Annotated in this window: 51 protein-coding genes, 1 pseudogene and 1 riboswitch (2 of these 53 running past the window's edge); of the genes and pseudogenes, 31 read left to right on the forward strand and 21 right to left on the reverse strand. The window is 72.8% G+C overall.

Annotation, left to right across the window (positions count from 1 at the left end; all coding sequences use genetic code 11):
• Both AB0C62_RS03130 and AB0C62_RS03135 read left to right on the forward strand, forming a co-directional pair.
• On the forward strand, positions 1–303 hold the 3' portion of the coding sequence (locus AB0C62_RS03130) for a hypothetical protein (RefSeq protein ID WP_081223130.1). Its footprint begins 3 nt before the window's first position; the window shows 303 of its 306 coding nt (coding positions 4–306); its start codon lies off the left edge, out of view; the stop codon is at positions 301–303.
• Between the two features lie 336 nt (positions 304–639).
• A riboswitch (cyclic di-AMP (ydaO/yuaA leader) is annotated at positions 640–838 on the forward strand.
• A 3-nt stretch (positions 839–841) separates the two neighbouring features.
• Positions 842–1,315, forward strand: a complete 474-nt coding sequence (locus AB0C62_RS03135) for a C40 family peptidase (protein WP_081223131.1) — start codon at positions 842–844, stop codon at positions 1,313–1,315.
• Between the two features lie 134 nt (positions 1,316–1,449).
• Here the strand turns inward: AB0C62_RS03135 and AB0C62_RS03140 are convergent, their stop codons facing one another.
• Positions 1,450–2,142, reverse strand: a complete 693-nt coding sequence (locus tag AB0C62_RS03140; protein ID WP_362969346.1) for a LysE family translocator — start codon at positions 2,140–2,142, stop codon at positions 1,450–1,452.
• 146 nt (positions 2,143–2,288) lie between these two features.
• On the opposite strand from AB0C62_RS03140, the gene AB0C62_RS03145 reads away from it, so the two are divergent.
• Positions 2,289–3,230, forward strand: a complete 942-nt coding sequence (locus AB0C62_RS03145; RefSeq protein WP_362969347.1) for a LysR family transcriptional regulator — start codon at positions 2,289–2,291, stop codon at positions 3,228–3,230.
• Positions 3,231–3,350: 120 nt separating this feature from the next.
• On the opposite strand, the gene AB0C62_RS03150 is transcribed toward AB0C62_RS03145, so the two are convergent.
• Entirely contained in the window at positions 3,351–3,809 is a 459-nt protein-coding gene (locus tag AB0C62_RS03150; RefSeq protein ID WP_362969348.1) for an ATP-binding protein, read from the reverse strand.
• Between the two features lie 211 nt (positions 3,810–4,020).
• On the opposite strand from AB0C62_RS03150, the gene AB0C62_RS03155 reads away from it, so the two are divergent.
• Together AB0C62_RS03155 and AB0C62_RS03160 are read left to right on the forward strand one after the other, a co-directional pair.
• Entirely contained in the window at positions 4,021–4,878 is an 858-nt protein-coding gene (locus AB0C62_RS03155; RefSeq protein ID WP_362969349.1) for a helix-turn-helix transcriptional regulator, read from the forward strand.
• 13 nt (positions 4,879–4,891) lie between these two features.
• Positions 4,892–5,116, forward strand: a complete 225-nt coding sequence (locus tag AB0C62_RS03160) for a DUF397 domain-containing protein (RefSeq protein ID WP_355867086.1) — start codon at positions 4,892–4,894, stop codon at positions 5,114–5,116.
• A gap of 12 nt (positions 5,117–5,128) precedes the next feature.
• On the opposite strand, the gene AB0C62_RS03165 is transcribed toward AB0C62_RS03160, so the two are convergent.
• On the reverse strand, positions 5,129–6,253 hold the full coding sequence (locus tag AB0C62_RS03165; protein WP_362969350.1) for an 8-amino-7-oxononanoate synthase: 1,125 nt from the start codon (positions 6,251–6,253) through the stop codon (positions 5,129–5,131).
• A 160-nt stretch (positions 6,254–6,413) separates the two neighbouring features.
• On the opposite strand from AB0C62_RS03165, the gene bioB reads away from it, so the two are divergent.
• The 4 genes from bioB (at position 6,414) to AB0C62_RS03185 (ending at position 10,613) form a co-directional block, all read left to right on the forward strand.
• Positions 6,414–7,724 carry a biotin synthase BioB gene (gene bioB, locus AB0C62_RS03170; RefSeq protein WP_362969351.1) on the forward strand — a complete coding sequence of 437 codons (1,311 nt, stop codon included), beginning with the start codon at positions 6,414–6,416 and terminating at the stop codon, positions 7,722–7,724.
• Positions 7,717–8,997 carry an adenosylmethionine--8-amino-7-oxononanoate transaminase gene (locus AB0C62_RS03175; RefSeq protein WP_362969352.1) on the forward strand — a complete coding sequence of 427 codons (1,281 nt, stop codon included), beginning with the start codon at positions 7,717–7,719 and terminating at the stop codon, positions 8,995–8,997. The genes bioB and AB0C62_RS03175 overlap by 8 nt, the downstream gene beginning before the upstream one ends.
• Before the next feature lies 1 nt (position 8,998).
• The gene (gene bioD / locus AB0C62_RS03180; RefSeq protein WP_362969353.1) at positions 8,999–9,715 is read left to right on the forward strand and encodes a dethiobiotin synthase; all 717 of its coding nucleotides are present in this window, start codon (positions 8,999–9,001) and stop codon (positions 9,713–9,715) included.
• Between the two features lie 190 nt (positions 9,716–9,905).
• On the forward strand, positions 9,906–10,613 hold the full coding sequence (locus AB0C62_RS03185; protein ID WP_362969354.1) for a class I SAM-dependent methyltransferase: 708 nt from the start codon (positions 9,906–9,908) through the stop codon (positions 10,611–10,613).
• Positions 10,614–10,617: 4 nt separating this feature from the next.
• On the opposite strand, the gene AB0C62_RS03190 is transcribed toward AB0C62_RS03185, so the two are convergent.
• Together AB0C62_RS03190 and AB0C62_RS03195 are read right to left on the reverse strand one after the other, a co-directional pair.
• On the reverse strand, positions 10,618–10,992 hold the full coding sequence (locus AB0C62_RS03190; protein ID WP_355867104.1) for a fic family toxin-antitoxin system, toxin component: 375 nt from the start codon (positions 10,990–10,992) through the stop codon (positions 10,618–10,620).
• Between the two features lie 4 nt (positions 10,993–10,996).
• On the reverse strand, positions 10,997–11,236 hold the full coding sequence (locus AB0C62_RS03195; protein WP_081223142.1) for a toxin-antitoxin system, antitoxin component: 240 nt from the start codon (positions 11,234–11,236) through the stop codon (positions 10,997–10,999).
• 248 nt (positions 11,237–11,484) lie between these two features.
• On the opposite strand from AB0C62_RS03195, the gene AB0C62_RS03200 reads away from it, so the two are divergent.
• The 6 genes from AB0C62_RS03200 to AB0C62_RS03225 all read left to right on the forward strand — a co-directional run bounded on the left by AB0C62_RS03200 (position 11,485) and on the right by AB0C62_RS03225 (position 19,233).
• Positions 11,485–12,447: an ABC transporter ATP-binding protein gene (locus tag AB0C62_RS03200; RefSeq protein ID WP_362969355.1), complete on the forward strand. Its 963-nt coding sequence runs from the start codon at positions 11,485–11,487 to the stop codon at positions 12,445–12,447.
• Positions 12,448–12,454: 7 nt separating this feature from the next.
• Complete coding sequence (locus AB0C62_RS03205; protein ID WP_362969356.1) at positions 12,455–15,022, forward strand: ABC transporter permease; 2,568 nt, start codon at positions 12,455–12,457, stop codon at positions 15,020–15,022.
• Positions 15,023–15,140: 118 nt separating this feature from the next.
• On the forward strand, positions 15,141–15,566 hold the full coding sequence (locus AB0C62_RS03210; protein ID WP_362969357.1) for a GNAT family N-acetyltransferase: 426 nt from the start codon (positions 15,141–15,143) through the stop codon (positions 15,564–15,566).
• Between the two features lie 254 nt (positions 15,567–15,820).
• Positions 15,821–17,146, forward strand: a complete 1,326-nt coding sequence (locus AB0C62_RS03215; RefSeq protein ID WP_362969358.1) for a hemolysin family protein — start codon at positions 15,821–15,823, stop codon at positions 17,144–17,146.
• A complete protein-coding gene (locus AB0C62_RS03220) occupies positions 17,143–18,156 on the forward strand; it encodes a hemolysin family protein (RefSeq protein WP_362969359.1) in 1,014 nt (337 codons plus the stop codon). The genes AB0C62_RS03215 and AB0C62_RS03220 overlap by 4 nt, the downstream gene beginning before the upstream one ends.
• 261 nt (positions 18,157–18,417) lie before the next feature.
• Positions 18,418–19,233, forward strand: coding sequence for an SGNH/GDSL hydrolase family protein (locus tag AB0C62_RS03225; protein WP_362969360.1), 816 nt, complete (start codon positions 18,418–18,420; stop codon positions 19,231–19,233).
• A gap of 792 nt (positions 19,234–20,025) precedes the next feature.
• Here AB0C62_RS03225 and AB0C62_RS03230 read toward each other — a convergent pair.
• Entirely contained in the window at positions 20,026–21,363 is a 1,338-nt protein-coding gene (locus AB0C62_RS03230) for a BN159_2729 family protein (RefSeq protein WP_362969361.1), read from the reverse strand.
• A complete protein-coding gene (locus tag AB0C62_RS03235) occupies positions 21,360–21,941 on the reverse strand; it encodes a sigma-70 family RNA polymerase sigma factor (RefSeq protein ID WP_362969362.1) in 582 nt (193 codons plus the stop codon). The genes AB0C62_RS03230 and AB0C62_RS03235 overlap by 4 nt, the downstream gene beginning before the upstream one ends.
• A 455-nt stretch (positions 21,942–22,396) precedes the next feature.
• Here AB0C62_RS03235 and AB0C62_RS03240 point away from each other — a divergent pair, with 455 nt between their 5' ends.
• From AB0C62_RS03240 to mug, 4 genes are all read left to right on the forward strand, one after another.
• Positions 22,397–22,873 (forward strand): transcriptional regulator, encoded by a 477-nt coding sequence (locus AB0C62_RS03240; protein ID WP_362969363.1) that lies wholly within the window; start codon positions 22,397–22,399, stop codon positions 22,871–22,873.
• A gap of 6 nt (positions 22,874–22,879) precedes the next feature.
• Positions 22,880–23,455, forward strand: a complete 576-nt coding sequence (locus AB0C62_RS03245; RefSeq protein ID WP_362969364.1) for a hypothetical protein — start codon at positions 22,880–22,882, stop codon at positions 23,453–23,455.
• Positions 23,456–23,538: 83 nt separating this feature from the next.
• Positions 23,539–24,981 carry an adenylosuccinate lyase gene (gene purB / locus AB0C62_RS03250; protein WP_362969365.1) on the forward strand — a complete coding sequence of 481 codons (1,443 nt, stop codon included), beginning with the start codon at positions 23,539–23,541 and terminating at the stop codon, positions 24,979–24,981.
• Entirely contained in the window at positions 24,978–25,526 is a 549-nt protein-coding gene (gene mug / locus AB0C62_RS03255; RefSeq protein ID WP_362969466.1) for a G/U mismatch-specific DNA glycosylase, read from the forward strand. Before purB ends, mug begins: the two co-directional genes overlap by 4 nt.
• A gap of 1 nt (position 25,527) precedes the next feature.
• Here the strand turns inward: mug and AB0C62_RS03260 are convergent, their stop codons facing one another.
• From AB0C62_RS03260 to AB0C62_RS03270, 3 genes are read right to left on the reverse strand one after another with little or no spacing between them, the layout of a single operon-like run.
• On the reverse strand, positions 25,528–25,971 hold the full coding sequence (locus AB0C62_RS03260; protein ID WP_362969366.1) for a hypothetical protein: 444 nt from the start codon (positions 25,969–25,971) through the stop codon (positions 25,528–25,530).
• A 57-nt stretch (positions 25,972–26,028) separates the two neighbouring features.
• Positions 26,029–26,817: an ABC transporter permease subunit gene (locus AB0C62_RS03265; protein WP_362969367.1), complete on the reverse strand. Its 789-nt coding sequence runs from the start codon at positions 26,815–26,817 to the stop codon at positions 26,029–26,031.
• On the reverse strand, positions 26,814–27,749 hold the full coding sequence (locus AB0C62_RS03270) for an ATP-binding cassette domain-containing protein (RefSeq protein ID WP_362969368.1): 936 nt from the start codon (positions 27,747–27,749) through the stop codon (positions 26,814–26,816). The genes AB0C62_RS03265 and AB0C62_RS03270 overlap by 4 nt, the downstream gene beginning before the upstream one ends.
• 108 nt (positions 27,750–27,857) lie before the next feature.
• Here AB0C62_RS03270 and AB0C62_RS03275 point away from each other — a divergent pair, with 108 nt between their 5' ends.
• The 3 genes from AB0C62_RS03275 to AB0C62_RS03285 all read left to right on the forward strand — a co-directional run bounded on the left by AB0C62_RS03275 (position 27,858) and on the right by AB0C62_RS03285 (position 30,954).
• The gene (locus AB0C62_RS03275; RefSeq protein WP_362969369.1) at positions 27,858–29,021 is read left to right on the forward strand and encodes a histidine kinase; all 1,164 of its coding nucleotides are present in this window, start codon (positions 27,858–27,860) and stop codon (positions 29,019–29,021) included.
• Between the two features lie 14 nt (positions 29,022–29,035).
• Positions 29,036–29,698, forward strand: coding sequence for a response regulator transcription factor (locus AB0C62_RS03280; protein WP_362969370.1), 663 nt, complete (start codon positions 29,036–29,038; stop codon positions 29,696–29,698).
• Positions 29,699–29,796: 98 nt separating this feature from the next.
• Positions 29,797–30,954, forward strand: a complete 1,158-nt coding sequence (locus AB0C62_RS03285) for an ROK family protein (RefSeq protein WP_362969371.1) — start codon at positions 29,797–29,799, stop codon at positions 30,952–30,954.
• A 122-nt stretch (positions 30,955–31,076) separates the two neighbouring features.
• On the opposite strand, the gene AB0C62_RS03290 is transcribed toward AB0C62_RS03285, so the two are convergent.
• Entirely contained in the window at positions 31,077–31,838 is a 762-nt protein-coding gene (locus AB0C62_RS03290) for a GntR family transcriptional regulator (protein WP_362969372.1), read from the reverse strand.
• Between the two features lie 325 nt (positions 31,839–32,163).
• Positions 32,164–33,048, reverse strand: a complete 885-nt coding sequence (locus AB0C62_RS03295; protein WP_362969373.1) for an RNA polymerase sigma-70 factor — start codon at positions 33,046–33,048, stop codon at positions 32,164–32,166.
• A gap of 183 nt (positions 33,049–33,231) precedes the next feature.
• On the opposite strand from AB0C62_RS03295, the gene AB0C62_RS03300 reads away from it, so the two are divergent.
• Complete coding sequence (locus AB0C62_RS03300; protein ID WP_362969374.1) at positions 33,232–34,062, forward strand: alpha/beta fold hydrolase; 831 nt, start codon at positions 33,232–33,234, stop codon at positions 34,060–34,062.
• A gap of 159 nt (positions 34,063–34,221) precedes the next feature.
• On the opposite strand, the pseudogene AB0C62_RS03305 reads toward AB0C62_RS03300, so the two are convergent.
• Positions 34,222–35,115 (reverse strand): annotated as a pseudogene (locus tag AB0C62_RS03305) (DMT family transporter); the annotation flags it as partial.
• Between AB0C62_RS03305 and AB0C62_RS03310 the strand changes: the two are divergent.
• The 5 genes from AB0C62_RS03310 to AB0C62_RS03330 all read left to right on the forward strand — a co-directional run bounded on the left by AB0C62_RS03310 (position 35,106) and on the right by AB0C62_RS03330 (position 44,366).
• Positions 35,106–36,581: a PLP-dependent aminotransferase family protein gene (locus AB0C62_RS03310; RefSeq protein WP_362969375.1), complete on the forward strand. Its 1,476-nt coding sequence runs from the start codon at positions 35,106–35,108 to the stop codon at positions 36,579–36,581. The pseudogene AB0C62_RS03305 and the gene AB0C62_RS03310 overlap by 10 nt on opposite strands.
• Positions 36,582–36,763: 182 nt before the next feature.
• Positions 36,764–38,359 (forward strand): alkaline phosphatase D family protein, encoded by a 1,596-nt coding sequence (locus AB0C62_RS03315; protein WP_362969376.1) that lies wholly within the window; start codon positions 36,764–36,766, stop codon positions 38,357–38,359.
• A 221-nt stretch (positions 38,360–38,580) separates the two neighbouring features.
• On the forward strand, positions 38,581–40,029 hold the full coding sequence (locus tag AB0C62_RS03320; protein WP_362969377.1) for an SWIM zinc finger family protein: 1,449 nt from the start codon (positions 38,581–38,583) through the stop codon (positions 40,027–40,029).
• Positions 40,026–42,677 (forward strand): DUF6493 family protein, encoded by a 2,652-nt coding sequence (locus tag AB0C62_RS03325; protein WP_362969378.1) that lies wholly within the window; start codon positions 40,026–40,028, stop codon positions 42,675–42,677. The genes AB0C62_RS03320 and AB0C62_RS03325 overlap by 4 nt, the downstream gene beginning before the upstream one ends.
• 222 nt (positions 42,678–42,899) lie before the next feature.
• Positions 42,900–44,366: a GNAT family N-acetyltransferase gene (locus AB0C62_RS03330; protein WP_362969379.1), complete on the forward strand. Its 1,467-nt coding sequence runs from the start codon at positions 42,900–42,902 to the stop codon at positions 44,364–44,366.
• Positions 44,367–44,516: 150 nt separating this feature from the next.
• Here the strand turns inward: AB0C62_RS03330 and AB0C62_RS03335 are convergent, their stop codons facing one another.
• The gene (locus AB0C62_RS03335; RefSeq protein ID WP_362969380.1) at positions 44,517–45,833 is read right to left on the reverse strand and encodes a PLP-dependent transferase; all 1,317 of its coding nucleotides are present in this window, start codon (positions 45,831–45,833) and stop codon (positions 44,517–44,519) included.
• Between AB0C62_RS03335 and AB0C62_RS03340 the strand changes: the two genes are divergently transcribed.
• Both AB0C62_RS03340 and AB0C62_RS03345 read left to right on the forward strand, forming a co-directional pair.
• Positions 45,795–46,301: an Lrp/AsnC family transcriptional regulator gene (locus tag AB0C62_RS03340; protein ID WP_351425551.1), complete on the forward strand. Its 507-nt coding sequence runs from the start codon at positions 45,795–45,797 to the stop codon at positions 46,299–46,301. The two genes, AB0C62_RS03335 and AB0C62_RS03340, sit on opposite strands and share 39 nt — an antisense overlap.
• A 63-nt stretch (positions 46,302–46,364) precedes the next feature.
• Positions 46,365–48,056, forward strand: a complete 1,692-nt coding sequence (locus tag AB0C62_RS03345; RefSeq protein WP_362969381.1) for a DUF885 domain-containing protein — start codon at positions 46,365–46,367, stop codon at positions 48,054–48,056.
• A 55-nt stretch (positions 48,057–48,111) separates the two neighbouring features.
• On the opposite strand, the gene AB0C62_RS03350 is transcribed toward AB0C62_RS03345, so the two are convergent.
• A complete protein-coding gene (locus AB0C62_RS03350) occupies positions 48,112–48,627 on the reverse strand; it encodes an immunity 21 family protein (RefSeq protein ID WP_362969382.1) in 516 nt (171 codons plus the stop codon).
• Positions 48,628–48,748: 121 nt separating this feature from the next.
• Positions 48,749–49,252, reverse strand: a complete 504-nt coding sequence (locus tag AB0C62_RS03355) for a rhodanese-like domain-containing protein (protein ID WP_362969467.1) — start codon at positions 49,250–49,252, stop codon at positions 48,749–48,751.
• A 349-nt stretch (positions 49,253–49,601) separates the two neighbouring features.
• Here AB0C62_RS03355 and AB0C62_RS03360 point away from each other — a divergent pair, with 349 nt between their 5' ends.
• Positions 49,602–50,048, forward strand: coding sequence for an Lrp/AsnC family transcriptional regulator (locus AB0C62_RS03360; RefSeq protein ID WP_362969383.1), 447 nt, complete (start codon positions 49,602–49,604; stop codon positions 50,046–50,048).
• A 164-nt stretch (positions 50,049–50,212) separates the two neighbouring features.
• Here the strand turns inward: AB0C62_RS03360 and AB0C62_RS03365 are convergent, their stop codons facing one another.
• The 5 genes from AB0C62_RS03365 to AB0C62_RS03385 form a co-directional block, all read right to left on the reverse strand.
• A complete protein-coding gene (locus tag AB0C62_RS03365) occupies positions 50,213–53,215 on the reverse strand; it encodes an SMC family ATPase (RefSeq protein ID WP_362969384.1) in 3,003 nt (1,000 codons plus the stop codon).
• A gap of 46 nt (positions 53,216–53,261) precedes the next feature.
• A complete protein-coding gene (locus tag AB0C62_RS03370; protein WP_362969385.1) occupies positions 53,262–54,425 on the reverse strand; it encodes an exonuclease SbcCD subunit D in 1,164 nt (387 codons plus the stop codon).
• A gap of 107 nt (positions 54,426–54,532) precedes the next feature.
• Complete coding sequence (locus AB0C62_RS03375) at positions 54,533–55,159, reverse strand: YigZ family protein (RefSeq protein ID WP_362969386.1); 627 nt, start codon at positions 55,157–55,159, stop codon at positions 54,533–54,535.
• A gap of 115 nt (positions 55,160–55,274) precedes the next feature.
• Positions 55,275–55,817 carry a histidine phosphatase family protein gene (locus AB0C62_RS03380; protein ID WP_362969468.1) on the reverse strand — a complete coding sequence of 181 codons (543 nt, stop codon included), beginning with the start codon at positions 55,815–55,817 and terminating at the stop codon, positions 55,275–55,277.
• A protein-coding gene (locus AB0C62_RS03385) for a hypothetical protein (RefSeq protein ID WP_362969387.1) crosses the window boundary here: on the reverse strand, positions 55,814–55,969 show its final stretch. 576 nt of this gene lie beyond the right edge of the window; the window shows 156 of its 732 coding nt (coding positions 577–732); the start codon falls outside the window, past its right edge; it ends in the stop codon at positions 55,814–55,816. Before AB0C62_RS03385 ends, AB0C62_RS03380 begins: the two co-directional genes overlap by 4 nt.

Genomic DNA, 55,969 nt, shown 5'->3' on the forward strand with positions numbered 1-55,969 from the left:
ATCCCCGACCTCCCTCCGCTGCCCGCGCTGACCCGCGCGGAGGCCGAGCTGATCGACCGCTACCTGGACGTGGTCGACCTGGTCGGCCGGATCAACCCGGCCCGGCCCGGCGACACCTACCGAGGGCTGCGCGCCGCCCAGGCACTGGTGGCCAAGGCGACGGCCCTGCGGGACGCGCTCGCGCTCATGCACCAGCGGGGCGAGAGCGAGGTGCACGCGCCGACGCTGGCTCAGGCGCTGCGCGTGCTGGACGGTGAGCGGCGAACCACGCGGGTCACGATCCCGCCCGTGTCCGGCAGTTGACGCCCGCGCACCCTGGCCCGGCACACGCCGCGTCGCCGGACCGTCCGCACCGCGACTCAAACGCACCAGATGGTGTACCCCCTGATGGCGTAGGAATCAGTCCTTTCTCGGACCCCTCCGACTTGCGCAACACGGAGGACAGAGAGGCGGAATGAGGGGTTCCGGTGCAGGTGCGGGGGTCACCCGTGTCCCCAACACCCTTTCGAACAGAGGGGTGTCCACCCGAACGGGTGAGTGGTGAGTAAGCCCACAAAACACCGGTTCCGCTCGGATTTTGCGACGTTCATGGGTGAAGATCCCTTCCGACGACAAGCCCCCGCCACAGCGGCGGGGCGGTCCGGGCGGACGCCGAGTCCTGCCGCCGCCCGGATGCCCGGTCGACAGAAGTGGATCGGCAGGAGTGGAGGACCCAGCACGACGGTCCGCCGGAGCAGCGTTCCGGGTGGACCTTGGGGTGAAGCCGCAGCAGCGGCCGGGCAACTTCGCCAGCCCGAATCCGACAGGTCATCCTTCACAGGCGGCTGACGAAGGGTTGCGCATGACTGCGCTCAATCGTGTCCCGTCGCTGTGGACCAGGGCCGGTACGGCCTCGGCCCTCACCATCGCCGCCGTCGGCGGCAGCCTCGTGGTCCCTGGTGTCGCACCCGACGCCCAGGCGGCCACGACCGCGACGAAGGCACTCCAGGTCGCGGCCTCGAAGCACGGCGCCCCGTACAAGTACGGGGCCACGGGACCGCACCGCTTCGACTGCTCCGGGCTCACGCTCTACTCGTTCAAGAAGGCGGGCAAGAAGCTGCCTCGAACGGCCGCGGCGCAGTACAACAAGACGCACCACGTCTCCGCCTCGCATCGCAAGGCCGGGGACCTCGTGTTCTTCCACTCGGGCCGGAGTGTTTACCACGTCGGCATCTACGCCGGGAAGGGAAAGATCTGGCACTCCCCGAAAACGGGGGAAGTGGTGAAGCTCCAGAAGATCTGGACACGGAGCGTCTGGTACGGGCGGGTCAGCTGACCTGACCCTGGGCGGCGGCGGGGGCCGCCGCCCAGGGATCACATCGGTGCGACCGCATCCTTCACGTACCGCCCCCGGCCGTGCGCCGAAGGGCCGGCGACGGTCCACCTCCTCCGCACGCCGGCAGCACCCGCTCAGGCCCTCAGCGGCTCCAGGAGGAGCACGAGGCCGAGCACGGTGAGCGCGCCACCCGTGACGGCCTCCACGGCACGTGCGGCCCGGGGCCGGCGCAGCCACCGTCCCAGCCGGTCCACGAGCAGCGCGACCGCCGGGAACCACACCAGGGCCAGGACGACCACGATCAGCGCCAGGAGCAGCGTCCGCGGCATCGCGGGGCTGCCGGCCGGCACGAACTGCGGCAGCAGGCTGAGAAAGGTGATCGGCGCCTTCGGGTTGAGGGCGTTGGTGACGAAGCCCTGCCGCAGCGGGCGAACGGCCACGCCCGTCCCGGTCGGCGCCGCCCCACGCGCACCCTCTCCCGGCCCCTCCCCGTCGTCCGTCGAGGGCGCACCCGGACCCCGCCCCGTCCCGTCGGCCCCGCGCGGTCGCCCGAGCGCGCGCACGGTACGCAGGCCCAGGTACAGCACGTAGGCGCCGCCGAGCAGCTGGAGCGTCCGGAACAGCGCCGGTACGGCGGTGAGCACCGCGGCGACTCCGGCGACGGCCAGCGCCGTGTGCAGGAGCAGCCCGCCCGCGATGCCGAGGGCGCACGCGACTCCGGCCCGGCGCGAGACGAGGGCGTTGCGTACGACGACGGTGAAGTCGGCTCCGGGCATGGCGACCATGCCGGCGGCGACGCCGGTGAAGGCGAAGAGCTGTGCGTCCATGCCACCAGGTTCACCCGCACGGGCCTTCAGCAGGTATGTCGAATATCCTGGGTTGGTCTTAAGCATTCGTTTAGACCTCGGGGAGGGGTCGTCCGAGGCCGTCTCCCCTTCGATCCGGAAGAGGCCCCTGGACCAGGGAGCGGCAGATGTACGACCCGACGCGACTGGCCGCGCTGGTGGCGGTCGCCGAGGCGGGCTCGATCACCCGGGCCGCCGAGCGGCTCGGGTACACGCCGCCCGCGCTCTCCCAGCAGGTGGCGAAGCTGGAGCGGGAGGCGGGGGCGACCCTGCTGGTGCGCTCGCACCGCGGGACGCGGCTCACCGGGGCCGGCGAGCTGCTGGTGGCGCGGGCTCGGCGGGTGCTCGACGAGATGGAGCTGGCCCGGCACGAACTGGCGCGGCTGGCGGGCCTGTCGGGCGGGACACTGCGGCTCGGCACCTTCCAGACGGCGGGCATCCATCTGCTGCCGCCCGTGCTCAGCGCGTTCCGCCGCGCTCATCCGGACGTGGAGCTGGCGGTCGCAGACTACGAGCCTCCGCACGGGATCGCGGCGGTCGCGGCCGGGGAGGTGGACCTGGCCCTCACGCACACGTACGAACCCGCACCGCATGTCCCGCTGCCCTCGTCCGTCGCCGTGGAGCCGGTCCTGGTCGAGGAGTTGGTGCTGGTGACGGCTCCCGGGCACGTGCTCGCGGCCGGTTCGGGGCGGTTGCCCCTCGCGGACCTCGCGGGCCAGCCGCTGATCAGCATGGCGCCGGACCACCCCCCGCGGCAGGCCGTGGAGGCCGCGCTCGCCCGGGCCGGGGCCACCCCCGCCGTGCTCGTCGAGACGCCGGGCTACGCCCTGGTGTGCGCGCTGGTCAGCGCCGGGCTCGGGGTCGCCGTCGTGCCCGAGATGGTGGCGGCGACCGCCGCGACTCCGGTGGGAACGCGGCTGCTCGACCCGGGAGACCTGCGCCGCACGATCTCGGTCGTCCACCGCGCCGACGGGACCACGCCCGCGGCCGACGCCTTCCGCGCCCTGCTGCGCGGCGCGTTCGGCCGCGTCGGCCGCCAACACCCGTACGGCAACCGGCCGGAGACGTAGCTCCACGCTTCCCGGAGCGAGCCGTCGCACCCGGGCGCCGTGCACACCGGCCCCTGCGGATTCGGCGGCCTGCGCCCAACGGCCGTGCGCCCGGACGGGGACGGGATCTACGCGTGGTCGCTACGCCTCGGGCGGTCCCCCGGCCGCGACCGGCTGGACCGGTACGGTCCAGGGGAGTTCGATGGAGACGGTCTTGCCGCCCTCACGGGTGGCGCGGACGCTGAGTCGTCCGCCGCACTCGTTGGCGAGCCAGCGGATGATCACCATGCCGCGGCCGTTGTCCTGCTGGACCGCCGCGGGCAGTCGCTTCGGGAAGCGCGGATGGCTGTCGGTGACGCCGATCCGCAGGCGCTCCTCCCGGTCGAGGCACACGTCGACCGTGAAGGTGGGCGACTGCCCGAAGGTGTGCTGAACGGCGTTGGTGGCCAGTTCGGACACGATCAGGCGGACGGTCTCGCCGACTTCGGCGTCGCCCGGCAGGCCCCATTCGGCCAGCACTTCCGCGACGAATTTACGGGCCACGGAAACCGAGACGGCTTCGCTCGGCAGAGTGACGGCTGCTTCCTGGTGATCTGCCATGGCGAGGTCGTCCCTTTCCCACGGGACCGGAGTCCGACACGGAGCGGATGGTTCGAGTACGGTCCCGGACTGGTGCTTGCGCCAGACTGCCATTACGGAGCCGGTCGCGGGTGCGATCCACCGAGTAATGCATATATCTGTCGCTCGATGCGGTGAACTCTGCGTCGGCAGAGCGTATTCGGGCGGCTTGGAAGGAGTAAGGAGAACGGCCATGCAGCACGGTCCCGCGGTGCGCCGCCGCAAGCTCGGCGCCGAACTGCGCGCGCTGCGCGCGGGCACGGGTCTCACGAGCGGCCAGGCGGCCCGCCTGCTCGGCTGGCACCAGTCGAAGGTGAGCCGCATCGAGACCGGCACCAGCGGGGTGAAACCGGGCGACGTCGAGCGCCTGTTGGACGCCTACGGGGTCGAGGATCCCGAACTGCGCGAGCTTCTGGTCGTGTTGGCGGGATCCGAGGGAAACGGCCGGCACCACTGGTGGCACGCGTACCGAGGGGTGCTGCCGCCGGCATACCGCGACTTCATCAGTCTGGAGTCGGGCGCCAGTGGGATGCGCACCCTGGAGACGTCCGTCGTACCGGGCCTGTTGCAGACGCCCGACTACGCCCGCGCGGTGACGCGGGCCGCCGTGGACGGGCTGGAGGAGAGCAAGCTCGACACCCTGGTCGAGGTGCGGCTGGCCCGGCAGGACGTGCTGCGCGCCGATCCTCCGCTGGAGCTGTGCGCGGTGCTGGACGAGGCGGTGCTGCGTCGGGAGGTGGGCGGTCCCGAGGTGATGGCCCGCCAGCTGAACCGGCTGTGCGAGGCCGCGGCGCTCCCCCAAGTCCGGCTCCAGGTGCTGCCGTTCGCCGCCGGAGCGCACATCGGGATCACCGGGCCTTTCGTTATCTTCTCATTTCCGAACACAACTGATCTGGATGTGGTTGTTCTCGACCACTTGACGAGTAGCCTCTACCTCGAACGGAAAGAAGACCTCCAGGCCTATACGGAGGCCTTCAACACCCTTCAGTTCCACGCCCTTTCGCCCGAGGACTCGTTGGACTACATCGCCGGGATAGGTGACGGCGCGTAAGGAGGCACCCCCATTGTCTGCATCGCCTCGGTACGTACCCTCCAGCACTTCACTGCGCGACGTGCGATGGCTGCGCAGCAGCCGCAGCACGGGAATGAACAACTGCGTCGAGACGGCGCGCCCCGGCTCCGGACCGTGGTCCGGGACGGTCGCGGTGCGCGATTCCAAGAATCCGGCAGGCCCCGCCCTGCTGTTCGCCCCTGCCGCCTGGGAGGGGTTCATCACCGGCCTGGCATGACCGCGGGCCGGTTCACCGGGTGCGGCTGATCACGTCCACCGCGCGCTCGATCTGCTCCTCGGAGAGGTCCGCGCGGGCCGTCAGCCGCAGCCTCGACACACCGTCGGGCACCGACGGGGGACGGAAGCAGCCGACGGCGAGGCCCTCCTCGCGGCAGTCGGCGGCCCAGCTCAGGGCCCGTTCGGGGGACGGTGCCCTGACGGAGACGACGGCGGCGTCCGGTCGTACCGCCGACAGTCCCTCGGCCGTCAGCCGGGTGTGCAGCGCCGTGGCCACCGCGCGTGCCCTGGCCGCTCGCTCCGGTTCGTCGCGCAGCAGTCGCAGCGCGGCCAGCGCCGCTCCCACCGCCGCCGGCGCGAGGCCGGTGTCGAAGATGAAGGTGCGTGCCGCGTTGACGAGGTGGTCGATGACCGCCGCCGGGCCGAGGACGGCTCCGCCCTGGCTGCCGAGCGACTTGGACAGCGTGACCGTCACGACGACGTCAGGGTCCCCGGCGAGCCCCGCCGCGTGCGGGGCACCCCGGCCGCCGTCGCCGAGGACACCGAGCCCGTGCGCGTCGTCGAGGATCAGACCGGCCCCGTACTCCCGGCAGGCAAGGGCGAGTCCGGTGAGCGGTGCCGCGTCGCCGTCCACCGAGAAGACCGTGTCGGAGACGGCGACGGCGGGCCCCTCGTGGGTGCCGAGCGCCTTGCCCACACCGGCCGGGTCCGCGTGCCCCACGACCTGGACGGCTCCCCGGGCGAGCCGGCAGCCGTCGATCAGCGAGGCGTGGTTGCCCGCGTCCGAGACGACGAGCGAGCCGTGCGGGGCGAGGGCGGTGACGGCGGCGAGATTGGCCGCGTAGCCGGAGGAGAGGACGAGTGCGGACTCGAAGCCGCAGAAGTCGGCCAGTTCGCGTTCCAGTTCGGTGTGGAGTTCGGTGGTGCCGGTGACGAGCCGGGAACCGGTCGCGCCGCCGCCCCAGGTGCGCGCCGCGTCCGCTGCGGCGGCCGTGATCCGCGGGTGGCGGGCCAGACCGAGGTAGTCGTTGCTCGCGAGATCGAGCAGCGGCGAGTCGGCGGGACGCGGGCGCAGGGTCCGTACGAGACCGGCGGCGCGGCGCGCCGCGGCCTGCTCGTCGATCCAGCCGAACGCCATGTGTCCTCCGGACCGTCGTGGCGGGTGTTTTGTAGGCAGTGCACAGACCCTAGCGGCCGGACCAGCCGCCCAGGATGTGGCAATACCCACACGTCGAACCCACTCTGTTGTCCGATCTCTCCTTGGCCGGGGCCGGTCGTATACGCCAGGATCGGACCTCATGGACCTGCTGAACACGCTGGTGGACAAGGGGCTTCGGCGCGAGCTGCCGACCCGCGAGGAGGCGCTGGCCGTACTGGCCACGTCCGACGACGACGTGCTCGACGTGGTGGCCGCGGCCGGCAAGGTGCGCCGCCGCTGGTTCGGCCGACGGGTGAAACTGAACTATCTGGTCAACCTGAAGTCGGGCCTGTGCCCGGAGGACTGTTCGTACTGCTCGCAGCGCCTCGGCTCCCGGGCCGGGATCCTGAAGTACAGCTGGCTGAAGCCCGACGAGGCCTCCCGGGCCGCGGCGGCGGGGCTCGCCGGCGGCGCCAAGCGGGTGTGCCTGGTGGCCAGCGGCCGCGGGCCGACGGACCGTGACGTGGAGCGGGTCTCCGACACGATCAAGGCCATCAAGGACCAGAACGAGGGCGTCGAGGTGTGCGCCTGCCTCGGTCTGCTCTCCGACGGCCAGGCCGAGCGGCTCCGCGAGGCCGGCGCGGACGCGTACAACCACAACCTGAACACGTCCGAGGGGACGTACGGGGACATCACGACCACGCACACGTACGCCGACCGGGTCGACACGGTCCAGAAGGCGCACGCGGCGGGACTGTCAGCCTGCTCGGGTCTGATCGCGGGCATGGGCGAGTCGGACGAGGACCTCGTCGACGTCGTGTACGCGCTGCGCGCGCTCGACCCCGACTCCGTCCCGGTGAACTTCCTGATCCCGTTCGAGGGCACCCCGCTCGCCAAGGAGTGGAACCTCACCCCGCAGCGATGCCTGCGCATCCTCGCCATGGTCCGGTTCGTGTGCCCGGACGTCGAGGTCCGGATCGCCGGTGGCCGCGAGGTCCATCTGCGCACCCTCCAGCCCCTCGCCCTGCACCTCGCCAACTCGATCTTCCTCGGTGACTACCTGACCAGCGAGGGCCAGGCGGGCAAGGCGGACCTGGACATGATCGCGGACGCGGGCTTCGAGGTGGAGAACGCGGGCGAGGTGACGCTGCCGGAGCACCGTGCGGCGGCGGGCGGCTGCGGTGCGCACGCGCCGGTCGGCGACACGGCGACGGAGGGCGCCGGGTGCGGGGCGCACGCGGAGGCCGGCTGCGGATCGCACGCCGGAGGCGGCTGCGGCTCCCACGAGGGCGCCGGGGTGTGCGGCTCGGTCCCGGCGGCTCCCGTCGAGACCGTCCGCGCGGAGACCGCGGGTACGGAGGGTGCGAGCACGGAGACGCCGAACACGGAAGCGGTGCCCGCGGGTGCCAGGACCGACCTCGTCGCCGTCCGCCGCCGTGGTGCCGGAACGGACCTCGCGCCCAATGCCTGACCTGTCCGTGCGGGAACTCCTCGACCTCGACCGGCGGCACGTCTGGCATCCGTACGGGCCGATGCCCGGCCGTCAGGAGCCGCTGGTCGTGGAGTCGGCGAGCGGGGTCCGGCTCCGGCTGGCCGGCGGTGCGGGTGAGCTGATCGACGGGATGTCGTCCTGGTGGTCGGCCATCCACGGCTACAACCATCCGGTCCTCAACGAGGCGGCGCGCGGCCAGCTGGACCGGATGAGCCACGTGATGTTCGGCGGGCTCACCCACGAGCCCGCCGTACGGCTCGCTAAGCGGCTGGTCGACATCTCTCCGGACGGCCTGGAACATGTCTTCCTGGCCGACTCCGGCTCCGTGTCCGTCGAGGTCGCCGTCAAGATGTGCCTCCAGTACTGGCGTTCGCTCGGCCGCCCGGCCAAGCAGCGCCTGCTGACCTGGCGCGGCGGCTACCACGGGGACACCTGGCAGCCCATGTCGGTGTGCGACCCCGAGGGCGGGATGCACGAGCTGTGGCAGGGCGTGCTCCACCGCCAGGTGTTCGCCGACGCGCCTCCGACGGAGTACGACGCCGAGTACGCCGAGCGGCTGCGCGAGCTGATCGGCGCGCACGCCGACGAACTGGCCGCGGTGATCGTCGAGCCGGTGGTGCAGGGCGCGGGTGGCATGCGGTTCCACTCCCCCGCGTATCTGCGGGTGCTGCGCGAGGCGTGCGACGCGCACGACGTGCTGCTGGTCTTCGACGAGATCGCCACCGGTTTCGGTCGGACGGGCGAGCTGTTCGCGGCGGACCACGCGGGTGTGACACCGGACGTGATGTGCGTCGGCAAGGCGCTGACCGGCGGTTATCTGACGATGGCGGCGACGCTGTGCACCGCGCGGGTGGCCGAGGGCATCTCGCGCGGCGAGGTCCCGGTGCTCGCCCACGGCCCGACGTTCATGGGCAACCCGCTGGCGGCGGCGGTGGCGTGCGCGTCGGTCGACCTGCTGCTCGGCCAGGACTGGCGGACCGAGGTGAAGCGGATCGGGACGGGGCTGCGGGACGGGCTCGCGGAGGCCGCGTCCCTGCCGGGCGTGCGGGATGTACGTGTGCTCGGCGCGATCGGAGTCGTCCAGCTCGACCACGAGGTGGACATGAAGGCGGCGACGGCGGCCGCGGTGCGCGAAGGGGTGTGGCTGCGACCGTTCCGCGACCTCGTCTACACGATGCCGCCGTACGTCACGGGCGACAGGGACGTCGAACGGATCGCGCGCGCCGTGTGCGCGGCGGCGCGGGAGGGTTGAGATGCCGGTACTGGTGATCACGGGAACGGGCACGGAGGTCGGCAAGACGGTCGTCACGGCCGCCGTCGCGGCCACGGCGCTCGCGGCCGGACGGTCGGTGGCCGTGCTCAAGCCGGCGCAGACCGGTGTGGGACCGCAGGAGCGGGGCGACGCGGACGAGGCCGCGCGGCTCGCGGGCGCCGTCACGACGCTCGAACTCGGCCGCTATCCCGAGCCGTTGGCGCCGGCGACGGCCGCCCGGCGGGCCGGCCTCGCGCCGGTGCCGCCGCGGGATGTCGCCGAGGCCGCGGCCAAACTGGCCACCGAGCACGACCTGGTGCTCGTCGAGGGTGCGGGCGGTCTCCTCGTCCGCTTCGACGACGAGGACGGGACGCTGGCGGACGCGGCCCGGCTGCTCGACGCACCCGTGCTGGTCGTCGCGCCGGCCGGGCTCGGCACCCTCAACGCGACGGAACTGACGGCCCGTGAGCTGCGGTTCCGTGAGCTGGAGTTCGCGGGTGTCGTCATCGGAAGCTGGCCGGACGCGCCGGATCTGGCCATGCGCTGCAACCTCGCGGACCTGCCGGCCGTGTGCGGCGCGCCGCTGCTGGGCGCGGTCCCGGCGGGAGCGGGGGGCAGGTCGCCCGCCGACTTCCGTGCACAGTCCCCGGGTTGGCTGGATCCGCGACTGGGCGGACGCTGGAACGCGGACGTCTTCGCCGCGGCCAACACCGCCTGAGCACCCCGAGGCACGGACGCGCGGACGCCCGCGGAGCTCGCTCCGGACCGGTCCGCGGTCCGGGCCGGTCCGCGGTCCGGGCCGGTCTCCCGGCGCGGAGCCGCGGCGGGAGCGGGGCGCCGTCCGGCGCGTGCGGTGGACCCGGCGGGGGGACAATCCCGGTAAGACCCGTCCTCCCGGGAGGTCCGTCATGCCGTTCAAGCCGTTGCGTCCGGCCGGCTCCGGCAAGGTGCCGGCGGACGCCGTGCACCATCCGGTGTTCGCCCGCTCCTACGCCCGCCTCAGCGTCGGCGCCGAGACCCGGATGGGCATGGGCCGGATGCGGGACCGGCTGCTCGCCGGACTGTCCGGCCGGGTCATCGAGGTCGGCGCGGGCAACGGGCTGAACTTCGCGCACTATCCGGGCACCGTCTCGGAGGTCGTGGCCATCGAACCCGAGCGGCTGCTGCGGCAGTTGGCGGTGGAGGCGGCGCTGCGCTGCGAGGTCCCCGTCGACGTGGCGCCGGGTGCGGCGGAGGCGCTGCCGGTCAAGAGCGAGGCGTACGACGCGGCGGTGCTGTCGCTGGTGCTGTGCAGCGTGCGGGACGTGCCGAAGGCGCTGGCCGAAGTGCGGCGGGTGCTGCGGCCCGGCGGCACGGTGCGGTTCTTCGAGCACGGCAGCGGCGGCGGACCGGTGATGCGGTCGACGCAGCGGGGCCTGGACCGCACGGTGTGGCCCCGGCTGGCCGGCGGTTGCCACCTGTCCCGTGACACGGTCTCCGCGCTGCGCGACGCCGGCTTCGAACTGGGCCCGTACCGCAGGCTGTTCATGCCCGAGAAGGGGATGCGGCTGCCCACCTCGTACTGCGTCCTGGGGACGGCGTACCGACCCGCGGACCAGGGACCAGGAACGAACTGATCCGCTACAGGCTCCAGCGGCGCAGTTCGTGCGTGATCTCGTGCACGGTGGCCTCGCCGCTCTTCACCAGCCGGGCCAGCTCCCGCACCTGCTCGGGAGAGGTGACGACCTTCAGGCCGCTGGCGACGAGATAGGCGTACGCGACGGCCGAGGCGAACATCGCGTTGGAACGCTCGAGTGCCGGGACGTGCAGCAGGAGCTGGAGCAGCGCGGCGGCGCGGGCGTGCGGACTGTCGTAGACGGGAATGCCGAAGATCTCCGCCTCGTGCCGGCTGACTGCGGCGACGAGCGCTCCCCAGTCGGTGACCTGGGGATCTCCGGGTGTTTTCTGTTCGGCGATCATGAGGAGCCAGGCAAGATCGACTCTGAGACTGCTCAAGGGATCAACGACGACCTTCGCGGGTGCCTTCACGGTCCGAGCCGAACTCCTCGGCGAACACGGACTCGTACTGCTTCATGAAATCGGCGGCGGCGTCCACGAACGTGTGGCCCACCTCCCCGGTGTCCTGCCGGACCAGTTCCTCGATGTAGCGGTTCACGCTCATCCCCCGTTCCAGGGCTCGCTCACGGGCGGCTCGGGCCGTGCCCTCGTCCACCCGGACGTTCAGCTGAGTCTTCGCCATCCTTAGAAGCTAGCGCGGAACCGCTAGCACCGGCAAGGGGGCAGGCCTCTCCGGGGGTCCGGAAGGGCGGCCGTCGACAGGACGGGGCCCGGCGAACGCGGGTGGAGAGTGCCCCTTACATCCGTGCCCGGGGCACGACCTGGGGCGGAGGGCATCCGGCACTCAAGGGGGATGTCGGGTGTGCCCGTCGTCACACTACGCTCGGGCGCTACGAGGGATTCGGGACGTCGAACACGGAGGAGGCGGCCTTGTCCACAGCTGCTGCGGAGCAGGCACCCGGCCGCGCGGAAGGGGACGGGATCGCCGCCCGCGCCCGCGGTCTGACGAAGGCGTACGGCTCGGGCGAGACCGCGGTGCTCGCCCTCGACTCGGTCGACGTGGACATCGCGCGCGGCCGGTTCACCGCCGTGATGGGCCCGTCGGGCTCCGGGAAGTCCACCCTCATGCACTGTCTGGCGGGGCTCGACACCGTCTCGGCCGGACAGGTGTGGCTGGGCGGCACGGAGATCACCGGGCTGAAGGACCGTGAACTGACGCGGCTGCGCCGGGACCGGATCGGCTTCATGTTCCAGTCGTTCAACCTGATCCCGACGCTGAACGCCGCGGAGAACATCACGCTGCCCATGGACATCGCGGGCCAGAAGCCCGACCGGCAGTGGCTGGACCAGGTCATCGACACCCTGGGACTGCGTGATCGGCTGAAGCACCGGCCCGCCCAGCTCTCCGGTGGCCAGCAGCAGCGCGTGGCCTGCGCGCGGGCGCTCGCCTCACGGCCCGAGCTGATCTTCGCCGACGAGCCGACCGGCAACCTGGACTCCCGCGCCGGTCTCGAGGTCCTCGGCTTCCTGCGCGAGGCCGTCGACGATTTGGGCCAGACCGTCGTCATGGTCACGCACGATCCGGGCGCGGCCGCCCACTCCGACCTGGTGCTCTTCCTCGCGGACGGGCGGATCGTGGACGAGACGGAACGGCCGACCGCGGAGGCCGTGCTGGAGCGGATGAAGCGCTTCGACACGGTCCGCGTGACCTACGACGGCCGCGAACCGGGCGGCACCGCGGCGGACCCCGGCGGGTCCGGCGACAGGGCGGCCCGGGGCGGGTCCGGTGCCGTGCCCCGCGCGGCCGGCTCCCCCGAGGGGTCTCCGCCGGCCGGCTCCGGGAGCGGTTCGCCCGCGGCCGGCTCCACCGACGTGACCCTCGACAAGGACTGAGGCGGCCGTGCTCAAGGCGACCCTGCGGAGCTTTCTCGCGCACAAGGGGCGGCTGCTCCTGTCGGCGCTCGCCATCGTGCTGTCGGTGGCCTTCGTCGCGGGCAGCCTCATCTTCTCGGACACGGTGACCCGCACGTTCGACCGGCTCTTCGCCTCCACCTCGGCCGACGTGACCGTGGAGCCGAGGAACGACCTGAACTCCCAGCTGCCGACCGGCGCCACCGAGACCGTGCCGGCCTCGCTGGCGGACCGGATCGCGAAGGTCGAGGGAGTCGCCGCGGCCCGGGTCGACGCCTCGGTCGAGAACGCACCGGTCGTCGACAGCGCGAACAAGTCCGTCGGCCCGACGACCGGTGCCCCCACCGTCGTCACGGACTGGCAGGTCACCGACCGCAGTCCGGTGAAGCTGACCTCCGGACACGCGCCGAAGGGCGACGGCGAGGCACTGCTCGACGCCGACACCGCCGACAAGAAGCACCTCGGCATCGGGGACGCGCTCACGGTGCAGGCGCAGCCCGGGTCGTTCGAGGTGCGGATCGTCGGGATCGCCACCTTCACCACCACGAACCCCGGTGCCGCGCTGGTCTTCCTCGACACCCCGACCGCGCAGGCGAAGCTCCTCGGATCGACCGACGCCGCCACGAGCATCTCCGTGGAAGCGACGAAGGGCGTCAGCGACGCGACGGTCAAGCAACGGATCGCCGCCGAGCTGGGTGCCGCCGAGTACGACGTGAAGACCGCCGACGAGCAGGCCGAGTCGTCGGCCGAGCAGCTCGGCGGCTTCCTGGACATCATCAAGTACGTGATGCTCGGCTTCGCCGGGATCGCCGTGCTCGTGGGCATCTTCCTGATCGTCAACACGTTCTCCATGCTGATCGCCCAACGCACCCGCGAACTCGGCCTGTTGCGGGCGCTCGGCGCCGACCGTCGCCAGGTGCGCCGGTCGGTGCTCACCGAGGCGCTGCTCCTCGGCCTGGTCGGTTCGACCCTCGGCCTCGCGGCGGGGATCGGGCTCGCGGTCGGTCTGATCAAGCTGATGACCGCGTTCGGCATGAACCTGAAGTCGACGGAGATGGTGATCGGCTGGCCGACACCGGTGGCGGCGTACGTCGTCGGGGTGGGCGTCACGTTCGTCGCCGCGTATCTGCCGGCCCGGCGCGCGGCGACCGTCTCCCCGATGGCGGCCCTCTCGGACGCCGAAGTCGCCGGCGTCGGGAAGCCGTTGCGGACGCGGGCCATCGTGGGCGTGGTCGTCGGAGTGGCCGGAGCGGCGGCGCTCGCCGGTTGCGCGGCCGCGTCGAAGACGTCGACGTCCGCCTCGCTGCTGGGACTCGGCGTGGTCCTGACGCTGATCGCCACGGTGATCGCGGGGCCGCTGCTGGTCCGGCCGGTGATCCGGGTCCTCGGGGGCGCCTTCCCCGCGCTCTTCGGCTCGGTCGGCCGGATGAGCCAGCGCAACGCCCTGCGCAATCCGCGCCGCACGGGCGCCACCGCCGCCGCGCTCATGGTGGGGCTGGCCCTGGTCGGCGGGATGTCCGTGGCCAGCGCCTCCATGAGCAAGTCCTTCGACAGTCAGATCGACAAGACGCTCGGTTCCGACTTCGTGCTGCAGAACGACAACTTCGTTCCCTTCTCCAAGGAGTTGACGGACAAGGTGCGCGCCACCGAGGGCGTGGGGCTCGTCGTCCGGCAGCGGTTCACGCCGATCGCGGTCCGGCTGCCGGACGGCAAGCGGATCGAGACGTCCGCGGCGGCCTACGACCAGCGGCTCGACGACGTCGCCCACATCGCGTACGCGCGGGGCGACACCGCGGCGGCGCTCGCGGACGGCCGCCTCGCCATGGACGCGACGTTCGCGAAGGACCACGGCGTACGGGTGGGCAGCACGATTCCCGTCGAGTTCCCGGCCGGCCGCACGACCGACCTGACGGTGGGCGCCCTCACCGACCAGGCGGGCAGCGGCGGGTTCGGTATGCAGGGCGGGCTCGTCATCGGCTTCGGCACGGTCGAGAAGTACGTGCCCGGCGGGCAGGACTCCGCGCTGTACGTGAACGCGAGCCCGGGCACCGACGCGGACCGGTTGCGCTCACGTCTGGAGAAGACCCTGGATCCGTACCCCCAGGTGCAGGTCCGCGACCAGGCCGACTACAAGAAGCTGGTGCACGACCAGATCGCCGTACTGCTCTACCTCGTGTACGCCCTGCTCGGGCTCGCCATCGTCATCGCGGTGCTCGGTGTCGTCAACACCCTCGCCCTGTCGGTGGTGGAGCGGACCCGGGAGATCGGACTGCTGCGGGCCATCGGACTCGGCCGCCGTCAGCTGCGCCGGATGATCCGGCTGGAGTCGGTGGTGATCGCCGTGTTCGGAGCCGTGCTCGGTCTGGCGCTGGGGCTCGTCTGGGGTGTGTGCGTCCAGCGGGTGCTCGCCCTTCAGGGGATGGAGGAACTCGCCATCCCCTGGACGACGATCGTGGCGGTGGTGGTCGGCTCCGCGCTCGTCGGCGTCGTCGCGGCGCTGCTCCCCGCGCTGCGGGCGTCCCGGATGAACGTCCTGGCTGCCATCGCGCACGAGTGACCGCCGTACCGGCGGTCCACCGGCCTCTGCACACCGGTCGGCCGCGCACGGGTGGCGGACGATCGTCCGGATGGTGGAATCCGGTGCCTCCGCGCGGTCCACGTGATGGGATCGGCGCATGACCGACCTGCGGATACGGGCCGCCGTGCCCGAGGACCTGGACGCGGTGCTCGCCTTCTGGGAGGCGGCCGCCGAGGGTACGAGCATCAGCGACGACCGCGAGGGCGTCGAGCGGCTGCTCGCCCGCGACCCCGAGTCCCTGCTCCTCGCGGAACGGGGTGGGGAACTCGTCGGCGCCGTGATCGCCGGCTTCGACGGCTGGCGCTGCCACCTGTACCGACTGGCGGTGCGTCCGGACCGGCGACGGCTCGGCATCGGCTCGGCGCTGCTCGCCGCCGCGGAGGAGCGCTTCGTACGGCTCGGAGGGCGGCGCGGGGACGCGATGGTGCTGCGACGGAACGAGTCGGCCCACCACGCGTGGCGGGCCGCCGGGTACGCGCCCGAGGAGCACTGGCGGCGCTGGGTGAAGCCGCTCGGCGCGTAGCGGTGTCGTCGGCACCGGTCGGGGGAACCGGAGTGGTCCCAGCGACACCCCTGGTCCCCTGTCAGGTGCGGGGGCCACCGAGGAGAACGCTTTGCTCTTCCTTTACCCTTGGTGGACACTCCGTCCTCCTACGAAAGGTGTGAGCGTCCGCCCATGGGCGAACCTCCCAGTACCCGGCGCCGTGCTCGTCACAGTGGCCGCGGACATCGCGCGATCCCCCCGACCCTGGCCGATCATGGGACGGAGGTGACCCGATGACCGAAGTTCTCCTGCTGCTGGTGGCCGTTCTGCTCTCGCTGGCCTGCGGCGCCTTCGTGGCGGCGGAGTTCTCGCTGACCACGGTCGAACGCAGCGAACTGGAACGTGCCGTGGAGCGTGGCGAGCGGGGCGCCTCGGGCGCCCTCAAGGCCGTACGCAACCTCACCTTCCAGCTGTCCGGCGCCCAGCTCGGCATCACCGTGACCAACCTGGTCGTCGGCATGCTGTCCGAGTCCTCGATCGCCAAGCTGATCGCGGGCCCCCTGGAGTCGATCGGGGTTCCGGCCTCGGCGTCACGCTCGGTGGCCCTGATCATCGGTACGGCCCTCTCGACCCTCTTCCTGATGGTCGTGGGCGAACTGGTGCCGAAGAACTGGGCGATCTCCTCGCCGCTGGCGGTGGCCAAGCGGGTGGCGACGCCGCAGCGCTGGTTCAGCGCGGCCTTCCGGCCGTTCATCGCCCACCTCAACAACACGGCCAACCACGTCGTACGGCGTTTCGGCCTCGAACCCGCCGAGGAGCTGGCCTCCGCGCGCGGGCCCCAGGAGCTGGTGGCGCTCGCCCGGCACTCGGCCAAGGAGGGCGCGCTGGAGGCGGACACCGCCGAGCTGTTCGTGCGCACCCTGAACCTCGCCGACCTGACCGCGGAGAACGTGATGACGCCGCGCGTCCAGGTCGTCGCGCTCGACGTGCAGGCGACCTGCGAGGACGTCGCGAACGCGACCCGGGCGACCGGCCTGTCCCGCTTCCCCGTCTACCAGGACAGCCTCGACGAGGTCGTCGGGGTGGCCCACATCAAGGACGTCCTGACGGTCCCCGCCGAGGAACGGACCCAGACACCCGTCGCCCGGATCATGCGGGAGCCGCTGCTCGTACCGGAGTCGTTGACCGTCGACCGCCTGCTGGACCGGCTGGCCGGGAAGCGCACGATGGCCGTGGTCATCGACGAGTACGGCGGTACGGCCGGTGTCGCCACGCTGGAGGACATCGTCGAGGAAGTCGTCGGCGAGGTCCGTGACGAGCACGATCCGCACGAGACGCCCGACATCGCCCCGGTCGGCACGGACGACGACGGCAGGACGCTGTACTCGGCCGACGGGTCCGCCCGTACCGACCAGCTCGCCCGGGTCGGACTGCGGGTGCCCGACGGACCGTACGAGACCCTGGCCGGTTTCGTCGCGGCCGAGCTGGGCCGCATCCCCGCCGAGGGGGACTCCGTCGAGGCCACCGGCTGGCGGCTCGACGTGGTGGACGCCTCGGGACGGCGGGCCGCCCGCGTGCTGCTGCACGCGCCGCACGACGCCGAGGAGAACGCGCGATGACCGCCGTACAACTGCTGATCGGCCTCGCGACACTCGTCGTGAACGGCTTCTTCGTGGGCGGCGAGTTCGCACTGATCTCGGTGCGCCGCAGCCAGATCGAGCCGCACGCGGAGCAGGGCGACCGACGCGCCCGCAGCGTGCTGTGGGGTCTTGAACACGTCTCCGCGCTCCTCGCCACGGCCCAGCTGGGCATCACGCTCTGCACCCTGGTGCTCGGCATCGTGGCCGAACCGGCGATCGCGCATCTGCTGGAGCCGGTGTTCCACGCGGTGGGCGTGCCCTCCGGCGCGGGCCACGCCGTCTCCTTCGTCATCGCGCTCAGCCTGGCGACGTATCTGCACATGCTGCTCGGTGAGATGGTGCCGAAGAACGTGGCGCTCGCCGAACCGGTGCGGACGGCGCTGCTGCTCGGGCCGCCACTGGTCGCCCTCTCCCGCGCGCTGCGCCCGGTGATCTTCACCGTCAACGCCTTCGCGAACGGGCTGCTGAAGCTGTTGCGGGTGGAGACCAAGGACGAGGTCGCGGCGACGTTCTCCGACGACGAGCTGGCCCGCCTCGTGAAGGACTCCGGCGCCGCCGGGCTGATCGACGACCGGGCCCAGGAGCGTCTGCACGACGCCCTGGAGCTGGGCCGCCGGCCCGTGCACGACGTCGTGCTGCCGGTGGAACGCGTCGTCTACGCGCACGTGGGCGTCACGCCCGAGGAGCTGGAGCGGCTGTCGGCCGAGTCGGGCTTCTCCCGTTTCCCGGTCGTCGACGACGGCCGCCGCATCCTGGGATATCTGCACGTCAAGGACGCGCTGGACGCCACCCCGCGCGACCTGCCGTTCCGGGTGGAGGACATGCGGCCCATCGCCCGGGTCCGGGAGAGCACTCCCCTGGACGACGTCCTGACGGCCATGCGCCGCAGCCGGACGCACCTCGCGGCGGTGATGGGCAGCGACGGGCGGCTCGCGGGGCTGGTGACCATGGAGGACGTCCTGCGAGAACTGTTCGGACAGCCGGTCTAGGACACCCACCTCAGGTCGGGACACACGCCGGGTGCCCGGCGGACGGCCGCCGTCCGCCGGGCACTTCCCTGCGGCAAACGCTTCCGTGCGGCGGGCACCATCATGGGCGGGCGCTTCCGTGCGGCCGACACCCTCACGCGGCGGGCGCTTCCGTGCGCACGGGCCCGGCCTCCCGGCGACCCCGGCGTGTCGTGCAGGTCGGCCGGTCCGGTGCACCCGACCGACCGATGAGTATGTGTTCGGGTTACCATCTTTCCCGCCATGCAGACGAATGCCACCTACACCAGTCTTGTCGCGGTCGGCGACTCCTTCACCGAGGGCATGTCGGACCTGTTGCCCGACGGCTCCTACCGGGGATGGGCCGACCTCCTCGCGGCCCGGATGGCGGCCCGCGCCCCCGGCTTCCGCTACGCCAACCTCGCGGTGCGCGGCAAGCTGATCGGCCAGATCGTCGCCGAGCAGGTCGACGTCGCCGCCGCCATGCGGCCCGACGTGATCACGCTCGTCGGCGGCCTGAACGACACCCTGCGGCCCAAGGTCGACATGGGGCGCGTCCGCGGTCTCCTGGAGGAGGCCGTGGAGCGGCTCGCCCCGGCCTGCGAACAACTCGTCCTGATGCGCAGCCCGGCCCGCAACGGTCCGGTCCTCGAACGCTTCCGTCCGCGCATGGAGGAGCTGTTCGTCGTCGTCGACGACCTCGCGAAGCGGCACGGAGCCCTGGTGGTGGACCTCTACGGGGCGCCCTCGCTCGCGGACCCGCGCATGTGGGACGTGGACCGGCTGCACCTGACCGCCGATGGACACCGCAGGGTCGCCGAGGCGGTGTGGCAGACGCTCGGGTACGACGGCGAGGACCAGGAGTGGCGCACCCCGATGGGCGCGACGACCCTGCCCGGCTTCATCTCCCGCCGCACCGCCGACGCCCGCTTCGCCCGCCGGCATCTGCTCCCGTGGATCGGACGGCGTCTGACGGGACGCTCGTCGGGCGACGGCCTCCCGGCGAAGCGCCCGGACCTGCTGCCGTACGAGGGTCCTGTCACGGGAAGCCAGGGCGCGGAGTCCGTACACGGGGGCTGAATCCGTATCCCTGGCGCACGAGGCGCAGTCGACGGGGAGCGGAGCCGGGAAGAGGCGCCTCACGCGGGCGGGTGCGCCGGCCCCGGTGCCTGACGATCCGAGGTACCGCCGGTCTCGTCACGTGCGGTTCGCGGGCGGCTTCCGCCGTGCCCCTCCGTCGAGCGACACGGCGGCCATGCTCCGCATGACAGGCAAGCTACCGCCTCCCGCCGTGGCCTCCACAGGGGGCGCTCGACGGCGCGACGCCCGCTGACGGCTCGCGGCACACGCTCCCGAGAAATACGGCTGGGCCCGGCGTGAGCACCGGGCCCAGCCGACGACCCCTTCAGCTTTGCGGAGCATGGAAAGGAGCCGTCTCACCACCCGGATCGGACGGCGAGCAACGGGCCGGCCGGGAACCCGGCCGGGTTCAGCATCCAAGCACTCATGCGGGGACCTGAGAAGTACGCCCCTGAGCACCGTGGGGCCGACGGGTCGCCGCCGGGCCGCACGGGCGAACGGTGCGGCGACGGACTCGTACCTTTTCGCCCCGTCCCACCATTCGTGGGCGGATCAGGGCCGATGTGCCCCACCGACGTCACCTCGTCACCGCACGGCCAAGAGAGAGAACCGGCCATGCGAGACGCGCTCACCTACAGTCCGCCGGGGAGGTTCTGGGCCAGGTGCAGTACGGGGTTCCGGCGGCCCGGTGGACGCATGACCGTGGTTCTTCTGGTGCAGAGGTGCCGGTGGACACAGGTGAGAAACAGCCATCCGAAGCGGAGATTCCGCTGGCTCGATAGCGCCGCTCGGCTACACGTCTCCCCCGTCGGTGCCTAATCCGGGCGGAGCGGCGGGAGTCAGCGGTCCGTGAGCCATGACGATCGCGGCCAGCGGGTACGGCGGACCGGCGGTGCCGCGCAGGACCAGCAGCGGCATACCGCGCTCGTCCTGTCGCCGTCCGAGTGACAGCCAGACGCGGTCGGACCGGTCGGTCTGCCCCCTACCGAGGTCGTAGATCCGACCCCACAGATAGAACGGGTCGGCTGCGGCGTCGCTCGCCTCTTGGAGGAGTTCGGGGACACCGTGGGCGGTGAGGTGGACCGCGACGCCGTCGAGGGTCCCCGCGGCCACCTGCGCGTGCCCGGCCGTCCGGGTGCGTACGTTGCGGGCGGCGCCGATCGCGTCGAGCCAGTACTCCCAGTCGGCCAGACACGTGGCCTTGACGGCCACGGTGACGCGTTCGCCGTCCGCGGTGATCCGCATGGCTTCCAGGCGTGCGAGGTGGTCGGACTGGAGGGTGGCGGCGACGGAGACCGCGCGGGCGGAGGCGGTGTCCCATCCGGCGGTGCGGGACCGCGCGGCGGCCGGGCGCACCCGGGGGACCTGTCCGTCCACCGGTTCGGGCACCGGCGCGATCGCGAGTCCGTGCACGCCGTCAGCTCCGGACGCGGTCTCCGGTGCGTCTACCCCTTCGCGGCCGGCCGCGATCTCGGTTCCGCCCGTCGCGTCGGGCTCGGCCGCGACCTCGTGTCCGTGCGCGACCTCGTGTCCGGCGGGGCCCTCCCGCCCGTTCGCGTCCGGGCTTCCGTCCCCGTTTCCGTTCTCGATCCATTTCTCGCGGCCTTTGCCGTGCCCGTGCACGCCGCCGTACCCGCTCTCGGCCACCCGCTCGGCACCGGACTCGTGGGCGTACTCGGGCCGCTGTTCGTGTTCGCGCCCGTGGTCGTGTTCGCGCCCGTGGTCGTGCTCGATGGAGAAGCGCGCGCCCCGGTCGGCGAGGTGCAGGACGATGGCGCCGCGGGCACCGGGGACGAGAGGCACCGCCGCGGGGCCGTGGTCGTGCCGGGGTTCGGGTTCCTCGCCGCCCGGGAGCAGCCCCTTGCGGTTCAGCGCGGTGGCGATCCGCATCGCGACCTCGCTGGGGTAGCCGCAGTCCTCGACGATCGTCTCCACGGCCACCCGGTAGGACTCCGGGCCGTTGCGCCAGGCCTCGACCTGGGTCCGCAGTCGTTCGAGGACGCCGGCGCCGCCGACCTCCACCAGTCGCCCCTGCGCCTCCAGCTCGGCGACGAACTCACGGGCGAACGTGCCGAGTTGATCGGCGAGATCCGCTTCGACCGCGGTGCGGCCCCCGGGCGCGGGGGTCATGCCGCCACTCCCAGGTACTCGCTGCGCAGCTTGGCCAGCGCCCGGAACTGCAGGGTCTTCACCGCGCCCTCGGTCCGCGCCATGTGCCGGGCGGTCTCCAGCACCGACAGCTCCATGAGGAAGCGCCGGGTGAGGACTTCGCGCTGTGGCGGACGCAGTTGGCCGAGCGCCTGGCGCAACAGCTCCTCGTCCAGGCCGATCAGCACGGTGTCCTCGGTGCTGACGGTGAGGTCCTCGTCGAAGCCGAGCATGTCCTCGACGACGAACTCCCGCCGCTGCGCGCTCTTGCAGTGGTCGATGACCTTGTTCCGCGCGATGGTGATCAGCCATCCCACGAACCCGACACCACGGTAGGTGAAAGTGCCGCGTTTCATCCAGGCGTTGAGGAAGGTCTCGCCCGTGATGTCCTCGGCGACCTGCCGGTTGCGCACGCGACGCTGTACATAGGCGAGCACCGCGGGGTGGTGCAGTGCGTAGAGCTCCCCGAACGCGTCCCGGTCGCCCGCGAGGGCGCGAGCGATCAGGGCCGGTTCTCTGGTGTCGGACCGCGGTGTGGCGGCGTTAGCCTCGGCGATCAAGGCCTACTCCGTTCATGAGTGGATGATCTGGGGTGGGCGGGTGCGCTGACGGGTCTGCCGGGCGGGCGGATGGTGTGACGGTGCGTTCCGGCCGTGGCCGGCTCCGGGCGCCGGGCGGCCCGGGCCTCGTGAGCGAGGGTCGTGCGGTCGCGCGGTGTCCCCCGCCGCCGCCCCGCAGCTCCGCAACGTGATCGAGCGGATGCCGAGGCGGTGCGCGCAGAGGTCCCCACGACCAGGACTTGCATACGTGCGACTAACTCACAGTCATGCAACATATGCAACTTGCGTACACGTACGCAAGTTGCTTCGCGGTACAGCCGCAGGACTTTTTGGCCTGAACTGGCGTACGAACGCCGCCCTTTGGCCTGTCGCGACGAGATCGCTCCAACTGACCTGCGACGATATCCGCGTGCAAGTCGTGTGCAAGTTGCATACGTGCGCGCTACTCTCCGGGCATGCGGAGCATGGAAGAGTCCCCCCACGAGTCCCGCGGTGAGCGACAAGCTCTCGCAAGGAGGGTTGGCGAGTACCTCACGAAAGCCGCGACCGCGGCCGGGTACGACGTCCGCCCACGAGCAGGCGGCCGGGCCCAACTGGCCGTCTCGATCGGAGTGAGCCTGACGACGATCAGCAGAACACTGGAGGGGAAGACGCTGCCCCTTCCCTCGCAACTGACGACATGGGCGTCTGTGCTCGGTCTCGACCAACGCGAGATGTTGGTCAACAGCGGCATGCTTTCCCCGGAACACGGGCCTCAGCCGACGATCCGGAGGGTGGCCTCGGCGTCACTCACGCCGGAGGAGGCCATGGACGCGTGGGGAATCACCGATCTCAGAATCCGCACGATGCTCAACGGGAACATCGTCCAGGCGATCGAGTTCCAGAAGGACCTCGACGCAGGCGACGACCGGGGGGCCACGGCAAGGGGGTAACGAAACGTGGCGTACAGACTGGCAATCGCGTCCACCGCCAGCTGCACAGCCGGCGGGACATTCGTGGGCGAGGGCGTCTGGCACCGTACGTGGGAACTGGCGGCTGTCGGGGGCACTCTCCTGACCGTGGGCGTCGCGGGGCTGCTGGCCGCCCTGCTGCGCCACACGCTCAGCCAGGTCGAGGCCCGCACACGGCACGACGTCGGCGTCGTGGCGGAACACCGGAGGTGTCTTGAGCTGGACATGCAGATGCGCGAAGCGGACCTGTCCCGACGCGAGCGGGCCCTGGCCCGCAGTGCCACCCTCACGGCGATGCGGCTCGCCAGTCACGCGAGGGCGGTCGACCAGGCGCGCAACGAGAACGCGGCGCTGCGCGCCAGGAACGCGCAGCTGATGGAGGAGATCGAGGAGGTCAACGACGAGCGGAACCAGCTGATCACCACCGAACTCAGCCTGGCCCGCGACCGTTTCACCACCAAGACCTACGGGGGCCTGCGCGCCGTGGTCGGCAGTGATCAGTCCCATCCGGACCCGCACGCGCGAGCGGGGTACGAGACCCGTCCACCGCGCTCGGGATCATGAGTCCGGAGGTCTCGGTCGAGGGATCATGAGGCCCGACCCGGCGGTACGGGAGCGGCTCTGTGCAGCCGGTATGCTCCGTACACGTGACTGCCGCGCCTGCAAAGCCCCGTATCCCCAACGTCCTCGCCGGACGCTACGCCTCCGCCGAGCTCGCCACGCTCTGGTCCCCCGAGCAGAAGGTCAGGCTGGAGCGTCAGCTCTGGCTCGCCGTGCTGCGCGCCCAGAAGGACCTCGGGATCGAGGTGCCGGACGCCGCCGTCGCCGACTACGAGCGCGTCCTCGACCAGGTCGACCTCGCCTCCATCGCCGAGCGCGAGAAGGTCACCCGGCACGACGTGAAGGCCCGGATCGAGGAGTTCAACGACCTCGCCGGGCACGAGCACGTCCACAAGGGCATGACGTCCCGCGACCTCACGGAGAACGTCGAGCAGCTGCAGATCCGCCTCTCGCTGGAGCTGATGCGCGACCGCACGGTCGCCGTCCTCGCCCGGCTGGGCAAGCTCTCCGGCGAGTACGCCGAGCTGGTCATGGCCGGCCGCTCGCACAACGTGGCCGCGCAGGCCACCACCCTGGGCAAGCGCTTCGCGACCGCCGCCGACGAGCTGCTCGTCGCGTACGGCCGTCTCGAGGAGCTGCTCGACCGCTACCCGCTGCGCGGCATCAAGGGTCCCGTCGGCACGGCGCAGGACATGCTGGACCTGCTCGGCGGCGACGCGGCCAAGCTCGCCGACCTGGAGCAGCGGATCGCCGGGCACCTGGGCTTCTCGCAGGCCTTCACCTCCGTCGGCCAGGTCTACCCGCGCTCCCTGGACTACGAGGTCGTGACCGCGCTGGTGCAGCTGGCCGCCGCCCCGTCCTCGACCGCCAAGACGATCCGGCTGATGGCCGGGCACGAGCTGGTCACCGAGGGCTTCAAGCCCGGCCAGGTCGGCTCCTCGGCGATGCCGCACAAGATGAACACCCGCTCCTGCGAGCGCGTCAACGGCCTCATGGTCATCCTGCGCGGCTACGCGTCGATGACGGGCGAGCTGGCGGGCGACCAGTGGAACGAGGGCGACGTGTCGTGCTCGGTGGTGCGCCGCGTCGCGCTTCCGGACGCGTTCTTCGCGCTGGACGGTCTGCTGGAGACCTTCCTGACCGTCCTCGACGAGTTCGGCGCGTTCCCGGCCGTCGTCGCCCGTGAGCTGGACCGCTACCTCCCGTTCCTCGCGACGACCAAGGTCCTGATGGGCGCGGTGCGCGCCGGTGTCGGCCGCGAGGTCGCCCACGAGGCGATCAAGGAGAACGCGGTCGCCTCCGCCCTCGCGATGCGCGAGCAGGGCACGGAGCGCAACGAACTGCTCGACAAGCTCGCCGCGGACGAGCGCATCCCGCTGGACCGCGCGCAGCTGGACGAGCTGATGGCCGACAAGCTGTCCTTCACCGGCGCCGCCGCCGACCAGGTCGCCGCCGTGCTGGCGCGCGTCGAGGAGATCCTGAAGCAGCACCCGGAGGCGGCCGCCTACGCGCCGGGGGCGATCCTCTGACGCGGCTCACCCCCGCGGACCTGGAGGCCGCCCGCGACCGGCTCGTGCCGGATGTCGTCGCGGACGGCCTCTCGGTGCTTTTCTGCGGCATCAACCCGGGCCTCATGACGGCTGCCACGGGCCATCACTTCGCCCGGCCCGGCAACCGGTTCTGGCCCGTGCTGCATCTGTCCGGCTTCACGCCGCGGCTCATGAAGCCGGACGAGCAGCGGGAGCTGCTCTCCTACGGGCTCGGCATCACCAACGTGGTGGCGCGGGCGACCGCGCGGGCCGACGAGCTGAACGCCGAGGAGTACCGCGAGGGCGGCCGACTGCTCGGCGAGAAGGTCACCCGGCTGCGCCCGACGTGGCTGGCGGTGGTCGGCGTGACCGCGTACAGGGCGGCCTTCGACGACCGCACGGCGCGCATCGGCCGTCAGGAGCGGACCATCGGGTCGAGCCGGGTGTGGGTGCTGCCCAACCCCAGCGGGCTCAACGCGCATTGGACCGCGGCGACGATGGCCGAGGAGTACGGCCGCCTGCGGTCGGCCGCCGAGGGCCGCTGAGTCACGGCGGGTCCGTCACGGTGACCAGGGCCAGGAGCTGGAACGGCAGTTCACGGTCCCACTGCCCTATGCCGAGGGCGACCCAGCGCTCGATGCCCTGCGGTCTCCAGAGGTGAAGATCGGGCACCTGGGAACTCAGGTCGCCCCAGGGCTCCGGTATGTCCTCGCCGCTCGTCGACCGCTCGAGGACACTCGCCAGGCTGACGCGCTCCGGAGGACCCCATCGCCGGGTGAGCAGCTGCGAAAGGCCGTCCCGCTCGGCCTCGAACTGCTCCTCCGTCTCCGCACGCGTCGCGCCGTCCGTGTCCCGGAGGTCCTCGCTCGTCACCAACTCGGCCAGGTGGTAACCGGGTCCGGCGGATCCCACATCGGAGCGGCCGTGCTCCGTGGGGAACTCCGCGGAGCACAGCCGGTCGATCGTGGCGAGATGCTGCGCGATGGTCATGGCCTCCAGTAAAGCCCCCGGCACTGACAATTGGTGGGGCGTCAGGAGTCCCTCGGGTCAGGCGTCCCGGCGCCGGACGCTCCAGGCCCCGGCGCCGAGCACCGCGGCGGTCCACAGAGCGGTCACCCCGAGGCCGGTCCAGGGACCGAGCGTGCCGTCGTGCGTCCGGTGCAGGACCAGCTGGCCGGCCTTGTCCGGGAGGAAGTCCGCCACGCCTCCCGACGCTCCGCCGACGACGAAGGACACGATCAGCAGGAACGGGATCAGAATGCTCAACGTGGCGACTCCGCTGCGCAGTACGGCCGCCAGTCCCGCCGCGAGCAGGGCCATCAGCGTCAGGTAGAGCGCGCAGCCGACGACCGCGCGGACCTGCTCCGCCGCGCCCAGGCCGTCCGCCCTGGCACCGAGCACGGACGTCCCCACGAGCAGTCCGGCGACTCCGGTGACCAGGCCGACGACGAGGACCGGGGCGCCGATCGCCACCGTTTTCGCGAGGAACCAGCGTCCCCGGTCGGGGACCGCGGCCAACGACAACCGCAGGGCGCCGTCCCGGTGTTCGGCCGCCATGGCCTGCGTGCCGAAGGTGATGGCGGCGATCTGGCCGAAGCTCACTCCGAAGAGAGCCGAGAACAGCGGGTCGAAGTCCGGCCCCTTGGAGTCGTCGAGTCCGGCGAGCGCGGAGAACGTCACGGTGGCGAGGAGGACGGCGAGCAGTGCGAGGACCAGCGGACGCAGTGTGCGGATCTTGATCCACTCGGCGCGGAGGGCGGGCACGAACGCTCCGGGACGGCCCGCGGGGGTGGCGTCAGGTTCCGTCAGGCCCTTGGTGGCGGCGGTGTCCGTCATGGTGAAGCCTCCTGGTGCTGGGTCGGAGCGGTACTGAACTCGGTCTCGGCGGCGGTCAGATCGAGGTAGGCCTGTTCCAGGGTGCCCTCCTCCACGGCGAGTTCCAGGATCGGAAGCCCGGACGCCGAGGCGAGACGCCCGATGTCGTCCACCCGGACGTCCAGGGCGGTCCAGAGCCCGCCCTCGCCCTCGGCGGCCTCGATGCCGTGGCGGGTGAGCAGACCTCCGAGGGCGGCGCCGTCCGTACTGCGCACGCGCACCCGGGGCCGCACGCGTGCGTGGATGAACTCCCGCATGGGCAGGTCGGCGAGGAGCCGTCCCCGGCCGAGGACGACCAACTGGTCGGCGAAGGAGGCCGTCTCGTTCATGAGGTGGCTGGAGACGAGGACGGTGCGCCCCTCCCGGGCCAGGCGTCGCAGCAACTCCCGGATCCAGACGATGCCTTCCGGATCGAGGCCGTTCGACGGTTCGTCGAGGAGTACCACGGGCGGGTCGCCGAGGAGCGCCGCCGCGATGCCCAGGCGCTGACGCATCCCCAGGGAGTACGTCCTCACCCGGCGCCGGGCCACGGAGGCGAGCCCTGCCTCCTCCAGCACCTGGTCCACCCGGCGTTCGGGGATGCGGTTGGTGGCGGCGAGCGCCCGCAGGTGGTCCCGGGCGGTCCGCGACCCGTGGGCGGCCCCCGCGTCGAGCAGGGCGCCCACCTGCCGGAGCGGTTCGTCGAGGGACGCGTAGGGCCTGCCGCCGACGGTGGCGGTGCCGGAGGTCGGCCGGTCCAGGCCCAGCACGAGCCGCATGGTGGTGGACTTCCCGGCGCCGTTGGGGCCGAGGAATCCGGTGACGCGGCCCGGGAGGACGCTGAAGGTCAGATGGTCCACGGCGCGCCTGCCGCCGTACTCCTTGGTCAGTTGGTGGACGTCGATGCTGGTCATGGGTTCAGCGTGGCCGTGACGCGACGGTCACCGCCTCCCCCGTGGGCGGGGGCCGCCTCCCCCGCCCGGGGGAGGTTCGTTGTCGGTGCCCGCTGGCACGATGACCGCATGGCCCGCTTTCTGCGCCCGCTGCTGTGGGGGACGACGTACACGCGCTTGCTGCACCTGTGGGTGCCGATGCTGTTCGTCAGCGTCTGGCTCTTCATCGACCTGTCGAAGCCGTGGGTGCCCGCGGTGCTGCTGATCCCGCTGGGTCTTGTCCCGGCCGTCCGGCGGGGCGAGGGCGTGCAGGCACGGTTCATGCTGGCGCCGGGTGAGCGGGGCGGTGAGGACCAGGCGTTCTCGGTGGCTCCCTCCGCCGGTCTCCGCGACCGGTGGCGGACGGTGCTGTGGCTGGAGGCGCGGCTCGTGCTGGGCTGGCTGACCTGCGCCGCCACCGTCTGGCTCCCCGTCCTCGCCTTCGACCTCGGCAGAGCGGCGGCCGGCCACCGGCCCGCCGGCGACCCCGTGGTGTCCCTGCTGGACCCGGGGTGGAGCTGTGCCTTGCTTGTCCCGCTGCCGCTGCTCGCCCTGTACGGCGCGGTCGTCGGCCTCGGTGAGCTGGTCACGATCCTCGCGCGCAGACTCCTGGGGCCCTCCCCCGCCGAGCGGCTGGCCGCTCTGGAGCAGCGCACCGAGCAGCTCCTGGAGCGCAACCGCATCGCCCGCGAACTCCACGACTCCATCGGCCACGCCCTGACTGTCGCGGTCGTCCAGGCCGGCGCGGCACGGGCCGCGGGAGACCCCTCGTTCACCGATCGCGCCCTGGTGGCCATCGAGGAGACGGGACGCGCGGCCCTGGAAGACCTGGAGCGGGTCCTCGGCGTGCTGCGCGAGACGGAGCGGCCGGCGAGCGGCCGCCCGACGCTGGCCGACGCCGACCGGCTGCTGGAGTCGGCCCGGGCCTCGGGAGCGAAGGTGGAAGCCGAGGTGAGCGGGCCGCTGGAGACCGTGCCCGGCCCGGTGTCCAGGGAGGGCTACCGGATCCTCCAGGAGTCGCTCACGAACGTGCTCCGGCACGCGGGGAGTGTCCCGGTGCGGGTCCGCATAGAGGTGCGCGACGGCACGCTCGGCCTGGAGGTCCGCAACCCGCTGCCGGCCGGCCGGTCCGGGCCCGCGCGGGGCAGCGGCCTGCGCGGCATACGGGAGCGGGCCGCGCTGCTGGGCGGCCGTGCGAGAACGGGCCCGCACGAGGGTGTCTGGCAGGTGCACGCCGAGCTGCCGGTGAGTTGATCTACGCTGGCCCGATGCCGGTCACCGTTCTCCTCGTCGACGACGAACCCCTCGTACGCGCGGGCCTGCGTGCCGTGCTGGAGGCGGAGTCCGACATCGAGGTCGTCGGTGAGGCTGCCGACGGTGCCGCGGTGATCCCGCTGGTCCGGCGGTTACGGCCCGACGTGGTCGCCATGGACGTGCGGATGCCGCTGCTCGACGGCATCGAAGCCACGCGAGCGCTGCTGCGGGCCGTGGCCGATCCGCCGAAGATCCTCGTGGTGACGACCTTCGAGAACGACGAGTACGTCTACGAGGCGCTGCGCGCGGGCGCCGACGGGTTCCTCCTGAAGCGGGCGCGCCCGGCGGAGATCGTGCACGCCGTGCGGCTGGTCGCCGCGGGCGAGTCCCTGCTGTTCCCTTCCTCCGTACGGCAGTTGGCGGCCGCGTACGGCGAGGCCGCGGGCAATCCGGTGGCGCGGGCGGCCATGGAGCGGGCCGCGCTCACCGAGCGGGAGGCCGACGTGCTGCGGCTGATGGCCGGAGGTCTGTCGAACGCGGAGATCGCCGCGCGGCTCGTCGTGGGGACGGAGACGGTCAAGTCCCACGTCAGCGCCGTACTGGCGAAGCTGGGCGCCCGGGACCGTACGCAGGCGGTCATCGCGGCGTACGAGTCGGGCTTCGTGGCGCCGGGCTGAGGGTGACTCGTGAGGACGAAATGGTCCCCGGCACTCGCCGGGGTCCCCCGCGCCGAGTACGATCCGGCCAACACGCGCACGAGCTGGGAGGACGGACGTTGGGGCGGTTGACCGGCGGGGATCCCTCTCTGCTGCGACGGATCAATTCCGCGGTGGTGCTGCACGCCCTGCGTGCCACGGACTGCGCGACCCTCACCGAGGTCACCCGGGTGACGGGGCTGTCGCGGCCCACGGTCGAGGGCGTCGTCGAGGGACTCATCGAGAACGGACTCGTCGTCGAGCAGGCGGCCGAGGAAGGCGCCACGCGCCGTCAGGGCCGTCCGGCACGCCGCTACCGGTTCCGGGCCGAGGCGGGGCACCTGCTGGGCCTGGAGATCGGCCCGCACCGTGTCGCCGCGCTCCTCGCGGACCTGGACGGCCGTGTCATGGGTGCGATGGCCAAGGACGTGGACGAGACGGCGTCCGCCGACGAGCGGCTGGAACGGCTGCGGCTCGCGGTCGCCGAGCTGCTGCGCCGGGCCGGTGTGGCCCGCAGTTCCCTGCGGGCGGTGGGGGTCGGCAGCCCTGGCATCGTGGAGGCCGACGGCACCGTGCGGCTCGGCACCGCGCTGCCGGAGTGGACGGGCCTGCCGCTGGGCGAACGGCTGAGCCGTTCCTTCAAATGCCCGGTACTGGTGGAGAACGACGCCAACGCGGCGGCGGTCGCCGAGCACTGGAAGGGTGCGGCGACCGAGACGGACGACGTCGTGTTCGTCCTCGCGGGGCTGAGCCCGGGCGCCGGCTCGCTGATCGGCGGGCGGCTGCACCGGGGGTACGGCGGGGCGGCCGGTGAGATCGGCGCGCTGCATCTGCTGGGCCGCGACGTCACGCCCGAGACCCTGCTGTCGACGACGGACGAGCCGCTGCACCCGCTCGACGAGCAGGCGGTCGCCAAGGTCTTCGCGCTGGCCAAGGACGGCGACCAGCGGGCACGCGCCGCGATGGAACGGTTCATCCAGCGGCTCGTGCACGACGTGGCCGCGCTCGCCCTCGCCCTCGACCCGGAACTGGTCGTCATCGGCGGCTGGGCGGCGGGCCTGGACGGCGTACTGGAGCCGCTGCGGCGGGAGTTGGCGCGCTACTGTCTGCGCCCGCCCAAGGTGGCCCTCTCCCTGCTGGGCGAGGCGGCCGTCGCGACGGGAGCCCTGCGGCTGGCCCTGGACCACGTCGAGGAGCAGCTCTTCGCCGTGGAGGGCACGGTGACGGCCCGCCGCTGATCCGAGGCTCACGTGGCACGCGAGGACGGCAGCGGGAAACCGCTCGCGCCCCGGAGGATTCCGGGGCGCGGAGCGGGTGACGCGGTGCGGCTCGACGGGGCACGAGGCCCCCGCCGGTCGGCTCAGGAGGCGCGGCGCTCCGGGTCGTGGTGGATCTCCACGCCGCCGGAGACACCGAAGGTGAGTCGGCAGGTGTCCGCGCGGTAGGTGGCCACGGAGACCGCCGCGGTGCGTCCCCCGGCGAAGAACCGGGTCGTGACGACGAGGACCGGCGCGCCGGGCAGCCGGTCGAGTTCCCGGGCGTCGTCCGCGCGGGCCGAGCCCAGCTCGACGGCGCGGTCCTGTCCCTCGAGCTCCAGACGCTGCAGCTCGCGCAGCACCGCACGCGCGCGGGCAGCACCCGAGGGCGCGTCGATGGCGGACAGGTCGGGCACCGAGGACGCCGGGATGTAGAGAAGCTCGGCGGCGACGGGCTGACCGTGCGTCACGCGGGACCGGCGCACCGTGTGCACCAGCTCGCCCTCGGCGGTCTCCAGGGCGCCGGCCACCGGCGCGGGCGGTGCGGCGACGACACAGTCGGCGGCCTGCCAGGCGTCCCCCGCCGCCCCCGGCCACACCTGCTGTTCGTTGCCGACGGCCACGCCCACGCGCGGCGGGGCGACCGTGGTGCCCACGCCCCGGCGGCGCTGCAGGCGGCCTTCGAGTTCGAGCTGTTCGAGCGCCTGGCGCAGCGTGGCCCTGGCGACGCCGAAGCGGGCCGCGAGGTCACGTTCGTTGGGCAGGATCTCGCCCACGGTGAACTCGGAGTCCAGCGCCTCGCTGAGCACGGTCTTGAGATGCCAGTACTTCGGTTCCGGCACCGATTCCAACTGCGTGGTCCCCACCCTGTGCCTCCGCAATCGCCGTGTCCCGGCGGCGTTTTAGCGCCCTTGTTTATTAAAGGTTCCTGCACTATCCCTGCGACCATAGGGCCGCCGCCACCCTTGGTCAAGACCAATCCTCGATCCTTGGGGAACGCACAGGGGCGTTGCAGCACAGCGTTCACGGGGCGTTCGCGCTGGGCGACGTTCGCGACACAACGGCGAAAGCCCCCGGCCAGGATGGCGGGGGCTTTCGCCGTGCTGCGGCGATGCGGAAGGTGATGTGGAACCGCGGAGGTGAGGGGGAGCCGGTGGCCGGGCGGGAGGATCGGACCGGGCTCGCGGCGGCCTATCCGGCGGGGAGCGACACGAGTTTCTCCGGGTTGCGGATGACGTAGACGCACCTGATGCGCCCGTCGGCGACGTCCAGTTGGAAGACGGTGTCGGGCTTCCCGGCGGACAGCGCGATCGCCGCGACACCGCCGTTGAGTTCGAGGAAGCGGAACGAGAGGTCGGGCACGCCCTTGCGGCCGGCTCCGACGATGAAGCGGCTGATCTTGTCGGCGGTGTCGAGCACACGCAGCGGCGCCTTGGAGAGGCCTCCGCTGTCTCCGATCAGTCGCGCGTCCGGCGCCAGTAGTGACATCAGCCCTTCCAGGTCGCCCTCCACGGCGGCCGCGAGGAACCGTTCGGTGAGATCCCTGCGTTCGGCCGGGTCGACCTCGTAGCGCGGGCGTCGCTCCTCGACGTGCTTGCGGGCCCGGCCGGCGAGTTGGCGCACCGCCGGTTCGCCCCGGTCGAGGACGGCCGCGATGTCGGCGTAGGGGTATCCGAACGCCTCCCTGAGGACGAACACCGCGCGTTCCAGGGGCGAGAGGGACTCCAGGACCACGAGGACGGCCAGCGAGACGGTGTCGGCGAGGACGGCCCGTTCGGCGCTGTCCTCCACGGTGTCCGCGAAGTCGGTGACGTACGGCTCGGGAAGCCAGGGTCCGACGTAGGCCTCGTGGCGCGACTTGATCTGGCGGAGCCGGTCGATGGCGAGGCGGGTGGTGACGCGGACGAGGTAGCCGCGCGGTTCGCGGATGTCGGACCGGTCGGCGGCGGACCAGCGCAGCCACGCCTCCTGGACCACGTCCTCGGCGTCGGCCACCCGCCCGAGCATCCGGTAGGCCACGCCGGTCAGGACGGGCCGGTGCTCTTCGAACACGTCGGTCGCGATGTCGGTTGCCACCGGACCATCCCACCCGACGCTCCCCTTCCTGTCCAGGCGGAATCGCCGCCGCGATCGGCCCGGGCGGCGTCTTCGGGCGGGCTCACGGGGTTGATGACAGACAGGGGCTACCCGTCGGTAGCAGTTGCTGACAAGCTGTCTACGAGTCAGTCCTTCCCCGCGTCCCCGACGAGGAGCAGCCCCATGTCCGACACGGTCTCCTTCAGCGTCCCCTCCCCGCGCGGCCCGAGGTCGGTCACGCTGTCCTACGCGCGCGTGGGCACCGGTGAGCCGCTGCTCCTGCTGCACGGGATCGGACATCACCGGCAGGCCTGGGACCCGGTCATCCCGCTGATCGCGGCCGAGCGGGACGTCATCGCCGTCGACCTCCCCGGTTTCGGCGCGTCCCCGGCGCTGCCCGACGGGCTCACGCACGACCTGTCGACGGTGGTGCCGGTGCTCGGCGCCCTGTGCGAGGCGCTGGAGATCGAGCGGCCGCACGTCGCCGGCAACTCGCTGGGCGGGCTGCTGGCCCTGGAGCTGGGCCGCGAGAAGCTCGTACGGTCCGTCACGACCTTCTCGCCCGCGGGTTTCTGGTCGCCGGTCGAGCGGCGGTACGCCTTCGGCGTGCTGCTGGCCATGCGCCAGGCGGCTCGGCGCATGCCGCTCCCGGTCGTCGAGCGGCTCTCGCGTTCGGCAGCCGGACGGACGGTGCTGACCAGCAGCATCTACGCCCGTCCCGCCCGTCGTTCACCCGAGGCGGTCGTCGCCGAGACCCTCGCGCTGGCGCATGCCGAGGCGTTCACCGAGACCCTGCGGGCGGGTACGACCGTCCGGTTCACCGACGACATCCCGGCGCTGCCCGTCACCGTGGCCTGGGGTACCCGTGACCGGCTGCTGGTGCGGCGCCAGGGTGTCCGGGCGAAGCAGATCATTCCGCGCGCGCGGCTGGTGCGGCTGCCCGGCTGCGGCCACGTCCCGATGAACGACGACCCGGCGCTCGTCGCCCGCGTCCTGCTCGACGGCAGCCGCTGACGTGCTCGGTCCCTCTCCCGGGGCGACACCCTGACGCCGCCCGCTGCCGCCGCCTCGCGCGAGCGTGCCCTTCTCCGGACGTCCGCCGTTCCGGGCGGCGGCGGATGCGGCGCGCCGTGCGGCGAGAGGGCCCAACGCCCCTGAACCGAGGGCCACTCCGGCGGCCACGAGTGCGCTGCCGACGGCCTGGGCCGACCCGTAGGCGCCGGTGCCGACGAGTGGGGCGGTGGCGGCCGCGGCGACGGGGATGAGACCGGAGAAGAGCGTGGCGCGCTCGGCGCCGATCCGCTGCATGCCCATGTACCAGCAGACGAAGCCGACGACGGTGACCACCACCGCCTGCCACACCAGCGCGCTCGCCTCCGTGGCGTCCGGCACCCGCAACCAGGCCCCGCCGTCCGCGATCAGCCCGGCCGTCGCCGACTCGACGGCGGCGATCCCGCACACGGTGGCCGCCAACAGCCGTGGGCCGAGCGGGCGGAGCACCGGCACGGCTAGGACGGCGAAGCCGACCTCACCGGCCAGCGCGCCGACCGAGTAGGCGATCCCGGCGGCGTCGGTGCGCCCCCAGCCCTGGACCGCGAAGGCTCCCAGGGCGACCAGCGACGCCCCGTACAGCACGCGCCGCCGCGGGCGACGGCCCTCCTGGAAGGGCACGAGAACGGCCACGACGACCGGGGCACAGCCCACGAGGACGCCCGGGACCGCGGGTTCCGCCGTGCGCTCGGCGGCGAGCACCGCGAGGTTGAAACCGACCATGCCGACGGCCGCGATCAGCGCGAGACGCGTCCACCGGCGGGCGCCGAGCCGGCGCAGGGGGGCGGTTCCGCGCCTGCCGACCAGGGGCAGCAGCAGGACGCAGGCGAGGCCGTACCGGAGGAACTGGCCGCCCGCGTACGGGTAGTCGCCGAGGAGGCTGTTGGCGGTGAAGGAACCGCCGACAAGGAGGCAGGCCAGGGCGGCGAGCAGGGCGCCCCGGGTGGTGGTGGCGTTCATGAGGGTGACGCTATGAGCGGACGTGGTCCGGTTTAAGGTCCACTTCCATGACGTCATCGGGGACCAATCACGGCGGGCCGCCGGAACCCGCTCCGTCCGGTGCGGCGCCGTGGGCGGCCGCCTGGGAGCTGCTCCTGCCCGCCGCGGCGGCACCGGCACGCGCGCGGGGACGCGCGCTCCAGGAAGCGCTGCGCGAGGCCGTCCGTTCCGGACGGCTCGTCCCGGGCACCCGGCTGCCGTCCAGCCGCGAGCTGGCCGGTGATCTCGGGGTGTCCCGGGGCTTGGTCACGGAGGCGTACGAGCAACTGACCGCGGAGGGATACCTGCGCAGCGACCGGGGATCGGGCACCTGGGTCGGCGGCGCGGTTCGGGCGGTCGCCCCCCGCGCGCGGGACCACGCGCCGCGGCCGACGGGCGTACGCGCCGACTTCGTCGCGGGCACGCCCGACCTGTCCCTCTTCCCGCGTGCCGCATGGGCCGCCGCGCACCGCGGGGTGCTGGCCGAACTGCCCCACGAGGCGCTGGGATACCCGGATCCGCGCGGTCTGCCGGCGCTGCGGACCGCGCTCGCCGCGCTCCTCGACCGCCGCCGGGGCGTGGTCGCCGATCCCGAACGCGTCGTCGTGGTCTCCGGCGTGGCGCAGGCGATGACCCTGCTCGGATTCGTGCTGCACGCGCGCGGGACACGCGGAGTCGGCGTCGAGAACCCCGGAAGTCCGGAGCACGGAGCGCTGTTCGCCTCGGCCGGCCTCGGCACCGTACCGCTGCCCCTGGACGACGAGGGGCTCGCCGTCGATCCACTCCGGCTCTCCGGTGTACGCGCCGTGGTGACGACACCGGCCCATCAGTTCCCCACCGGGATCGCGTACTCGGCGCGCCGCCGTGCCGAACTTCTCGACTGGGCCCGCCGGGTGGACGGGCTGGTGATCGAGGACGACTACGACGGCGACTTCCGCTACGACCGCGCCCCGGTGGGTGCCCTCCAGGGACTCGACCCCGAGCACGTCGCGTACACCGGTTCGGTCAGCAAGTCGCTCGCCCCGGGACTGCGGCTCGGCTGGCTGCTGGTCCCCGCGTCCCACATCGAGGAGGTCGTCGAGCGGAAGCGGACCATGGACCTCGGCAACCCCGTCCTCGACCAGGCGCTCCTGGCCAGGTTCGTCGAACGGGGCGACTACGACCGGCAGCTGCGCCGCTGCCAACGCGCCTACCGGGAACGCCGCGACGCGCTGGTGACGGCTCTGGAGGAGCACTTCCCCGGGACGCGGGTGTCCGGCATCGCGGCGGGCCTGCACGTCGTCGCCGTGCTCCCGGACCGGTACGGGCCGCAGGACCGCTTCCTGGAGCGGGCCGCGACGGCAGGAGTGGCGGTCCGCCCGGCCGCCCACTACGGGGAGGCCGCCGGCGACGGTGTGCGGCTGGTCCTGGGGTACGCGCATCTGCCGCCCGCGCGGATACGCGACGGCGTCCGCCTGATGGCCGAGGCCCTGCGCGACGCAGGTGCCCGTACGGCGGAGCGTTAGCACCGGCGACGCCTCCGAGCGTCCCCCGGTGTCTGTCGCACCCGTCGGCCGGCCGGTCCGCCTCTGCCTCTTTTCCTCCCGCCTCAGGGAGAGTTGTTCACCTCTGGTTTCCGTGTGCGCTGCGGCGCACCAGTAGGTGTGGCAGTCCACACCGGCCGAATCCGTCCCCCGGAGGCGCCTTCATGTCGCACCGCCCGCACCGTTCCCTCCCCGGCCGCCGCAGCGTGCTGCGCGGCTCGCTCGCCGCGTCGGCGGCACTGGCTCTGCCCACCGCGCTCGGCTCGGCACCGGCCTTCGCCCTGTCGGGGCGGCCCAGAGCGGACTGGGGTGTCCAGGCCGGTGACGTGACCGCCGACTCCGGGCTCGTCTGGGTCCGCTCCGACCGGCCGGCCCGGATGATCGTCGAGACCTCGGCGACCGAGTCGTTCCGCGACCCGCACCGTTGGCAGGGGCCGTTGCTCGGCCCGGACACGGACCACACCGGGACCACGCGGCTGCGGGGACTGCCCTCCGGCGAGCAGATCCACTACCGCGTCCTGCTCGCCGACCCCGACGACCCGCGCCGTACCGGCGAGCCGGTGGCCGGAACGTTCCGTACGACGCCGCGCGGCCGGCGCGGCGGTGTCCGCTTCCTGTGGTCGGGGGACCTGGCGGGGCAGGGCTGGGGTATCAACCCCGACATCGGCGGCTACCGCATCTACGACGCGATGGCCCGGCTCGACCCGGACTTCTTCCTCTGCAGCGGCGACAACATCTACGCGGACGGCCCCCTCACCGCCACGGCCGCGCTTCCCGACGGCAGCACCTGGCGGAACATCACGACCGAGGAGAAGTCCAAGGTCGCGGAGTCACTGGCCGAGTTCCGCGGCAACTTCCGCTACAACCTGCTGGACGAGAACCTCCGGCGGTTCAACGCCCGGGTGCCGTCGATCGTCCAGTGGGACGACCATGAGGTGCGCAACAACTGGTACCCGGGCGAGGTGATCGCGAGCACGGACAGCCGGTACACCGAGAAGAGCGTCGACGTGTTGGCCGGCCGGGCGCGGCGGGCGTTCAGCGAGTACTTCCCCGTCTCGACGCTGCCACCGGGCCGCCGGGACGGTCGCGTGTACCGGGTCATGCGGCACGGTCCGCTGCTGGACGTGTTCGTGCTCGACATGCGCACCTACCGCAACGCCAACTCGCCCGACGACCAGAGCACGGACCCGCAGGGCATCCTCGGGGCCGAGCAGCTGGAGTGGCTGAAGCGCGAGCTGTCCCGTTCGCGTGCGGTGTGGAAGGTGATCGCCGCGGACATGCCGATCGGTCTCGTCGTGCCCGACACCACCGAGGGGAAGCCGAACATCGAGGCCGTGGCGCAGGGCGACCCGGGCGTACCGCTCGGGCGTGAACTGCAGATCGCGGAACTGCTGCGGTTCGTCAAGCACCGGCGGATCACCGGCACGGTGTGGCTGACCGCCGACGTGCACCACACCTCAGCGCAGCACTACCAGCCCTCGCGGGCCGCGTTCACCGACTTCGAGCCGTTCTGGGAGTTCGTCTCCGGCCCGCTCAACGCCGGCGCCTTCCCGGCGAGTGCCCTGGACGGCACGTTCGGTCCGGAGCGGGTGTTCGTGAAGGCGCCGACCGCCTCGAACGTCTCGCCCGCCGGCGGTTACCAGTTCTTCGGCGAGGTGGACATCGACGGCGGCAGCGGTGAGCTGACGGTGCGGCTGCGTGAGCAGGACGGGTCCGTGCTGTTCACGCAGCGGCTCCAGCCGGGTCGGGTGGGGCAGTAGGGAAGGAACTCCGAGGCCGGACGGGACCCGGCGGCGTACGGCCGAGCGGCGTACACCACCGTGACCGTGCGCGGCGTTCGGATCCCGTACTCTCGAAGCGTCCGCCGCGCACCGGAGTCATCCCCCGGTGCGCGGCTCCACGAGGCCGCCGAAGCAGCCGTTGCCGAGCAAGTCCTCGCAGGTCAGGACCCGTTGTCAGTGGTCGCCTCTACGGTTTTTCCATGACGCGATCTTTGCAGGCCGTGGCCTACACCCGACCCTCCTCGCTGGAGTCCGCACCGGGCGTGCAGCGCCTGGGACTTGAGACCTCGCGGGGCGCGACGCCCGCCGGGATCGAGGACCATCCGCGGTTCTTCACGGGCTTCCTGACGTCACCTCAGGTGGCGGCGGCCGGCCTTCTGGCGGTGGCGGACGTGGCGGCCGCCCGGTACTACCAGCGGGAGCTGCGCGCGTCACTGGACCCGGTGGTCACGGGAAACGGCGACCGGCTCCGCTTCGAGTCCTTCTCCGGCTGCGGCGGGGTGTACGCGCGGCTGGACGTGCTGGACGCGGGTCTGGACGGCGGCGAGGTCGGGCACGGGACGACCAACGTCGACGTCAACAACCCGCTGCGTGAGGCACTTTCCCGAATCGGTGGTGACGATCCGCTGCATCTTCGGGTCGGCCCCGACGAGATGGCCGTGACCACCCTGGACGGCCCGGTCGTGGAGAAGAAGGTGCCCTTGCCCGACCGCTGGCTGCGCGGGTTCGCCGAGGCCCAGGTGATCGCGGCGGGATTCGATCTGCGGGCCGAACTGTCCGCCGCGGAGGCCGTGCGGTTCCTGCGTTCGCTGCCGCGGGGCAGCGCGCGCGGGGCGTCCGGCGGACCGCGTTGGGTGGTGCCGACAGGCCGGGGGCTGCGTCCGACGACCCGTCCGGTCCCCGGCGCGGTCTGCCTGCCCGGCCCGGAGCGGCTGATCGCCCTCCAGCGGGTGCTGCGCCATGCGACGGCCCTGCGTGTGTACGGCCCACCGGTCGCCGGGGACGCGGTCGCGGCGGGCGCCTGGGAAGCGGTGCTGCCGGGCATGCGGCTCACCCTCACGCTCTCGCCGGACGCCTCGCGCGGTTTCTCCGGGGAGGGCGGGGTGCTGGACGCACTGGCCACCGACGAGGCCGGGGAGGACGCCGAGTTGATCGCCGTCCTGCTGGCCTGGGAGCCACGGGTCGACGTGGGCGACCTGGCCGCCTCGTCCGGCCTGTCCGCCGAGCGCGTGCGGGCCGCGCTGGTCCGGCTGGGCACGTCGGGCCGCGTCGGGTACGACACCGCGGAGGCGGCGTACTTCCATCGTGAACTGCCGTACGACGCCGGGCGGGTGGAGCGGCACAACCCGCGGCTGCGCTCGGCACGGGCCCTGGTCGCCGCGGGCGCGGTCGCCCTGGACGGCGACCTCGGCACCGTGACCGCCGACGACGGACACGTGCACCGCGTCCGCGACGCGGCGGGGACGTTGCGCTGTTCCTGCCTCTGGTGGGCGAAGTACCGCGGCGGACGAGGCCCCTGCAAGCACGCGCTGGCCGTGCGGATGGTGCGGCGGGGCACCCGGGGCGGGCACACGCGGGACCCGGCTCCGGCCGGTGCGGGACGCGAGGGGTTCGTGGGAATCCAGGTCGACGGGGGCGCGGGACGATGAGCGGCGAAGCACTGCTGAAGGCGGTACGGGCGGGGTCGACGGTGCAGGCCGCCGGTCTTCTGGACGGGATGACGGACGGCGAGCGGCGGGCCTCTCTGCCCACCTTGAAGGAGCTGCGCAAGGAGTTGCGCGCCGCGCCGTGGAACGCGGAGTCACGGACGGCGTATCCCGCGCTCCACGCGGCGGGGGCGGCCTGCCACACGGGGGCCGCGGGGGCGGCGGCCTGGATCGCAGGGGCGGACATGCGCTGGTCCCAGGCCTCCCCGGGTGTCCTCCTGCATGTGCTGGGCGACCGGGAGTCGGACTGGCTCGCCGATGTCGCCCACCGGCTGGCCACCAGGCCGGTGACGTCCCGGATCCCGTACGCGCTGCTCTCGGGGCTGGTGGGACTGTCCGGCTGCGAGGTCCCGACGACCGACGCCTATGTGCGGGGCTGGTTCGAGGACATCGGCGCTTCGTGGCAGGGCACGGGCTCCGTGGCGGAAAGGCTGCGGCAGGACCCGGCCGTGGCACGGATGGTCACGGCCTTCTTCGAGTCGCCGCAGCTCGCGGGAGAGATCGCCTGGCAGTTCGGCGACGGCCCGGGCAGTTGGTACAACGCGCTGGCGAAGGTGACGCGGGAGGGCGTTCTCGACCGGAAGGTCATGGTGGACGCCTGTGTGGCGCGGTTGCTGCGGGGCGGAGCGGCCGCCGACCAGCGGGTGTTCCTGCGCCTGCTGTCGTGCCTGGCTCCCACCCGGGACGAGGAGCGGGAGCGGACCGCCGACTGGACGGCGCTGGCCACTGAGGCCACCCCGACCGTCGCCTCGCACGCCCAGTCGGTCCTGGCATCGCTCGCCCTGGAAGGCGAGTTGACGTCCGATCAGCTGGCTGAGCTGTCATCGGGTGTCCTCTTCAGGACGGAGAAGAAGCTGGTCCGGGCGCAGCTCGTCCTCCTCGGCAAGATCCTCAGGCGCGATCCCACCGCGGCCGAGACGCTGCTGCCCGCGGTGGCGCAGGCGTTCGGGCACGAGGACACGGACGTGCAGGAGCGCGCTCTGAAACTGGTGGAGCGCCACCTCCCCGCCCTGCCCGCGGCGGGCGACGCGCGCGACCGGCTCAGCGGGCTCGCGGGCGATCTGAGCCCGGGGCTGCGGCTCCGGGCCCGGCGACTCCTGGGCGACGAGCCGCTGGACTCCGTACCCGCCGTGGAGGAGGAGGTCCTGCCGGCCGTGCCGGAGCGGGTGCGGCTGGCGGCGGCCCCGGAATCGGCGGCCGAGCTGGCCGAGGAGGTCGGCGCGCTGCTGGTCTCCGGCGGCGGCGTGGCCACGTTCGAGCGCGCCCTCGACGGCCTGGTCCGTCACGCCCACCGCGACCGGGAGCGTCTGATGGAGGCGCTCGACCCCGTGGTCGCGCGCCGCTGGTGGAAGGACGACGCATCGCGGCACGCCAGGGGGAGCGGACCGTTTCGCCTGTCGCCGCACGGCCTGGACGTCGTCGTCGCGGCGGTGTTCGAGCAGGTCGGGATGCACACGCTGCGTGCGGCGGTGCAGCAGGGCACGACGGAGACGAACTGCCGGCACAGCGGGCTTTCCCGTGCCTTCGAGGCACGCCTGTGGGAGGTGGCGTACCGCATCCGCACCGAGCCGCCACCGTTCCTGCTGGCCACTCCCACCTGGGACACCGGACTCCTGGAGGCCGACGACCTGGTCGCCCGCCTCACCGAGTACCGGAGGCTCGAAACCCGGCCGGGAGCGGCCGACTTCGCCCAGGCACTCCTGCGCGTCCGTCGCGACGACCGGGCGACGGCGGCCGCAGCCGCGGCGCGGGCGCGGGCACTCGGCAGTCCGGAGGGATACCGGCTGGCCCAGTGGCTCACCTCCGAGGCACCCCTGCTGCCCGCGATCCGGCGGCGGACGTCGGGCACCCGTGTCCTCGTCGAGATCGGTGAACTGGAGGAGGTCCAGGGCCTGTTCCCTCCGGAGTTCCGGCTGCTGGGGCGTCCCGTCGCCCTGTTCAAGGACCGCTGGTACTGCCGACACTGGAACACCGCGGACCGACAGCACTGGCTGGCCGTCGCCCCGGGGCGGCGGGAGCTTCTGGCAGCGCGGCTGCTGCACGACATCAGCACCGTCGCCGTGGACGAGAGCCGTGGCGAGGCCGCGGTCCTGCCGCTCCTCGCCGAGACCGACGGCACCGCGGGCGAGGCGCTGCACCTGGCCGTGGCGTACGGCCTGGCGGCCCGTCATCCGGAGGACCGGCTCGCCGCCGTGGACGCCCTGCTGGTCCTCGCCGCGCGGGGAGACCTCGACGCGGGACGGCTCGGCTCGGATCTCGGGGAGCTGGTGGAGCGGGGGGCTCTGAAGCCGTCCCGGCTGGCCGAGTCGATACGGACGGCGGCGGCCACGGGTGCGTACGCCACCGTCTGGTCGGTGTCGCGTGCCCTGCTGCCGCGTCTGCTGTCCGGCCTCGCGGCGGACGCGTCGGGCCCCGGTCCGGTGCGCGGGCTCGGGGACCTGCTGGCCGTCGCCGCCGACTGCGCCGAGAGGTCCGGGGCGCGCGGCGCTCTCGACCATCTGTCCCGGGCTGCCGAGCGGCGCGGCTCGTCCCGAGTGGTCGTGCAGGCCCGCCGGCTGCGGACGGCGCTGACGCAGGAGGCCGCGGCCTGACGGAGGGGGACGGCGGCCGAGTCCGCCTTCATCCCGGCTGCCCCTGGGTGGGCCTCCGGGTGTGCGTGCCCCCGACCGAGCACGCACACCTGCGCGCACGTTCGAGGTAAAGATCCTCAAAAAAGAACTACAAAAGGGGCAGAGCGACACTTAACCGATCAGTCACAAAGCGTTCGTGATCACGCAACACCGTTCCTTCACAGTGTCGGTATGACTCCAGACATGTCTGATGTGACGCGTGCGAAGCACGGACGCCCCGTCCACCACTGGCGACGCGATGTCGTCGAACTCGCGGCGCTCTTCACGGCCGTGGCGGTAGCCGACGGCGTGGCCAACCTGATCGGGCACGGCCCGGACGGCCCCGCCCTGCTGGCGATCTCGGCCGTGCTCCTGGTCGCCACGGCCGGATTCCACACATGGTGGGCACGCCGCCACGGTCACGCACCGCCGACGGGTGATACCGGCACCCGGCCCCTCGCCGAGCGGCGAGCGGCCGGGCCGTCCGACGAACAGGAGAAGCACGAGGGGCTCGGCGCATCGGAGGGCGTCCCCGAGGAGACCGTGCTGTGGCGCATGCGCACGACGGTCAAGGACGCCCCGGGCTCACTGGCCAGGCTGTGCGCCGCCCTCGCCCACCGGCAGGTCGACATCCTGAGCCTGCAGACGCACCCGCTGGCGGACGGCACGGTCGACGAACTCCTGCTGCGCGCGCCCGCCGAGCTGGCCGCGTCAGAGATCACCCGCGACGTGGCACGGGCGGGCGGCAGCGCCACCTGGATCGAGCGGGCGGACGCCCACGACCTCGTGGACGCGCCGACCCGGGTGCTGGGACTGGCCACCCGTACCGCCCTCGACGCTTCCGAACTCCCCCTCGCACTGCGGCAGTTGCTCGGCCGGTGCACCATCCGCTCACTGCCCGCCAAGTCCCCTCTCTCGGGCCGGGCGGCGGAGGGCGCTCCCGTGGAGGGGGCGCTGGAGGACACGGTGATGCGGCTGCGGGCACCGGAGGGCGGAGTCATCACGGTGGAGCGGCCGTACCTGCCGTTCACACCCACCGAATTCGCGCGGGCGCGGGCCCTGGTGGAACTGGACGCGCGGCTCGGTCCGCGGATCCCGGGCGGCAGGGACCTGCTGACGCTGCCGCAGGGCAACGCGATCACCGTGCGGCGCGCCGACATCTCCGACGTCGAGGCGGCCAAGGCGATGCACGAGCGCTGCTCGCCGCGCACGCTGGGCATGCGGTATCACGGCCCGGTCGGTGACGCGGACCGCTACCTCAACCACCTGCTCAGCCCCAGCTTCGGCCGCACCCTGGCCGTGCAGACGGCCTCGGGCCGGATCGTCGGACTCGGCCATCTCCTCTGGGACGGCGACGAGACGGAGGTCGCTCTCCTCGTCGAGGACGAGTGGCAGCGACGCGGCATCGGGACCGAACTCATCGGCCGCCTCGTGACGATGGCCGTGGAGGCCGGCTGCGAGAGCGTGTACGCCGTCACGCAGGCCTCCAACACCGGCATGGTCTCCGCGATGCGCAGCCTCGGACTCCCCCTCGACTACCAGATCGAGGAGGGCACCCTCGTCATCACCGCCCGCCTGGAGGCGACGCCGGTGACCACCTCGCTGCTGCCGTACGACCAGGGCGCGGGCGAGAGCCAGGAGCAGCACGGGACGCGAGCGGTCCGGGACTGATCCCGGAGCCGGTGAACGGGCGCGTCCGTTCACCGGCCGGGCGGAGGCGGCGGCCAGGGACCACCCACGGTGGGCAGGTCACCCGCCTCCCCCCTCTGCCCTTCCCCCCTCCCCCGGGCGCCCCAACACCCCGGCGGCGCCCGGCGAGGATCAGCCGCCGCTCGTGAACCCCAGCGCCGCGTCCAGGTCGGTCCACAGGTCGTCGACGTCCTCCAGGCCCACCGACAGGCGCAGCAGCCGGTCGCTGACGCCCGCGCCCTGTCGGTCCTCGCTGGGCACGATGCGATGGCTGATGGACGCCGGGTGCTGGATGAGGCTGTCGACGCTGCCGAGGCTCACGGCCGGGGTGATGAGCCGGACCCCGGCGATGACCTCGTGCGGGTCGCCGTGCACCTCGAAGGCGATCATGGCGCCGCCGATGCGCGGATAGTGGACGCGGGCCACGCGCGGGTCGTCGGCCAGCCTGCGGGCGAGTTCGGCGGCGTTCGAGGATGCGGCCCGGACCCGTATCGGCAGGGTCGACAGGCCGCGCAGCAGCAGATAGCCGGCCAGCGGATGCAGGACCCCGCCCGTCGCGAACCGCACCTGGCGCAGCCCCCGGGCGAACTCCTCGTCGCACGCCACCACGCCGGCCATGACGTCCCCGTGCCCGCCGAGGTACTTGGTGGCGCTGTGCAGGACCAGCCGTGCGCCCTGTTCGACGGGGCGCTGCAGCACCGGCGTGGCGAAGGTGTTGTCGGCGAGGAGCGGGACGGAGCCGCAGGCGTGCGCGACGGCCCGGAGGTCGAGTTCGGCGAGCGTCGGGTTGGCGGGCGACTCGACCATCACGAGGCCCGTGTCCGGACGCAGCGCGTCGGCGATCCCGGCCGGGTCGACCCAGGTGACCTCGGAGCCGAGAAGCCCCGCGGTGAGCAGGTGGTCGCTGCACCCGTACAGGGGCCGGACGGCGACGACGTGCCGCAGGCCCATCGCATTCCGCACCAGCAGGACGGCGCTCAGTGCGGCCATGCCACTCGCGAAGGCGACCGCGCTCTCGGTGCCCTCGAGCCGCGCGAGGGCGGTCTCGAAGCGGGCGACGGTCGGGTTGCCGAGGCGGGCGTAGACGGGCGGGCCCTCGGGTTCGGCGCCCTCGGCGGCGAAGGCGTCGATCCGGGCGGCCTCCCCGCGGCTGTCGTACGAGGGATAGGTGGTGGACAGGTCGATCGGGGCCGCGTGCAGCCCCAGGGCGGCCAGGTCCTCCCGGCCGGCGTGCACGGCCTCGGTGGCGAGGGCCCGCGGGCGGGCGACGGAAGCACCACCGGCGGCCCGCCTGTCGTCGCGGGCGTCGGCGTCGTACGCGTCAGGGGTGTCGTACACAACGGAGTCCATGGGAGGCAGCCTGAACACCCGACGGGGTTCGGGCGCCGCATCCCGTGTTACGTTCGCGCCATGGCCGATTCCGTCGTACTCGATCCGGTCGATCTTCATCTGCTGCGGCTGTTGCAGAACGACGCACGGACGACGTACCGCGATCTCGCGGCGCAGGTGGGCGTCGCGCCCTCGACCTGTCTGGACCGCGTGACACGGCTGCGACGGGCGGGGGTGATTCTCGGCCATCAGCTGCGGCTGGACCCGGCGAAGCTGGGCCGGGGTCTTGAGGCCCTGCTGTCCGTGCAGGTCCGGCCGCACCGGCGGGAGTTGGTGGGGCCGTTCGTGGACCGGATCAGGCTGCTGCCGGAGTCCCGGACCGTCTTCCACCTCACCGGCCCGGACGACTACCTCATCCATGTCGCGGTCGCGGACATGGCGGACCTCCAGCGTCTGGTGCTCGACGAGTTCACCTCCCAGCGCGAAGTGGCCCGCGTCGAGACGCGGTTGATCTTCCAGCAGTGGGACTGCGGCCCGCTGCTGCCCCCGGCCGCGGCAGGGTCGTCACCAGCGGCGAAATCCGGTTGATGCGGTGACCGGACGGGCGGACCGGGGCTGACGCGGCGGCCGTCCCCGTACGAGGATGGCCGCATGCCACAGACGAAGAAGCCGCTGCCCCGCGAGGTCGCCGACGCGTACGTCGACGATCTCACCGCCCTCGATCCGGTCCTCGGTACCTATCTCGGCGTTCCGGAGAGCTACGGCAGGCTCCCCGACACCTCGCCCGCCGGCCAGGAGGCCGTCGCCGAACTGGCGCGCGTCACCCTCGCCCGGCTCGACGAGGCCGAGCGGCAGCCCGGCGCGGAGAGTGACATCGAGCGCCGCTGCGGCCGGCTGCTGCGGGAGCGCCTCACCGCCGAACTCGCCGTCCACGACGCCGGTGAGGGCCTGCGGGCGGTCGGCAACCTGCACACCCCGGTGCACTCGGTGCGGCAGGTCTTCACGCTGACGCCGACCGGGACGGACGAGGACTGGGCCACCGTCGCGCAACGGCTGCGGGCGGTACCGGCCGCGCTCGCCGGCTACCGCGAGTCGCTCGCCCTCGGCCTGGACCGCAAGCTGTACGCCGCCCCGCGCCCGGCCGCCACGTTCATCGGGCAGCTCACCGAGTGGTCGGACACGGACGGGCAGGGGCGCGGCTGGTTCGAGGACTTCGTCTCGGCGGGCCCCGAGTCCCTGCGCGAGGAACTGGACACGGCGGCGCGGACCGCGACGGAGGCACTGCTCTCCCTGCGGGACTGGATGCGCGACGTGTACGCGCCGACGATCGAGGGCGCGCCCGAGACCGTCGGCCGCGAGCGGTACGCACGGCTCGCGCGCTACTTCAACGGCACGGATCTCGACCTGGACGAGGCGTACGCGTACGGCTGGGCCGAGTATCACCGGCTCCTCGCCGAGATGAGGACGGAGGCCGAGAAGATCCTGCCGGGCGCGTCGACCCCGTGGGTGGCGCTCGCGCACCTCGACGAGCACGGCCGGCACATCGAGGGCGTCGACGAGGTCCAGGCCTGGCTCCAGGGGCTGATGGACGAGGCCATCACGGCCCTGGACGGCACGCACTTCGAACTCGCCGAGCAGGTCAAGCGGGTGGAGTCGCGCATCGCCCCGCCCGGCAGCGCCGCCGCCCCCTACTACACGGCCCCCTCGCAGGACTTCTCGCGCCCGGGACGCACCTGGCTGCCCACGATGGGACAGACCCGCTTCCCGGTCTACGACCTCGTGTCGACCTGGTACCACGAGGGCGTTCCCGGCCATCACCTCCAGCTCGCGCAGTGGGTGCACGTCGTCGAGGACCTGTCCCGCTACCAGTCCGGCGTCGGCCGGGTCAGCGCCAACTGCGAGGGCTGGGCGTTGTACGCGGAGCGTCTGATGGACGAACTCGGCTTCCTCACCGACGCGGAGCAGCGGCTCGGTTACCTCGACGCGCAGATGATGCGGGCCGCCCGCGTCATCATCGACATCGGGATGCACCTGGGCCTGGAGATCCCGGCCGACGCGCCGTTCCACCCGGGCGAGCGCTGGACACCGGACCTGGCGCAGCAGTTCTTCGGCGCGCACAGCAGCCGCCCCGCGGACTTCGTGGAGAGCGAGCTGACCCGCTACCTCACGATGCCCGGGCAGGCCATCGGCTACAAGATCGGCGAGCGCGCCTGGTTGCTGGGCCGCGAGAACGCGAAGCGGCGCCACGGTGACGCCTTCGACGCCAAGGCGTGGCACATGGCCGCGCTGTCGCTGGGTTCCCTGGGACTGGACGACCTGGTGGAGGAGCTGTCCCGGCTCTGACCGCAGCGTGCGCGGGGGCCCGGCACACGCGGGCCGGGCCCCCGCGCACCACGCGTCAGTCCGCCAGCCGCCGCAGCTTGACGAGACCCACCCAGGTCTCGGGTCCCGGCTCGACCTGGGCCGCGCGGACGCCGTAGCGGCCCGGCGCGAGAGCCACCTTCAGGTGGTCGGTGCGCTCGGAGGCGGAGCCCGGCCACGCGGCGTCGAAGAGGACGACGGGGCCGGGCACGTTCCACTGCACCTCCGGATCCCACACGGCCGTCGCGATGGCCGCCGGGACGACGGCGAGGAGTTCGTCCTCGGACTCGGCGGCGCTCCACCGTACGAAGACGCCGTGCTCGGGGAGGTAGGAGGTCGAGGCGGGTTCGTCGCCGAGGACCAGGGCCCTGGAGTCGCCCACGGGTACGAGGCCGATGAAGCCCTCGACGTCACAGGCCCGGTCGTAGTCGGAGGACATCTCGTCGCCGTCCGCCCCCGACCAGAACGGCAGGACCGCTTCCGGGATCGCTATGAGCGGCCCGCCGCCCGACTCCACCCATTCGACCGCACCGGGCTCCGCGTATCTGACCATGGGCAGAAGCTACACGGCGCCCGCCGGCACCCGTTCGGCAGGCGCCCCCGAATCCGCCCGGCACCGGTCCGGGCGGGTCTCGATAGCCCAAGTGGTCGACCATTCAACCCTGTTGGGGCGTTCAGCAGCCGCAGTCGTCCGTGTCCGCGGGCGAGGTCAGCGGGTCGGCGGCGCGGCGCTCACGCCCCTGCCAGGTCTCGAACTCGAAGCCCTCGCGGGCCCAGTACTCGAAGCCACCGAGCATCTCCTTGACCTGGTAGCCGAGTTCGGCCAGGGCGAGGGCCGCCCGGGTCCCGCCGTTGCAGCCGGGGCCCCAGCAGTAGGTGACGACGGGCACCGACCGGTCGAGCAGGTGCCCGGCCTGCTCGGGGATGAGAGCGGTGGGCAGGTGGACCGCGCCGGGAACGTGTCCCTGGTCCCAGGACGCGGTGGAGCGGGAGTCGAGGACGACGAAACCGGGGTCACCGCCGGCGGACAGGGCCGCGGCCACGTCGGACACGTCCGCGTGGAAGGCGAGGCTCGCCCCGAAGTGGGCCGCGGCGGCGGCCGGAGAGGCGGGCGCGATCCGCAGAACGGGGTTCACCGCGGTCGCGTCGCGGGACGCCGACCCGGTATATGCAGGCATCACCGACGACGAGGTCGGGGCCGATTCGACCGCCGGATCGGTGGCCGCGGGTGCCACCGTCGATCCGGTCGCCGGAGCCGTCGGCGACACGTTCGTCGGCGTCGCCTCCGAGGTCGCCGCCGTGTCGGTCTTCGTGCCGGCAGCGGTGCCGTCAGCTGTGACAGTCATGGTCTTGCCTTTCACCCGTGCCCCGCCGGCCCGGTGCCGCCGTCGCCACCCCGGTGCCTCTGCCGCACCGGTCCGGCGGGACTTCCTGACCAGAAATCTACGGTCGGTGATCCCCGCCCTGAAGCGACGATCCACGGCATCACTCTTGATCCGCCGGGGATTCAGCTGGTATTCATCAACGATGACCGCGTATTCCCCGGACGCCACCGACTGGCGCATCCTCGACGTCCTCCAGCGGGAGGGCCGGGCCAGCTTCGCCGACCTCGCCCGGGCCGTCTCCATGTCCGCGAGCGCCGTCACCGAGCGGGTGCGGCGCCTGGAGGAGGCGGGCGTCATCCAGGGGTACGCGGCCGTCGTCGCCCCGGAGAGTCTGGGGATGTCGATCCTCGCCTTCGTCCGGCTCCGCTATCCGAACGGCAACTACAAGCCGTTCCACGACCTCGTCGAGGCGACACCCGAGATACTCGAGGCCCATCACGTGACCGGCGACGACTGCTTCGTCATCAAGGTCGCGGCGCGTTCGATGACCCACCTGGAGACGGTGGCGGGCAAGATCGGCGCGCTGGGCTCGGTGACGACGAGCGTCGTCTACTCCTCTCCGCTGCCCCGCCGCCCGCTGGGCCACTGACACCGACGCGGAGGGCACACCCCGCGTCCGTCCCCGTCGACGCGGTGGTGAAGGGCACCCAGGACCACAGGCGGGTTCCGGTCCGGCTCAGGCTCAGGCTCAGGCTCAGGCTGCCGAAGGCTCCGCCCGCCGTCGTCTGCATCGCGCTGCGGTGAGCGCCCCGGTCATCCCTCGGCGCCCCGCTGCCGCACGACCGACCCCGTCCTCCCCTTCACCACTTCGAGCTGGGCGTGGATGCGACGACGCAGGTCGGCGACGTGGCTGACGATGCCGACGCTGCGGTCGCGCTCGCGCAGCGAGTCGAGGACGTCGAGGACCTCGTCGAGGGTCTGGTCGTCGAGGCTGCCGAAGCCCTCGTCGATGAAGAGCGTGTCGAGCCGGACCCCGCCGGCCTCGTCGGTCACGACGTCCGCGAGACCGAGGGCGAGGGCGAGGGAGGCGAAGAAGGTCTCGCCACCCGAGAGCGTCGCCGTGTCGCGCTCGCGTCCGGTCCACGCGTCCACGACGTGCAGACCGAGCCCGCTGCGGCCACGGCCGGCGCGGTCGTCGGAGTGCACGAGGGTGTAGCGCCCGGAGGACATGCGCTGGAGGCGTACGGTCGCGGCGGCCGCCACCTGCTCCAGACGGGCGGCGAGCACGTACGACTCCAGGCGCATCTTGCGTTCGTTGTCCGCCGACGTGCCCGCGGCGAGACCGGCCAGCCCGGCCACACGGTCGTACTCCGCACGCAGTGGGGCGAGCCGTACCACTCCCCTGGCCGCGCGGGCGGAGAGGCCGTCCAGCTCGGTGCAGCGGCGGGCTGCCGCGTCCTGCGCGGAGGCGGCCTCCCGCAGGCGCCGGTCGGCCGCTTCGGCGGCACGCTCGGCGGCGGGCAGCTCCGCGGGCGGGCGGCGGGCGGCGTCCGCCGTGCCGGCCTCGGTGAGCACGGCGCGGACCGCGGACTCCTCCAACTGCCAGGCGTCGAGCCGTCGTTGAAGGTCGCGATGCGCCTCGTCGTCGAGCAACGCGTCGGCTGCGGCCTGCGGGGTCTCGAACCCGGCACGGAAGGCGGCATCGGCCAGTCGCGCGTCGGCGTCCTTCAGCCGCTGCGCGGTGTCCTCGAACGCGCGGGCGCTGTCCGCCGCCTCGGTGAGGAGCGCGGTCTGCCGCTCCAGCTGGGCGGCACGCACGGTCACGCTCACGGCGGCACCGCGCGCCTGCTCCAACTCCCCTTCCAGCGAGGCCTTCTCGCGGTCGAGGGCGTCCCTGAGGGAGGCGCGTGAGGCGACCCGGCGGGAGGCCTCCTGCTGGGAGGCCAGCCGCTGCCGGTGTTCCCGCTCGGTCTGCTCACGGGCCTCGCGTGCCGCGTGCAGCCCGGAGGCCGCTCTGCGCGCCTGGTCGAGGGCGCGCTCCAACTCGTCGGTCTCTTGCGTGAGTTGTCCGGTCGGTGCGTCTCCGGCCTCGGCGGTGGCGGCGGCCAGGGCCTCGCGGACGACGCCGAGGCGCCGTTCGGCGTCGGCGCGCTCCTCGTCGGCGCGCTGGTAGGCGGCGAGGGCGCGCTCCTCCGTCTCGCGGTCGACGTGTCCGGCGATCTTCCGGGCGGGGGCGGGGTGTTCGGTGGCTCCGCAGACCGCGCAGGCCTCCCCGTCGACGAGGCCGGCGGCGAGTTCGGCGGCGATGCCCTGGAGGCGCTGTTCCTTCAGGTCGAGCCACCGGGTGCGGGCCTCGGTGGCCGTCTCGCGCGCGGTGAGGGTCCGCTCGTGGGCGTCCTCGGTGTCCCGGGCGAACTGGTCGCGCTGGCGGGCCGCGCCGAGCCGCTTGATCGCGGGGTCGCGCTGGACGCCGAGCTGTTCGGCGCGGGAGGCGGCGTCCTGCGCGGCCTCGATCCGTGTCTCGATGTCCGCGCGCAGGTTCTCGCAGTCGGCGAGCCAGCTCTCGGTGTCCTGGAGGACGTCCTCGTCGGCCCGCTCCTGGCGGTCCAGTGCGGCGCGTTCCGTGCCGAGTTCGATGAGGCGGCGCTCCGCGCGGCGTGCCGATTCCAGGCCGCCGAGTTCCTCCGCGGCCTTGCGTGCGGCGACGGCCAGTCCGGGGGCTCCGGCCCCGGCGAACGTCTCCGGCAGGGCGGCCCGCGCGCGGGCCTCCGCGTCGGCCGCCCGCCGGTGCTCGGCCTCGGCCGCCTCGCGCAGGTCGAGCGCGGGAGCGACCGCCTCTGCCTTGCGGGCGCGCTCCATGCGTGTCCGGGCGTCCTGGTGGGCCTCGGCGCGGTCCTCCAGGCGTGCGGCCCGCTCCCGCGCCTCGGTGAACCGGCGCTGCAGCCGGTCCACTTCACGTACGTCGTCCAGTGCACGGTCCGCCGCCGCCTGCGCCGACTCGGCGGCCCGGCGCGCGCAGTGGGCGATGGTCGACCGCTCGCGCGCGGTGCTGCGGGCGACCGCGGCCCAGGCGAGCACGGATTCGGCGAGACCCGGATCGCCCGGGGCCAGGTCGGGGAAGGGAACCTCGGTGGTGTCCCCCGCCTCCTGGTGCATGCGGTGGGCGTCGGCGAGCAACGCGGCGTCGCCGGAGCGCACTTCGGCCTCGGTGGCACGGCGCCGCTCGGCGAGGCGCTTCTCGACCTCGGCGAACCGGTGGGTGTCGAAGAGCCGGCCGAGCAGTTTGCCGCGGGCCTCGGCGTCGGCGCGCAGGAAGCGCGCGAAGTCTCCCTGGGGCAGCAGCACGACCTGGCAGAACTGCTCGCGGCTCATGCCGAGCAGCTGGGTGATCTCCTCGCCGATCTCCTGGTGGGAGCGGCTGAGGTCCGTCCACGCGCCGGCCGCGGGGTCGTAGGCGCGCAGCCAGCTCTGCGCCTTCTCGGTGGTGGTGCCGGTGCCGCGCTTCTTGGGGCGCGCCCAGGGCGGCTGCCGGGTGACCTCCAGGCGCCTGCCGGCGACGGTGAGTTCGAGGCGGACCTCGGTGCGGGTGGCGGGGGCCGCGTGGTCGCTGCGCAGGCCGAGGCCCTGGCCGCTCTGCCGGGCGCCGGGGACCGCGCCGTACAGCGCGAAGCAGACGGCGTCGAGGACGGAGGTCTTGCCGGCGCCCGTCGGTCCGTGCAGCAGGAAGAGCCCTGCGGCGGACAGCTCGTCGAAGTCGACCCGCTGGGTGCCGCCGAAGGGGCCGAAGGCGGTGATGTCCAGGCGGTGCAGCCTCATCGGGTCCTCTCGATGTCCGGGCGGGTGATCCCCGGGGGGTGGGGCGTCACCGGGCGGTCTCCCGTACGGTCTCGTCGGCGCGGACGGCGTCGAACGCGTCCCGCAGCACGGCCTGTTCGCTCGGGTCGGGGCCGGCTCCGCGCACGTGGGCGACGAAGTCCTCGGCGATCTCCTGTTCGCTGCGGCCGGCGAGCCGTCGCGCGTACGAGACGTCGGGGTCCTGCGTGGCGCGCTCGGGGTCGAAGACGAGGCTGAGCGTGTGGGGAAAGCGCTCGGTCAGCCGGGCCATGGGGTCGGCGGGCCGCACCGGGTCGGTCAGGGTGGCCTCGACCCAGGCGTCCTCGTGGCGCGCGAGGCCCGGGTCGGCGAGCAGGTCCTCCAGGTGGCCGCGGACGCGGGCGAGGCCGCGCGGGGCGGGGCAGTCGATCCGCTCCGCGTCCAGGGAGCCGTCGGGTCCGAGGTCCACCAGCCACATGGTCTTGCGGTGGTCGGCCTCCGAGAAGGAGTACGGCAGGGGGGAGCCCGAGTAGCGCACGCGCTCGCTGATGGTCTGGCTGCCGTGCAGGTGGCCGAGGGCGGTGTAGTCGACGCCGTCGAAGACCCCGGCGGGCACGGAGGCGACCCCGCCGACGGTGATGTCCCGCTCGCTGTCGCTCACCGCGCCGCCGGTGACGAAGGCGTGGGCGAGGACGACGGAGCGGGTGCCAGGGGCGCGCGTGGCGAGGTCGGCGCGGACCCGGTCCATCGCGGCGGCCAGCACGGCTTCGTGGCCCGGCTTCTCCACGCCGAACTCGTCCTTCACCAGGGCCGGTTCGAGGTACGGCAGGCCGTAGAAGGCGACGTCGCCGTGGCCGTCGGTGAGCACCACGGGGGTGCCGCAGGCCGCGGCGTCGGTCCGCAGGTGGATGCCCGCCCGGTCGATGAGGCCGGCGCCGACGCCGAGACGCCGCGCCGAGTCGTGGTTGCCGGAGATCATCACCGTGGGCACGCCGAGGTCGGCCAGCCGGTGCAGGGCGTCGTCGAAGAGCTGGACCGCGGCGAGCGGCGGGACGGCACGGTCGTACACGTCTCCCGAGACGACCACGGCGTCCACCTCGCGCTCGCGCGCGGTGTCGACGAGATGGCCGATGAACTCGGCCTGGGCGTCGAGCATGTTCACCCGGTGGAACGCCCGGCCCAGATGCCAGTCGGAAGTGTGCAGGAGCCTCATGATCCCCGAAGGGTAACGGCCGGGTCTGACATCACGGGCGGTTACTCCCGTATCAGCCCGTCATGACCGCCACGGAGTTGACCGTTTCGTCCTGTTCGCCCTGCCTGTCACACGTCTCCGTAGGCCTCCCCGCCCAGCTCGAATCCGGCTGTCCCCGCTGTCGCGTCGGCCAGCCAGGCGCGGAACGCGGCCACGTCGGCGTCGGGCAGCCCGATCTCGATGGTGACCGCCTCGCCGTAACGAACATCACGTACCTCGCGCCCGGTGGAGCGCAGATCGTTCTCCACCTTGCCGGCCCGCTGGTGGTCGACCGTGACGGTCGCCAGCCGGAACCGGCGGCGGGTGATGGTGCCCAGTTCGTCCAGCGCCTCGCCCACCGAGCCGCCGTAGGCCCTGATCAGTCCACCGGCGCCGAGCTTGACCCCGCCGTAGTAACGGGTGACGACGGCGACGACGTACCGCATGTCGCGGCGCAGCAGCATCTGGAGCATGGGGACGCCCGCGGTGCCGCCCGGTTCTCCGTCGTCGCTCGCCTTCTGCACGGCCGCGTCGGCACCGATGACGTAGGCGGAGCAGTTGTGGCTCGCGTCGGCGTGCCGCTTACGGACGCCGGCGATGAAGTCCTGGGCCTCCTGCTCGGTGGCGGCCGGGGCCAGGGCGCACAGGAAACGGGAGCGGTTGATCTCGGTCTCGTGGACACCCGCGCGGGCCACGGTGCGGTACTCGTCCTGCATCGTCCCAGCGTATGCGCTGTACGCGCGCGTGCCCGACGGCGGTGCCCGCCCGACCGGCACCGGAGGGACGGGGGCCGGCCGGCGAGCGGTCGGCCCCCGTCCCTCCGGTGCCGGATCAGGCCTTCTTGCCGCGTGGCACGGCGACGTCCGTCAGCAGTGCCGTGCCGGGCGCCAGTTCGTGCCAGCCCGCTCCGTGCCAGACGAGGACGGCGACGGCCGAGGTCGGGTACTTCGTCCTGACCTGGTCCAGTGTGTCGTCGAGGCCGTCCCCGGCGAGCGTGAGGATCAGCTCCTCCAGTCCGGGGTTGTGCCCGATCAGCAACAACGTCCGCACGCGTTCGGGGACTTCGCGCACCGCTTCGAGCAGCTCGGGTACGTCCGCCGCGTACAGCCGTTCGTCGACCAGTACCGGCGGCGGCGTGCCCCACTGGTCGGCCGCGAGCTCCCAGGTCCGCCGGGCGCGTACGGCGGTGGAGCAGAGCGCGAGGTCGGGGATCCAGTCGGCGTCGGCCATGGCGCGGCCGGCGGCGGGCGCGTCCCGCAGGCCGCGCGGCGCGAGCGGGCGCTCGTGGTCGGGGACTCCGGCCGGGTAGGCGGACTTCGCGTGCCGCAGCACGACGAGTCTGCGCCGCGGACCGGCCTGGGCGCGCCGGTTCACCACGTCGAACCGATCTCGCGGGTGAGTTCGAGGCCGAGCAGCCGGTCGGCGTAGGCGTAGGACTCGAAGCGGGCGCCCTCCGCGACCTCGGACGTCTCCATCCAGCGCAGCACGTCCAGCACGGCGGGGATGTCCAGGTCGTCCTCCCAGGC

The organism is Streptomyces sp. NPDC048643 (assembly GCF_040650615.1).
GTDB lineage: Bacteria > Actinomycetota > Actinomycetes > Streptomycetales > Streptomycetaceae > Streptomyces.

Excerpts from the sequence above, each read along its gene's own strand:
- AB0C62_RS03270 (WP_362969368.1), bottom strand. The coding sequence starts at position 27,749 with ATGACCAGCATCGACGTCCACCAACTGACCAAGGAGTACGGCGGCAGG.
- AB0C62_RS03265 (WP_362969367.1), bottom strand. The coding sequence starts at position 26,817 with ATGACGGACACCGCCGCCACCAAGGGCCTGACGGAACCTGACGCCACC.
- AB0C62_RS03370 (WP_362969385.1), bottom strand. The coding sequence starts at position 54,425 with ATGAGGCTCCTGCACACTTCCGACTGGCATCTGGGCCGGGCGTTCCAC.
- AB0C62_RS03140 (WP_362969346.1), bottom strand. The coding sequence starts at position 2,142 with ATGGACGCACAGCTCTTCGCCTTCACCGGCGTCGCCGCCGGCATGGTC.
- AB0C62_RS03150 (WP_362969348.1), bottom strand. The coding sequence starts at position 3,809 with ATGGCAGATCACCAGGAAGCAGCCGTCACTCTGCCGAGCGAAGCCGTC.
- AB0C62_RS03275 (WP_362969369.1), top strand. The coding sequence starts at position 27,858 with ATGGCCCGCTTTCTGCGCCCGCTGCTGTGGGGGACGACGTACACGCGC.
- bioD (WP_362969353.1), top strand. The coding sequence starts at position 8,999 with ATGCCGGTACTGGTGATCACGGGAACGGGCACGGAGGTCGGCAAGACG.
- AB0C62_RS03340 (WP_351425551.1), top strand. The coding sequence starts at position 45,795 with ATGGCCGATTCCGTCGTACTCGATCCGGTCGATCTTCATCTGCTGCGG.
- AB0C62_RS03325 (WP_362969378.1), top strand. The coding sequence starts at position 40,026 with ATGAGCGGCGAAGCACTGCTGAAGGCGGTACGGGCGGGGTCGACGGTG.
- AB0C62_RS03145 (WP_362969347.1), top strand. The coding sequence starts at position 2,289 with ATGTACGACCCGACGCGACTGGCCGCGCTGGTGGCGGTCGCCGAGGCG.
- AB0C62_RS03220 (WP_362969359.1), top strand. The coding sequence starts at position 17,143 with ATGACCGCCGTACAACTGCTGATCGGCCTCGCGACACTCGTCGTGAAC.
- bioB (WP_362969351.1), top strand. The coding sequence starts at position 6,414 with ATGGACCTGCTGAACACGCTGGTGGACAAGGGGCTTCGGCGCGAGCTG.
- AB0C62_RS03210 (WP_362969357.1), top strand. The coding sequence starts at position 15,141 with ATGACCGACCTGCGGATACGGGCCGCCGTGCCCGAGGACCTGGACGCG.
- AB0C62_RS03360 (WP_362969383.1), top strand. The coding sequence starts at position 49,602 with ATGACCGCGTATTCCCCGGACGCCACCGACTGGCGCATCCTCGACGTC.
- AB0C62_RS03165 (WP_362969350.1), bottom strand. The coding sequence starts at position 6,253 with ATGGCGTTCGGCTGGATCGACGAGCAGGCCGCGGCGCGCCGCGCCGCC.
- AB0C62_RS03330 (WP_362969379.1), top strand. The coding sequence starts at position 42,900 with ATGTCTGATGTGACGCGTGCGAAGCACGGACGCCCCGTCCACCACTGG.
- AB0C62_RS03230 (WP_362969361.1), bottom strand. The coding sequence starts at position 21,363 with ATGACCCCCGCGCCCGGGGGCCGCACCGCGGTCGAAGCGGATCTCGCC.
- AB0C62_RS03375 (WP_362969386.1), bottom strand. The coding sequence starts at position 55,159 with ATGCAGGACGAGTACCGCACCGTGGCCCGCGCGGGTGTCCACGAGACC.
- AB0C62_RS03155 (WP_362969349.1), top strand. The coding sequence starts at position 4,021 with ATGCAGCACGGTCCCGCGGTGCGCCGCCGCAAGCTCGGCGCCGAACTG.
- AB0C62_RS03345 (WP_362969381.1), top strand. The coding sequence starts at position 46,365 with ATGCCACAGACGAAGAAGCCGCTGCCCCGCGAGGTCGCCGACGCGTAC.
- AB0C62_RS03350 (WP_362969382.1), bottom strand. The coding sequence starts at position 48,627 with ATGGTCAGATACGCGGAGCCCGGTGCGGTCGAATGGGTGGAGTCGGGC.
- AB0C62_RS03315 (WP_362969376.1), top strand. The coding sequence starts at position 36,764 with ATGTCGCACCGCCCGCACCGTTCCCTCCCCGGCCGCCGCAGCGTGCTG.
- AB0C62_RS03355 (WP_362969467.1), bottom strand. The coding sequence starts at position 49,252 with ATGCCTGCATATACCGGGTCGGCGTCCCGCGACGCGACCGCGGTGAAC.
- AB0C62_RS03185 (WP_362969354.1), top strand. The coding sequence starts at position 9,906 with ATGCCGTTCAAGCCGTTGCGTCCGGCCGGCTCCGGCAAGGTGCCGGCG.
- AB0C62_RS03135 (WP_081223131.1), top strand. The coding sequence starts at position 842 with ATGACTGCGCTCAATCGTGTCCCGTCGCTGTGGACCAGGGCCGGTACG.
- AB0C62_RS03280 (WP_362969370.1), top strand. The coding sequence starts at position 29,036 with ATGCCGGTCACCGTTCTCCTCGTCGACGACGAACCCCTCGTACGCGCG.
- AB0C62_RS03225 (WP_362969360.1), top strand. The coding sequence starts at position 18,418 with ATGCAGACGAATGCCACCTACACCAGTCTTGTCGCGGTCGGCGACTCC.
- AB0C62_RS03300 (WP_362969374.1), top strand. The coding sequence starts at position 33,232 with ATGTCCGACACGGTCTCCTTCAGCGTCCCCTCCCCGCGCGGCCCGAGG.
- AB0C62_RS03175 (WP_362969352.1), top strand. The coding sequence starts at position 7,717 with ATGCCTGACCTGTCCGTGCGGGAACTCCTCGACCTCGACCGGCGGCAC.
- AB0C62_RS03240 (WP_362969363.1), top strand. The coding sequence starts at position 22,397 with ATGCGGAGCATGGAAGAGTCCCCCCACGAGTCCCGCGGTGAGCGACAA.
- AB0C62_RS03260 (WP_362969366.1), bottom strand. The coding sequence starts at position 25,971 with ATGACCATCGCGCAGCATCTCGCCACGATCGACCGGCTGTGCTCCGCG.
- AB0C62_RS03320 (WP_362969377.1), top strand. The coding sequence starts at position 38,581 with ATGACGCGATCTTTGCAGGCCGTGGCCTACACCCGACCCTCCTCGCTG.
- AB0C62_RS03195 (WP_081223142.1), bottom strand. The coding sequence starts at position 11,236 with ATGGCGAAGACTCAGCTGAACGTCCGGGTGGACGAGGGCACGGCCCGA.
- AB0C62_RS03365 (WP_362969384.1), bottom strand. The coding sequence starts at position 53,215 with ATGAGGCTGCACCGCCTGGACATCACCGCCTTCGGCCCCTTCGGCGGC.
- AB0C62_RS03215 (WP_362969358.1), top strand. The coding sequence starts at position 15,821 with ATGACCGAAGTTCTCCTGCTGCTGGTGGCCGTTCTGCTCTCGCTGGCC.
- AB0C62_RS03310 (WP_362969375.1), top strand. The coding sequence starts at position 35,106 with ATGACGTCATCGGGGACCAATCACGGCGGGCCGCCGGAACCCGCTCCG.
- AB0C62_RS03335 (WP_362969380.1), bottom strand. The coding sequence starts at position 45,833 with ATGAAGATCGACCGGATCGAGTACGACGGAATCGGCCATGGCGCGAAC.